At 72.6% G+C, this 56,086-nt stretch carries 52 protein-coding genes and 1 tRNA gene (1 of these 53 cut by a window edge); 29 read left to right on the top strand and 24 right to left on the bottom strand.

All coding sequences use genetic code 11. The features are described 5' to 3' along the window. The 3 genes from Q7L65_RS26865 to Q7L65_RS26875 all read left to right on the top strand — a co-directional run. The coding region (locus tag Q7L65_RS26865; RefSeq protein ID WP_304726459.1) for an EAL domain-containing protein at window positions 1–2,800 on the top strand (2,800 nt) is incomplete at its 5' end. Window positions 2,801–2,883: 83 nt separating this feature from the next. Continuing rightward, window positions 2,884–2,956: transfer RNA gene (locus Q7L65_RS26870), tRNA-Thr, on the top strand. Between the two features lie 61 nt (window positions 2,957–3,017). Further along, the gene (locus tag Q7L65_RS26875; protein ID WP_304726461.1) at window positions 3,018–3,218 is read left to right on the top strand and encodes a hypothetical protein; all 201 of its coding nucleotides are present in this window, start codon (window positions 3,018–3,020) and stop codon (window positions 3,216–3,218) included. Between the two features lie 3 nt (window positions 3,219–3,221). Here Q7L65_RS26875 and Q7L65_RS26880 read toward each other — a convergent pair whose 3' ends face one another. Then, the gene (locus Q7L65_RS26880; RefSeq protein WP_370552636.1) at window positions 3,222–4,886 is read right to left on the bottom strand and encodes a Na+/H+ antiporter; all 1,665 of its coding nucleotides are present in this window, start codon (window positions 4,884–4,886) and stop codon (window positions 3,222–3,224) included. 80 nt (window positions 4,887–4,966) lie between these two features. On the opposite strand from Q7L65_RS26880, the gene Q7L65_RS26885 reads away from it, so the two are divergent. Continuing rightward, window positions 4,967–5,299, top strand: coding sequence for a hypothetical protein (locus Q7L65_RS26885; protein ID WP_304726463.1), 333 nt, complete (start codon window positions 4,967–4,969; stop codon window positions 5,297–5,299). Here the strand turns inward: Q7L65_RS26885 and Q7L65_RS26890 are convergent. The 5 genes from Q7L65_RS26890 to Q7L65_RS26910 all read right to left on the bottom strand — a co-directional run bounded on the left by Q7L65_RS26890 (window position 5,241) and on the right by Q7L65_RS26910 (window position 9,348). Beyond that, window positions 5,241–5,672 (bottom strand): SRPBCC family protein, encoded by a 432-nt coding sequence (locus tag Q7L65_RS26890; protein ID WP_304726465.1) that lies wholly within the window; start codon window positions 5,670–5,672, stop codon window positions 5,241–5,243. The genes Q7L65_RS26885 and Q7L65_RS26890 overlap by 59 nt on opposite strands. An 84-nt stretch (window positions 5,673–5,756) precedes the next feature. Beyond that, window positions 5,757–7,325 carry an MFS transporter gene (locus Q7L65_RS26895; RefSeq protein ID WP_304726467.1) on the bottom strand — a complete coding sequence of 523 codons (1,569 nt, stop codon included), beginning with the start codon at window positions 7,323–7,325 and terminating at the stop codon, window positions 5,757–5,759. Further along, window positions 7,322–7,903 (bottom strand): TetR/AcrR family transcriptional regulator, encoded by a 582-nt coding sequence (locus Q7L65_RS26900; RefSeq protein ID WP_304726469.1) that lies wholly within the window; start codon window positions 7,901–7,903, stop codon window positions 7,322–7,324. The genes Q7L65_RS26895 and Q7L65_RS26900 overlap by 4 nt, the downstream gene beginning before the upstream one ends. A 108-nt stretch (window positions 7,904–8,011) precedes the next feature. Continuing rightward, complete coding sequence (locus Q7L65_RS26905; protein WP_304726472.1) at window positions 8,012–8,338, bottom strand: hypothetical protein; 327 nt, start codon at window positions 8,336–8,338, stop codon at window positions 8,012–8,014. Window positions 8,339–8,691: 353 nt separating this feature from the next. Beyond that, complete coding sequence (locus tag Q7L65_RS26910; RefSeq protein ID WP_304726474.1) at window positions 8,692–9,348, bottom strand: TetR/AcrR family transcriptional regulator; 657 nt, start codon at window positions 9,346–9,348, stop codon at window positions 8,692–8,694. A 126-nt stretch (window positions 9,349–9,474) separates the two neighbouring features. Here Q7L65_RS26910 and Q7L65_RS26915 point away from each other — a divergent pair, with 126 nt between their 5' ends. The 5 genes from Q7L65_RS26915 (at window position 9,475) to Q7L65_RS26935 (ending at window position 15,886) form a co-directional block, all read left to right on the top strand. Continuing rightward, on the top strand, window positions 9,475–10,935 hold the full coding sequence (locus Q7L65_RS26915) for an amidase (RefSeq protein ID WP_304726476.1): 1,461 nt from the start codon (window positions 9,475–9,477) through the stop codon (window positions 10,933–10,935). A gap of 132 nt (window positions 10,936–11,067) precedes the next feature. Then, the gene (locus Q7L65_RS26920; RefSeq protein ID WP_304726478.1) at window positions 11,068–12,030 is read left to right on the top strand and encodes an SDR family oxidoreductase; all 963 of its coding nucleotides are present in this window, start codon (window positions 11,068–11,070) and stop codon (window positions 12,028–12,030) included. Further along, on the top strand, window positions 12,027–13,286 hold the full coding sequence (sigJ, locus tag Q7L65_RS26925) for an RNA polymerase sigma factor SigJ (protein ID WP_304726481.1): 1,260 nt from the start codon (window positions 12,027–12,029) through the stop codon (window positions 13,284–13,286). Before Q7L65_RS26920 ends, sigJ begins: the two co-directional genes overlap by 4 nt. Beyond that, on the top strand, window positions 13,286–13,714 hold the full coding sequence (locus tag Q7L65_RS26930) for a hypothetical protein (protein WP_304726483.1): 429 nt from the start codon (window positions 13,286–13,288) through the stop codon (window positions 13,712–13,714). The genes sigJ and Q7L65_RS26930 overlap by 1 nt, the downstream gene beginning before the upstream one ends. 237 nt (window positions 13,715–13,951) lie before the next feature. Continuing rightward, the gene (locus Q7L65_RS26935) at window positions 13,952–15,886 is read left to right on the top strand and encodes a hypothetical protein (protein ID WP_304726485.1); all 1,935 of its coding nucleotides are present in this window, start codon (window positions 13,952–13,954) and stop codon (window positions 15,884–15,886) included. Here the strand turns inward: Q7L65_RS26935 and Q7L65_RS26940 are convergent. The 3 genes from Q7L65_RS26940 to Q7L65_RS26950 form a co-directional block, all read right to left on the bottom strand. Continuing rightward, entirely contained in the window at window positions 15,830–17,641 is a 1,812-nt protein-coding gene (locus tag Q7L65_RS26940) for a hypothetical protein (RefSeq protein WP_304726488.1), read from the bottom strand. The genes Q7L65_RS26935 and Q7L65_RS26940 overlap by 57 nt on opposite strands. Before the next feature lie 134 nt (window positions 17,642–17,775). Then, the gene (locus tag Q7L65_RS26945; RefSeq protein ID WP_304726490.1) at window positions 17,776–18,834 is read right to left on the bottom strand and encodes a hypothetical protein; all 1,059 of its coding nucleotides are present in this window, start codon (window positions 18,832–18,834) and stop codon (window positions 17,776–17,778) included. Between the two features lie 172 nt (window positions 18,835–19,006). After that, entirely contained in the window at window positions 19,007–19,888 is an 882-nt protein-coding gene (locus Q7L65_RS26950) for a RimK family alpha-L-glutamate ligase (protein ID WP_304726491.1), read from the bottom strand. Between the two features lie 241 nt (window positions 19,889–20,129). On the opposite strand from Q7L65_RS26950, the gene Q7L65_RS26955 reads away from it, so the two are divergent. The 3 genes from Q7L65_RS26955 to Q7L65_RS26965 all read left to right on the top strand — a co-directional run bounded on the left by Q7L65_RS26955 (window position 20,130) and on the right by Q7L65_RS26965 (window position 23,582). Then, entirely contained in the window at window positions 20,130–22,106 is a 1,977-nt protein-coding gene (locus Q7L65_RS26955; protein WP_304726492.1) for a PQQ-binding-like beta-propeller repeat protein, read from the top strand. Window positions 22,107–22,179: 73 nt separating this feature from the next. After that, a complete protein-coding gene (locus Q7L65_RS26960) occupies window positions 22,180–22,740 on the top strand; it encodes an RNA polymerase sigma factor (protein ID WP_304726494.1) in 561 nt (186 codons plus the stop codon). Next, window positions 22,737–23,582, top strand: a complete 846-nt coding sequence (locus Q7L65_RS26965; protein ID WP_304726496.1) for a hypothetical protein — start codon at window positions 22,737–22,739, stop codon at window positions 23,580–23,582. The genes Q7L65_RS26960 and Q7L65_RS26965 overlap by 4 nt, the downstream gene beginning before the upstream one ends. A gap of 51 nt (window positions 23,583–23,633) precedes the next feature. On the opposite strand, the gene Q7L65_RS26970 is transcribed toward Q7L65_RS26965, so the two are convergent. The 5 genes from Q7L65_RS26970 to Q7L65_RS26990 form a co-directional block, all read right to left on the bottom strand. Further along, window positions 23,634–24,302: a hypothetical protein gene (locus tag Q7L65_RS26970; protein ID WP_304726499.1), complete on the bottom strand. Its 669-nt coding sequence runs from the start codon at window positions 24,300–24,302 to the stop codon at window positions 23,634–23,636. 11 nt (window positions 24,303–24,313) lie between these two features. Beyond that, the gene (locus tag Q7L65_RS26975; RefSeq protein ID WP_304726501.1) at window positions 24,314–24,712 is read right to left on the bottom strand and encodes a hypothetical protein; all 399 of its coding nucleotides are present in this window, start codon (window positions 24,710–24,712) and stop codon (window positions 24,314–24,316) included. Between the two features lie 359 nt (window positions 24,713–25,071). Beyond that, complete coding sequence (locus Q7L65_RS26980; protein WP_304726503.1) at window positions 25,072–25,665, bottom strand: PASTA domain-containing protein; 594 nt, start codon at window positions 25,663–25,665, stop codon at window positions 25,072–25,074. A 164-nt stretch (window positions 25,666–25,829) separates the two neighbouring features. After that, the gene (locus Q7L65_RS26985; protein ID WP_304726505.1) at window positions 25,830–26,051 is read right to left on the bottom strand and encodes a hypothetical protein; all 222 of its coding nucleotides are present in this window, start codon (window positions 26,049–26,051) and stop codon (window positions 25,830–25,832) included. Further along, window positions 26,048–26,383, bottom strand: coding sequence for a hypothetical protein (locus Q7L65_RS26990; protein WP_304726507.1), 336 nt, complete (start codon window positions 26,381–26,383; stop codon window positions 26,048–26,050). Before Q7L65_RS26990 ends, Q7L65_RS26985 begins: the two co-directional genes overlap by 4 nt. On the opposite strand from Q7L65_RS26990, the gene Q7L65_RS26995 reads away from it, so the two are divergent. Then, a complete protein-coding gene (locus Q7L65_RS26995) occupies window positions 26,367–27,560 on the top strand; it encodes an acyltransferase (protein ID WP_304726509.1) in 1,194 nt (397 codons plus the stop codon). The genes Q7L65_RS26990 and Q7L65_RS26995 overlap by 17 nt on opposite strands. Here the strand turns inward: Q7L65_RS26995 and Q7L65_RS27000 are convergent, their stop codons facing one another. Beyond that, window positions 27,561–28,169: a helix-turn-helix domain-containing protein gene (locus Q7L65_RS27000; protein WP_304726511.1), complete on the bottom strand. Its 609-nt coding sequence runs from the start codon at window positions 28,167–28,169 to the stop codon at window positions 27,561–27,563. A gap of 200 nt (window positions 28,170–28,369) precedes the next feature. Here Q7L65_RS27000 and Q7L65_RS27005 point away from each other — a divergent pair, with 200 nt between their 5' ends. Together Q7L65_RS27005 and Q7L65_RS27010 are read left to right on the top strand one after the other, a co-directional pair. Continuing rightward, window positions 28,370–29,545 carry a hypothetical protein gene (locus Q7L65_RS27005; RefSeq protein WP_304726513.1) on the top strand — a complete coding sequence of 392 codons (1,176 nt, stop codon included), beginning with the start codon at window positions 28,370–28,372 and terminating at the stop codon, window positions 29,543–29,545. Then, entirely contained in the window at window positions 29,542–31,116 is a 1,575-nt protein-coding gene (locus Q7L65_RS27010) for an NAD(P)/FAD-dependent oxidoreductase (RefSeq protein WP_304726515.1), read from the top strand. The genes Q7L65_RS27005 and Q7L65_RS27010 overlap by 4 nt, the downstream gene beginning before the upstream one ends. 72 nt (window positions 31,117–31,188) lie before the next feature. On the opposite strand, the gene Q7L65_RS27015 is transcribed toward Q7L65_RS27010, so the two are convergent. After that, entirely contained in the window at window positions 31,189–34,194 is a 3,006-nt protein-coding gene (locus Q7L65_RS27015) for a bifunctional GNAT family N-acetyltransferase/acetate--CoA ligase family protein (protein WP_304726517.1), read from the bottom strand. A gap of 162 nt (window positions 34,195–34,356) precedes the next feature. After that, on the bottom strand, window positions 34,357–34,623 hold the full coding sequence (locus Q7L65_RS27020) for a hypothetical protein (protein ID WP_304726520.1): 267 nt from the start codon (window positions 34,621–34,623) through the stop codon (window positions 34,357–34,359). Between the two features lie 160 nt (window positions 34,624–34,783). Here Q7L65_RS27020 and Q7L65_RS27025 point away from each other — a divergent pair, with 160 nt between their 5' ends. From Q7L65_RS27025 to Q7L65_RS27040, 4 genes are all read left to right on the top strand, one after another. Further along, window positions 34,784–36,283: a sulfatase gene (locus Q7L65_RS27025; RefSeq protein WP_304726523.1), complete on the top strand. Its 1,500-nt coding sequence runs from the start codon at window positions 34,784–34,786 to the stop codon at window positions 36,281–36,283. Continuing rightward, the gene (locus Q7L65_RS27030) at window positions 36,280–37,872 is read left to right on the top strand and encodes a sulfatase (protein ID WP_304726525.1); all 1,593 of its coding nucleotides are present in this window, start codon (window positions 36,280–36,282) and stop codon (window positions 37,870–37,872) included. Before Q7L65_RS27025 ends, Q7L65_RS27030 begins: the two co-directional genes overlap by 4 nt. A 91-nt stretch (window positions 37,873–37,963) precedes the next feature. Further along, a complete protein-coding gene (locus Q7L65_RS27035) occupies window positions 37,964–38,446 on the top strand; it encodes a low molecular weight protein-tyrosine-phosphatase (RefSeq protein ID WP_304726527.1) in 483 nt (160 codons plus the stop codon). 109 nt (window positions 38,447–38,555) lie between these two features. After that, complete coding sequence (locus Q7L65_RS27040; protein ID WP_304726529.1) at window positions 38,556–39,536, top strand: fructosamine kinase family protein; 981 nt, start codon at window positions 38,556–38,558, stop codon at window positions 39,534–39,536. An 89-nt stretch (window positions 39,537–39,625) separates the two neighbouring features. Here Q7L65_RS27040 and Q7L65_RS27045 read toward each other — a convergent pair whose 3' ends face one another. After that, complete coding sequence (locus tag Q7L65_RS27045; RefSeq protein WP_304726531.1) at window positions 39,626–40,885, bottom strand: cyclopropane-fatty-acyl-phospholipid synthase family protein; 1,260 nt, start codon at window positions 40,883–40,885, stop codon at window positions 39,626–39,628. A 121-nt stretch (window positions 40,886–41,006) separates the two neighbouring features. Between Q7L65_RS27045 and Q7L65_RS27050 the strand changes: the two genes are divergently transcribed. Next, window positions 41,007–41,912, top strand: a complete 906-nt coding sequence (locus Q7L65_RS27050; protein WP_304726533.1) for an alpha/beta fold hydrolase — start codon at window positions 41,007–41,009, stop codon at window positions 41,910–41,912. Between the two features lie 218 nt (window positions 41,913–42,130). On the opposite strand, the gene Q7L65_RS27055 is transcribed toward Q7L65_RS27050, so the two are convergent. After that, window positions 42,131–44,002, bottom strand: coding sequence for an ABC transporter ATP-binding protein (locus Q7L65_RS27055; protein ID WP_370552635.1), 1,872 nt, complete (start codon window positions 44,000–44,002; stop codon window positions 42,131–42,133). 146 nt (window positions 44,003–44,148) lie between these two features. After that, window positions 44,149–44,973, bottom strand: coding sequence for a fumarylacetoacetate hydrolase family protein (locus Q7L65_RS27060; RefSeq protein ID WP_304726537.1), 825 nt, complete (start codon window positions 44,971–44,973; stop codon window positions 44,149–44,151). A 54-nt stretch (window positions 44,974–45,027) separates the two neighbouring features. Between Q7L65_RS27060 and Q7L65_RS27065 the strand changes: the two genes are divergently transcribed. Next, a complete protein-coding gene (locus Q7L65_RS27065; RefSeq protein WP_304726539.1) occupies window positions 45,028–45,639 on the top strand; it encodes a FadR/GntR family transcriptional regulator in 612 nt (203 codons plus the stop codon). Here Q7L65_RS27065 and Q7L65_RS27070 read toward each other — a convergent pair. From Q7L65_RS27070 to Q7L65_RS27085, 4 genes are all read right to left on the bottom strand, one after another. Beyond that, window positions 45,636–47,948, bottom strand: coding sequence for an FdhF/YdeP family oxidoreductase (locus Q7L65_RS27070; protein ID WP_304726541.1), 2,313 nt, complete (start codon window positions 47,946–47,948; stop codon window positions 45,636–45,638). The two genes, Q7L65_RS27065 and Q7L65_RS27070, sit on opposite strands and share 4 nt — an antisense overlap. 33 nt (window positions 47,949–47,981) lie before the next feature. Continuing rightward, window positions 47,982–48,488 carry a cysteine dioxygenase family protein gene (locus Q7L65_RS27075; RefSeq protein ID WP_304726543.1) on the bottom strand — a complete coding sequence of 169 codons (507 nt, stop codon included), beginning with the start codon at window positions 48,486–48,488 and terminating at the stop codon, window positions 47,982–47,984. A gap of 29 nt (window positions 48,489–48,517) precedes the next feature. Continuing rightward, window positions 48,518–49,615: a hypothetical protein gene (locus Q7L65_RS27080; protein WP_304726545.1), complete on the bottom strand. Its 1,098-nt coding sequence runs from the start codon at window positions 49,613–49,615 to the stop codon at window positions 48,518–48,520. Window positions 49,616–49,787: 172 nt separating this feature from the next. Beyond that, window positions 49,788–50,249: an Rrf2 family transcriptional regulator gene (locus Q7L65_RS27085; RefSeq protein ID WP_304726547.1), complete on the bottom strand. Its 462-nt coding sequence runs from the start codon at window positions 50,247–50,249 to the stop codon at window positions 49,788–49,790. Between the two features lie 246 nt (window positions 50,250–50,495). Between Q7L65_RS27085 and rpmG the strand changes: the two genes are divergently transcribed. The 8 genes from rpmG to Q7L65_RS27125 form a co-directional block, all read left to right on the top strand. Beyond that, entirely contained in the window at window positions 50,496–50,660 is a 165-nt protein-coding gene (gene rpmG / locus Q7L65_RS27090) for a 50S ribosomal protein L33 (RefSeq protein ID WP_012932800.1), read from the top strand. Window positions 50,661–50,678: 18 nt separating this feature from the next. Continuing rightward, window positions 50,679–51,236 (top strand): preprotein translocase subunit SecE, encoded by a 558-nt coding sequence (secE, locus tag Q7L65_RS27095; protein WP_304726550.1) that lies wholly within the window; start codon window positions 50,679–50,681, stop codon window positions 51,234–51,236. Window positions 51,237–51,285: 49 nt separating this feature from the next. Beyond that, window positions 51,286–51,807, top strand: a complete 522-nt coding sequence (gene nusG / locus Q7L65_RS27100) for a transcription termination/antitermination protein NusG (RefSeq protein ID WP_304726552.1) — start codon at window positions 51,286–51,288, stop codon at window positions 51,805–51,807. A 1-nt stretch (window position 51,808) separates the two neighbouring features. Further along, a complete protein-coding gene (gene rplK, locus Q7L65_RS27105) occupies window positions 51,809–52,231 on the top strand; it encodes a 50S ribosomal protein L11 (protein WP_304726555.1) in 423 nt (140 codons plus the stop codon). Window positions 52,232–52,233: 2 nt separating this feature from the next. After that, window positions 52,234–52,956: a 50S ribosomal protein L1 gene (rplA, locus tag Q7L65_RS27110; RefSeq protein WP_304726557.1), complete on the top strand. Its 723-nt coding sequence runs from the start codon at window positions 52,234–52,236 to the stop codon at window positions 52,954–52,956. Window positions 52,957–53,112: 156 nt separating this feature from the next. Then, complete coding sequence (gene rplJ / locus Q7L65_RS27115) at window positions 53,113–53,838, top strand: 50S ribosomal protein L10 (RefSeq protein ID WP_304726559.1); 726 nt, start codon at window positions 53,113–53,115, stop codon at window positions 53,836–53,838. A gap of 1 nt (window position 53,839) precedes the next feature. Next, entirely contained in the window at window positions 53,840–54,220 is a 381-nt protein-coding gene (gene rplL, locus Q7L65_RS27120; protein ID WP_304726562.1) for a 50S ribosomal protein L7/L12, read from the top strand. Between the two features lie 347 nt (window positions 54,221–54,567). Beyond that, window positions 54,568–56,086: the 5' portion of a DNA-directed RNA polymerase subunit beta gene (locus Q7L65_RS27125; protein ID WP_304726565.1), read on the top strand. Its footprint extends 2,075 nt past the window's final position; only the first 1,519 of its 3,594 coding nucleotides appear in the window; its start codon is at window positions 54,568–54,570; the stop codon falls past the right edge of the window.

Raw genomic sequence — 56,086 nt, forward strand, 5'->3', positions numbered from 1 at the left:
CGACTTGGACGCCGCGCCCGCCGGCGCGGCACCCGCGCCCGGCGCCGCGCCCGCCGCCGCCCCGCCCGCCCCCAACGGCGCCCCGATCACGATCGCGCGCCGTGCCGCCGCCGCGCGGCACGAGCTGCTGGAGGGCACGGGGCTGGCGATCCCGCTCGTCGCCGGCGGCGCCTGCGAGGGCGTGCTGGAGCTGCACCTGCGGCCGGGCGCGGCGTTGGACCGCGAGCTCGTCGCCGACGTCGGCGCGCTCGCCGGCCAGGTCGCGCTGCACCTGCACTACCGCCGCGGGGCGGCGCTGCTGGACCTGCACCAGCGCGCGCTCGCGGCGACCAACAACGGCATCGTGATCGCGGAGGACGACGGCGCCGGGCGCTGGCCGGCGACGTTCGTCAACGAGGCCTTCGAGCAGCTGACCGGCTACCGCTCCGACGAGGTGCTCGGCCGCAGCCTGGCGCTGCTGCAGGGCGCCGAGACCGACGCGGAGGCGATCGCCGAGATGGGCGCCGCGTTGCGCACCGGCGAGGAGTGCTGGGTGACGGTGCGCAACTACCGCCGCGACGGCTCGCCGTTCTGGAACGAGATCTTCCTGATGCCGGTCGCCGACGACGACGGCACCGCGCGCCGCTACGTCGGGATCCTGCACGACGTGACCGAGCGCGTCAGCGACGCGATCGAGCTGGCCGAGACCGAGTCGCGCTACCGCACGCTGATCGAGACGATCCCGGCCGTCACCTACGTCAGCGAGTGGGACGAGCTCGGCACGTTCGTCTACGTCAGCCCCCAGATCGAGCAGCTGCTCGGCTTCCCGTCGCAGCGCTGGATCGGCGAGACGACGCTGTGGGAGGACCAGATCCACCCCGACGACATCGACCGCGTGATGGCGGAGACGCGCTACGCCTTCCGCGAGGAGACGTCGTTCGACTGCGAGTACCGGATGCTGCACGCCGACGGCCGCGTCGTGTGGGTCTGGGAGCACGACACCGTGATCCGCGACGAGCACGGCAACCCCCGCCTGACGCAGGGGATCATCACCGACGTGACCGCGACGCGGATCGCGGAGGCGGCGCTGGCGGAGAGCGAGGAGCGCAGCCGCGCGGTGATCGGCGCGCTGGAGGAGGGGCTGCTGATCTACGGCTCCGACGGCCGCGTGATCAGCTGCAACGACGCCGCCGTGCGGATCTTCGGCGCGCGCTCCGCGGAGGAGCTGATGGACATGGGCCAGGGCGCGAGCGGCGTCACGATGACGTTCGAGGACGGCACGCCGATCACGAGCGAGACCTCGACGGCCGGGCGCGCGTTCGAGACCGGGCTGCGCCAGCCGGAGAGAGTCGTCCACTTCGAGCGCGCCGACGGCTGGGAGCTGTGGGCGACGGTCAGCAGCCATCCGATCTTCCACGAGGGCGACACGCGGCCCTACGGCGTCGTGTCGGCCTTCACCGACATCACCGAGCGCCGCCGCGCGCAGGAGCAGATCGCGTTCCTCGCCTACCACGACTCGCTCACGAAGCTGCCCAACCGCGCGCTGCTGGACGAGCACCTCGCGCTCGCGCTCGCGCGGGCGCGGCGCGCCGGCAGCTCCGTCGCGCTGCTGTACGTCGACCTCGACGACTTCAAGGCCGTCAACGACAGCCTCGGCCACGCCGCCGGCGACGAGCTGCTGCGGCGGATCGCGGTGCGGCTGAAGACGGTCGTGCGCACGACCGACCTGCTCGCGCGCCAGGGCGGCGACGAGTTCCTGATCCTGCTGACCGACCTCGACAAGGACGCGCGGCTGCGCGCCGAGGCGGTCGCCAAGCAGGTCGAGGCGGCGCTGCTGGAGCCGTTCCACCTCGCCGACGCGGAGTTCGAGGTCGGCGCCTCGATCGGGATCTCGATGTACCCCGACGACGCCGCCGACGCGGACACGCTGCTGCGCCACGCCGACGCCGCGATGTACGAGGTCAAGCACGCCGGCCGCGGCGGGATCGCCAGCTACGGCGGCGACTCGCGCCAGACGCTGGCGCGGCTGTCGCTGACGAGCAAGCTGCGCCGCGCGCTGCAGCGCGACGACTTCGTCGTGCACTACCAGCCGATCGTCGCGCCCGGCGACGGCGGGCTGCACGCGTTCGAGGCGCTCGTGCGCTGGCAGGACGCCGAGCGCGGCATGGTCGGGCCCAACGAGTTCATCCCGCTGGCCGAGGACGCGGGCCTGATCGAGGCGATCGGCGGCTGGGTCCTGCACGCCGTCTGCGCGCAGCAGCGCGCGTGGTGCGCGGAGGGGCTGGCCAGCCACGTGCACGTCAACGTCTCGCCGCGCCAGCTGCGCAGACCGGACTTCCCCTCGACCGTGCGCGCGGCGCTGGACGAGCACGGCCTCGACGCCTCGATGCTGACGCTGGAGATCACCGAGTCGGCCGCGATGCTCGACGCCGAGCGCGCGAACCCGGTCGTGCTGGCGCTGCACGAGCTGGGCGTGCGGCTCGCGATCGACGACTTCGGCGCCGGCCACTCCTCGCTCGTGCGGCTGCGCGACGTGCCGGTGCAGACGCTGAAGATCGACCAGTCGTTCCTGCGCGGCGTGCCCGACGACGCGCAGGCCTCCTCGATGCTGACCGCGATCATCGAGCTGGGCGCCGCGCTCGGCATGGTGACGATCGCCGAGGGTGTCACGAGCGAGGCGCAGCGCCGCTTCCTGGTCGAGCGCGAATGCCCGCTCGCGCAGGGCTTCCAGTTCGCCCGCCCGCTCTCCGCCGACGACGCGACGGCGCTGCTGAAGCGCGGCGGCGCGGTCGGCGGCGCGGCGCGCGGCGGGGCGCGCTGAGCGGCTCGCCGGCCCGCGCGGCGGCGTTCGCCCCCGGCTCTGCGAGCGCCGCGCGCCAGGGTTCGCTACGCTGGCACCTCGTCGCCCTCTTAGCTCAGTTGGTAGAGCACTTCCATGGTAAGGAAGGGGTCTCCGGTTCGAGTCCGGAAGAGGGCTTGCTGGAAGCCGCCTGCGAGGGCGGCTTCCTTGTTTCCGGGCTCGGTGTCAGGAGAGCGTGATGGGCGCAGTGATCGTGACCGACGCGACGAACGCGGGCGACAGCGTCAAGCTGATCGTGCGCGAGTCCTACGACGACGTCGTCGAGCGGCTGCGGGCCGCGGCCGGCGGCGGGCTCGCGCTGTTCACGCTGCACCAGGACGGCAAGCGGGTCGCGGTCAACCCCGCCCACGTCGCGTTCGTGCGCGAGCCGTACGCGTAGGGCTCAAGAGCCCACCGGCGAGCCTTCCTGGAAGTCCAGCTCGCGCTGAAGGATCCGCAGGCTCGCGTCGGGCAGGCGGCCGGCGTCGCGCCAGCGCACCAGTTCCTCGCGCTCGGCGTCGATCATGCTGCGGCGCAGCAGGCCGCGGGCCTCGGTCTCGCGCGCGAACTGGTCGTCGTCGACCTCGTCGTCGGCGAGCGTGCTGACGCGGTTCTGCGCCCGCGTGCGCCGCACCTCGTAGAGGCTGCGCAGCCGCGCCCCGACGTCGGCGGGGACGCGCTCCTCCTCTATCAGCTCGTCCAGCCGCCGCAGCGCGGCCTCGACCGCCGCCAGCCGCGCCTCCGCGCGCACGCGGCGCTGCTCCGCCTCGTCGGCTCTCAGTCTCAGCGCTCGCAGCAGCGGCGCGAACGTGAGGCCCTGCCCGACGAGCGTGATCAGCACGACGAGGTAGGCGCAGAACAGCAGCAGGTGGCGGTCGGGGAAGTCGAGCGGCAGCGCGAACGCGGTCGCGAGCGTGATCACGCCGCGCGTGCCGGCCCACCACAGCGCGACGACCTCCCGCAGCGACAGTCTCGTCTCGCCCGCGGCACGCGTGATGCGCCGCAGCCACAGCAGCCACAGCGGGCGCACGAGCAGCACGGCGCCGACGGTCCCCAGCGCCGCGGCGGCGATCGTCGAGGCGGAGTAGTCGCCGAGCCCCTCGACGACGTTGTCCGCCTGGTTGCCGATCAGCAGGAAGACGTAGCCCTCCAATATGAACTCGAGCAGCCGCCAGACGGCGCGCGTCTGCAGGCGGGCGGGACCGGACTCGATCACCGGCGACTGGTGGCCGAGCGTGAGGCCGGCGACGACGACCGCGAGCACACCGGAGGCCTCGGCCGACTGCGCCAGCGCGAAGGCGGCGAACGGCGTCGCGAGCGAGAGCGCGTTCTCCAGCAGCGGATCCGACAGCCGCCTTGCCGCGAAGCGCACGATCGCGGCGATCAGCAATCCTGCCGCGACGCCGCCGGCGACCGCCCAGATGAAGCGCCCGACGCCCTCCGGCAAGGCGATCCCGCCGCCCGCCGCGGCGGCCGTGACGGCGATCCCGTAGAGCGTCAGCGCGGTCGCGTCGTTCAGCAGCCCCTCGCCCTCGATCAGCGTCGTGAGCCGCTCCGGCATCCGCGCGCGGCGCCCGATCGCGAGCGCGGCGACCGGGTCCGGCGGCGCGACCGCGGCCCCGAGCGCGAGCGCCGCCGCGAACCCGATCGCCGGCACGATCGCGTCGAGCACGACCGCCACGACCAGCGCCGTCGCGAGCACCAGCCCGACCGACAGCGACCCGATCACGCGCAGATGCGAGCGCATCTGCAGCACGCTCGCGTTGAGCGCCGCGGCGTACAGCAGCGGCGGGATCAGCAGCTCCAGCACGACGTCCGGATCGAGGTCTCTCGACGGCCCGACGTTCAGCACCGACAGCACCGTCCCGGTCAGCACGAACAGCACCGCCGCGGGCAGCCCGGTCCGATCCGCCACGACGCGGACGGCCAGGATGATCAGCAGTCCGCTGAGTCCGATGAGGATGACGTCGAGGATTCCTTGATGATCGCGGATGGCACGTCGGCGACAGTCGCTCCCCAGCCGTCCGCTCGTCGATTCCGAGTGGCAATGTGCCAGCGCGGGCGGCAGACGGCACGGGACACTCGTGCTGAGCGAGCCGGCGCGGCGCGGTCCGGCGCGGCGCTGCCCAGCTCGACGCGGAGTGGATCGTGCTGTACGGCGGCGGCTGGTGGCGCGGGCCGCCGGTGCTGTGCCGGCGCACCTCGCCGTGGCAGGCCAAGAGCGGCGCGGAGCTGAACGCGAACGACTACCCGGCGGCTCTGCACGCCGCGTACTTCTGCTGCTCGCTGACGCCGCTCGAGCGCCAGCCGCGCTGGATGGAGGCGCTCGATCCCGCCGTGCTGCTGCCGCCGAGACACGTGCGTGACGCTCCGTTCTCGAGCAGCTGGCTCGACGTGATGCTGGCGGTCGACGCGGCCCGGCTCAATCCGGTGCGAGCCGCTCGTCGAGCGCGCGCAGCGTCACCTCGAGCGAGCGTCTGAGCCAGTGCGCGCCGCCGCACACGAGCAGGAGGCGGTCGAGCCAGGCGGCGACCTCGGTGCGGGCGGTCAGCGTGACGCTGGACGAGGCGGTGTGCTCTCGTATCTCCCAGCGCACGGTCCCGATCGTCGTGCCGCCGCCGGCCTCGACGCGGCCGACCAGCTCGTGCGGCGGGTCCGACACCGCCATCCGGATCCACAGCGTGCGGTGGATTCCGAGCGGACCGCGCAGGCGCACCTGCGAGCGCTCGCCGTCGTAGGGGCGCAGCGGCTGCAGGCGCCGGCCGAGCAGCTGCCAATGGCGGTCCGGGTTCTCCAGGAACGTGTAGATCTCCACGGGTGAAGCGGCGATCGTGCGAGTCGCGTGGACGTCCACCAGCGGGAACGATGACCGGTCAGGCGGTCGAGGCGTGCCGCGGAGGCGCCGACGAAGGGCCGGACGGGATCGTGGAGCGAAGGATCACTGCTGTTCTACGACAGCAATCTTGCGGTCCTCGCGGCGGACCGGCGTCGGCGTCGGCGCCGGCGCCGACCGCCCGCGCAGCACCAGTGCCGCGAGCAGGGCGCTGACGGCGAGCAGGGCGATGCTGACGATGAGGACGACGTGCAGGCCGCTCAGGAACGCGTCGCGCGCGGCGGCGACGAGTGCGTCGCCGGCTGCCGCGGGCAGGCTGCCGACGACCTCGACCGCGCGGCCGAGCGACTCGTCGGCGGCGCTCTGCGCGCTGCTGCCGACGCCCGGCACGACGCCGATCGCGTCGGTGTAGACGGCCGCGAGGATCGAGCCGAGCAGGGCGACGCCGAGGCCGCCGCCGAGCTCGTAGGCGGTCTCCTCGATCGCCGCGGCGTTGCCGGCGCGCTCGGCCGGCACGGCCGAGATGATCACGTCGTTGGCCGCCACGAGCGCGATCTCGAGGCCGAGGCCGATCGCGACGAACGGGATCGACAGCAGCAGGACGCGGTCGTCGAGGCCGAGCGCCAGCAGCGGCACGAGCGCGACCGTCGTCAGCGCCAGCCCGCCGGTGATCGTCGTGCGCGTGCCGAGGCGGCGCAGCACCGGCGCCGCCAGCAGGCCGCCCGCGAGGCTCGCGATCATCAGCGGCAGCAGCCGCACGCTCGCCGCCAGCGGCTCCAGCCCGAGCACGAGCTGCAGGTACTGCGCGAAGAACAGCTCCAGCCCGACGAGGCCGAACATCGACAGCAGCACGCAGCCGGTCGCGACGGTGAAGGCGCGGTCGGCGAACAGGCGCATGTCGAGCAGCGGCTCCGAGCGCGCGAGCTGACGGCGGGTGAAGACCGTCAGCGCGACGAGCGCGGCGACCAGCACGCCGATCACGAGCGGATCGGCAAAGCCGTGACGCGCGCCCTGCTTGAGGCCGAACGCGAAGCCGAGGATGCCGGCGCCGACGAGCACGACCGACGGCGTGTCCCACGGCGGCGGGACCAGCGCCTTGCTCTCGGGCAGCAGCTTCAGCCCGAGCGGCAGCACGATCAGGACGACCGGGACGTTGATCAGGAAGACCGCGCCCCACCACCAGTGCTCGACGAGGAAGCCGCCGACGAGCGGGCCTATCGCCGCGCCGCCGGCCATCGTCGCGCTCCAGATGCCGACGGCGGTACGGCGCTCGTCACGATCCTCGAACGCATTGCGCACGATCGACATCGTCGAGGGCAGGATCATCGCGCCGCCGACGCCCATCACCGCGCGCGCGGCGATCAGCACCGCCGGTGACCATGCGGCCGCGGCGAGCGCCGAGGCGGCCCCGAAGACGACGAGGCCGCCGAGCAGGATCCGCTTGCGCCCGAAGCGGTCGCCGAGCGCGCCGGAGGCGACCAGCAGCGGCGCCACGACGAGCGGGTAGACGTCGATGATCCACAGCAGTGCGACCGCCGACGGCTTCAGGTCCTCCGTCATCGCGGGCGCCGCGACGTGCAGCACCGTGACGTCGATCACGACGACGAGGACGGCCGCGCAGATGACGGCCAGCACGGTCCAGCGACCGGCGGCGGCGGGGAGTCTCGGGCTCATGGCCGTGTGTAGGTGGCGCCGGCCGGCGCCTCGGTGGTGCCGCGCGTGGCGATGCCGCCGAGCACGGTCGCGCGCACGAGGCGCGGTGCTTCGCGGGGCCCGACGTGGCCGTCGTCGATCGCCCACCAGATCGCTTCCAGCTGGGCGCCGACGGAGTAGGCGAGCCAGCGCGGCGGCAGGTCGGGACGGAAGGCGCCCTCGACCTGCCCGCGCGCGAAGAAGCGCTCCAGGCGCGCGTCCTGCGTCTCTATCTCGGCGACGAGCCGCGGGACGCGGTAGACGTACGGCTCGGCGAACAGCAGCGCGTACGCCTTCGCGAACGCGAGCGTCGAGTCGAGCAGCCGCTCGAACGCCTCCAGCACCGGCGCGTGGTCGATGCCGGCCGCGTCGAACAGCCGCTCGCAGTCGGCCAGCACGTGCTCGCTGAGACGCTCGACGAGCGTCTCGCGATCGCCGAACGCGCGATGCAGCGTCGTGCGGCTGATGCCGGCGGCGCTGGCGATCTCCTGCATCGAGGAGCCCGGCTGGCGGGCCAGCACGCGCGCGACGGCGTCAAAGAGCTGTGTCTGGTCCGCCATGGAACGTCAGCGTAGCAGGTGGAACAAAACTGTTTCATCTGCTGCTTGAGTGTTGCGTTCTCTGGGTGAGCGTTCGCGACCGTCGTCGCGCTGTCCCGGCGTTGCTCCCTACTGCGCCAGTCCGCACCGCGCGCAGACTGCCGCGAGTCGCTCCATCGCCGCGTCGGGGCGGTCGGGGAGCGCGTCGAGCGCCGCCGCGGCTGCCTGCACGTCCTCGATCGTGACGTTGCCGGCTTCGAGCGCGAAGCGGCCGAGCCAGCGCACCGCGGCGCGGTCGTAGCCGTCGTGGTCGCGCATCAGCAGGCAGATCCGCAACGCGTCCTGGAGGCTGATGTGCGGCATCGCCGCGGCCAGTGAGCGGATCCGCGGGAGGTCGCCGGCGTCGAGCGCCTGGCGGAAGATCACGTACGGAGGAATGCCGGTGCCTGTAGTCACGAACATATGTTCGCAGTGGGTTCTACAGCCTATGAGTGGAGTCGGCGGCTCGGTGGGGCCGCTTGGGCGCGGTCGAACCGTTCGAGCGAAATCTTCGCCATCGGGCCAACCACGTCGCTGGCTGCGTCCCGCAATATCCCTCTCGTTCTAAATCTCTCCTCCTTAGAACACAAGGGTTGGGCGCCGGTGCACCCGGGGGGGCACGCCGGCGCCCAACCCGATCCCCCTTCGAAATCTCGTGGCTGTGGTGGCCGCTGGTGGCACGGGGCTCGCTCGCCGGCAACGGCGGGCGAGCCCTCAGCCGCGCCGCAGACCGCCCGGCAGGCGGCCCGCGCCCGGTGCGCTGCGTCCGCTCAATCGCCCGCCCGCGCCCCGCGCACGATCGTCAGCAGCGCGTCGGCGGTGCCGTGCGCGTCCTGCGCGCCGGTGCCGAGGCGCCGCATCGTCAGGCCGATCATCAGCGCGACGACCGACGGCGCGTGGCGTGCCGGCTCGGGCACGCCGAGCGCCTCCAGCACGGCGGTCGCGAAGTCCTCGTAGGCCGCGAAGCAGCGCGCCGAGGCGTCCTGCAGCGCCGGGTCGCGCGACGCCTCCAGGTGCAGCTCCAGCTCGGCGACCGCGCCGGGCCGCGCCGGGTCGCTGTCGAGCAGCTGCTCGACGGCGACCGCCGCCTGCTTCGGCGTCGCCTCCGCCGCGCGCAGGCGCTCCGCGATCGCGCCGAGCCTCGCGACCTCGCGTTCGACGTAGCGCAGCAGGCTGTCGCGCAGCAGCTCCGTCTGGCTGCGGAAGTGGTAGGTCAGCGAGCCGAGCGCGACGCCCGCCTCCGCCGCGACGCGGCGGTTCGTGACGGCGCCGATCCCGTCCTGCGCGATCACGCGCAGGGTCGCGTCGAGGATCCGCTCGCGCGTGGCGGCCGGGGCCGGCGCTGCGACCGGCGCTCGTAGCGCGGCGGCTCGGGTTCGCTGCGGGATCGGCGTGGGCGCCCCCGCGGGCGGCGTTGGCGCGGACACGTTGGACGGGGTCGCGGACGACTCGCGATCGGCTGTCGAGGTGGGTTCGATGGTGGCGGAGCATATCCGCCGTGGCGTATCGTTCGTTCGAACGAACGAGATCGAACCGGATCCGTGGAGGAGCCCATGGAGGCAGCCGGGAGCAGCACGCGGGACGAGCTGGCGTTCGCAGGACTGGGCACGCTCGCCGCGCTGGTGGCGGCGGGAGACGTGTCCGCACGGGAGCTGGTGGAGCTGTCGCTGCGGCGCATCGACGCCGCCCAGCCGGTCCTCAACGCGTTCCGCTGCGTGCGCGACGAGGCGGCGCTGCGAGAGGCGGCCGAGGCCGACCGCGCCCGCGCCGCGGGCACCCGCCTGCCGCTGCTGGGCGTGCCGGTCGCGATCAAGGACGACATGGACCTGGAGGGCGAGGCGACGCCGTTCGGCTGCGAGGGCGCGTTCGCGCTGCGCGCCGCCGACGGCGAGGTCGCCCGGCGCCTGCGCGCGGCCGGCGCGGTGATCGTCGGCAAGACGACGACGCCCGAGCTGGGCCAATGGCCGTTCACCGAGGGTCCGGCGTTCGGTGCGACGCGCAACCCGTGGGCGCCCGCGCACACGCCCGGCGGCTCCTCGGGCGGCTCGGCGGCGGCGGTCGCGGCGGGGCTCGTGCCGGCCGCGGTCGGCTCCGACGGCGCCGGCTCGGTCCGCATCCCCGCCGCCTGGACGCACCTCGTCGGCGTCAAGCCGCAGCGCGGCCGGATCTCCACGCTGCCCGACCCGGACCCGTTCTACGGCCTCACCTGCATCGGCCCGCTGGCGCGCAGCGTCGAGGACGCGGCGCTACTGCTGGACGTGCTCGCGGGCGGCGCTGCAGGAGAGCGGCACGCCCCGCCGCAACCGCAGGAGCCGTACGTGCTCGCGGCGCGCCGCGACCCGGGCCGGCTGCGGATCGCGCTGTCGCTGCGGATCCCGTTCAGCGCCGCGCCGGCGCGGCTCGACGCCGCGGTGCGCGGGCGAGTGCTGTGGATCGCCGGCCTGCTGGCGGAGCTCGGCCACGACGTCGAGATCGCCGACCCCGCCTACGGGCTGATCGGCGCGAGCTTCATCCCGCGCGCGATGGGCGGCCTCGGCCGCTGGGCGGACGAGCGCGTCGAGCAGCCCGAGCGGCTGGACCCGCGCACGCGCCACGCGATCGCGGTCGGGCGCAGGCTGCGCCCGCTGCTCGGCATCGCACGCGCGCTGGAGCGCCCGCTGCAGCGCCAGGTCGGGCGGATCTTCCGCGACTTCGACGTCGTGCTGGCGCCGACGACGGCGCAGCCGCCGCCGCGGATCGGCGCGATCGACGGCCTCGGCGGCTGGGAGACCGACAAGCTGATGGTCGCGGCCTGCCCGTACACGTGGCCGTGGAACGTGCTCGGCTGGCCGGCCGTCAACGTGCCCGCCGGTCTGACCGACGGCGGCCTGCCGATCGGTGCGCAGCTGCTCGGTCCGGGCGGCGCGGAGCCGCGCCTGCTCGCGCTCGCCGCGCAGCTGCAGGCGGTCGAAGGATGGACCGAGTTGCAGCCGCCGCTGGGCGCGCTGACCGGCACGTTGCGCGTCGTCGCCTGAGCGGCGTGCCGTGGCGGGACGCACCGCTCGCCGGCGCATCGCGCGCCTGCTCGCGAACCTGTTGTCACACTCCGGCGGCCTGTGTCGTCTCCGCATCGAAACGGTGAACGGAACGCGGACAGGAGCGCAACGATGGACGTAGCGGTGATCGGAGGAACGGGGGTGCTGGGGCAGCCCGTGGTGGCAGAGCTGCTGGAGCGCGGTGACACCGTGCGGATCGTCAGCCGCAGCACGCCGGTGCCGGGCAGCGCGGCCGCGGCGCTGCTGGAGCGGGGCGCGCAGCATCGCGCTGCCGACATCCGCGACGGCGACGCGCTGGCGGCGGCGCTGCAGGGCGTCGAGACGGTCGTCGACGCGTCGAACGACCAGAGAGCGGCGCGCGAGCTGCTGGTCGAGGGCAACCGCAGGCTGTTGGCGACCGAGGCGGCGGCCGGCGTCGCGCACCATGTCGCGATCTCGATCGTCGGCTGCGATCAGGTGCCGCTCGGCTACTACCGCGCGAAGGTCGAGCAGGAGCAGGTCGTGGCCGGCGGACCGGTGCCGTGGAGCCTGCTGCGCGCGACCCAGTTCCACCAGCTGATCGACTATCTCTTCACGGCGTTCGCGCGCATGCGCATGCTGCCGAGCGGCGCCGCGCGCGTGCAGCCGATCGATCCCGCGGTCGTCGCCGCGCACCTCGCCGACGCGGTCCACGCCGGACCGTCCGGGCGGCGGCCGGAGATCGGCGGGCCGCGCGTGCAGACGCTCGGCGAGCTGGCGACGAGCTGGCGCGAGGCGCACGGCCGCCGCCTGCCGAAGGCTCCGCTGCCGCTGCCGCCGAAGCTCGGTCGCCCGCTGCGCGCGGGTGCGCTGTGCACCGGGGCGGCCGCGACCGGGACGCCGGACTTCGCGCAGTGGCTGGCGCGCGCCGGCGAGCGGGCAGCTGGCGCCGGCGGCGGCGAGTCCGTGTCCGAGGCAAGCGGCGCCGCACGCGCCGACGCCGCACGCGACGACGCCGCACGCGACGACGCCGCACGCGACGCCGGTACGCGACGCGCTGGTGCGCGCGCTGCCAACACGCTCCACGGCGACGTGAAAGAGTCGGTCTCGCGATGAGCAACCCTGCAGAGGCCGAGCAGCTCGCGGTCGCGTTCGAGGCCGAGCGGGGGTACCTGCGGCGGATCGCCTACGGCACGCTCGGCAGCTTCGCCGAGGCCGATGACGTCGTGCAGGAGGCGTGGCTGCGGCTGCAGCGCGTCGACGGTGCGCAGATCGACGATCTGCGCGCGTGGCTGACGACGGTCGTCGGTCGGCTGGCGCTTGACGCGCTCGGCTCCGCGCGCAGCCGTCGCGAGCGCTACGTCGGACCATGGCTGCCCGAGCCGGCGGTCGGCGCGGGCGGCGCGAGCGGCGAGCGACCGGTCTGGGGCGCGCAGGCATCGGCCGCCGACGCACGCGATCCGGCCGATCGCGTCACGCTCGACGAAGAAGTGACGACGGCGTTGCTGGTGGTACTGGAACGTCTCTCCCCGGCTGAGCGGACGGCGTTCGTGCTGCACGACGTCTTCGGCCTCGACTTCGGCGAGGTCGCCGAGGTCGTCGGACGCAGCCCCGCGGCCGTGCGTCAGCTGGCATCACGCGCGCGCAGACACGTCGACGAGGGGACGCCGCGCTATCCCGCCTCGCGCGAGGAACACGCGCAGATCGTCACCGCGTTCGCCGGCGCGTGGCAGGCCGGCGACGTCGACGCGCTCGTGAGCGTGCTCGACCCCGACGTCGTGATGACCTCCGACGGCGGCGGGATCGTCAACGCGATCCGCAGACCGGTCCTGGGGCGCGACCATGTCCTCGAGACGCTCGCCGGATTGGCCCGTGCCAACAGAGTCACCGGCCGCGTCGTGCGCGGCGCGCTCGTCGACGTCAACGGGCTGCCGGGCCTCGTACTGCACGACGGTGCGCAGTTGAGCGTCGTCTCGTGCACGATCGACAGGGGCCGGATCGTCGCGATTGACGTCGTGCGCAATCCGCAGAAGCTGCAGCACGTGCCGCTGCCGCCGGAGGCCGGTGGACCGCCGTCCGGGAGCGGCGCCGCGGATCCGTCGGCGATCGCCGGCGAGCCGTCCGCGGGTGACGACGCGATCGAGCCGTCCGCGGGTGACGACGCGATCGAGCCGTCCGCGGGTGACGACGCGATCGAGCCGTCCGCGGGTGACGACGCGATCGAGCCGTCCGCGGGTGACGACGCGATCGAGCCGTCCGCGGGTGACGACGCGATCGAGCCGTCCGCGGGTGACGACGCGATCGAGCCGCCCGCGGGCGACGACGCGATCGAGCCGTCCGCGGGTGACGACGCGATCGAGGAGGAGCGCTGATGCGCGCGCCTGGGATCGCGCGCGCGGCGCTCGTCGTGCTCGCGCTGGAGGCGGTCAGCGTCGGGTTGCCGGCGGCGTTCGCGCCGCGCGGCTTCTACGACGACTATCCGTTCTTCGCCAACTGGGTCGACCTGCTGCCGCCCTACAACCAGCATCTGGTGACCGACGTCGGCGGGCTCTACCTCGGCTTCGCGGTCGTGCTCGGCTGGGCGGCGTGGAAGCTGCAGACCGATCTCGTGCGCGCCGTCGGCACGGGCTGGGCGCTGATGTCGCTGCTGCACTTCGTCTTCCACGCCTCGCACCTCGACAACTTCTCGACAGTCGACGCGATCGCAGAGCTGATCGGCCTCGCGTTCGTGCTGGTCCTGCCGGCGTTCGCGATCTGGGGCGTCGGAGCGCGCAAGCAGCCGGCGGTCGCGTCCGGCTGAGGGCGCGCGGCGGCGCCCGTGCCCGCCGGCTGAGCCCGCACGGCGACGGCTCACGCGCGGCCGCGCCGCTGCCGGGCGCGCCGGGCGGGCCGGGCGTGCCCACCTGCCGGCGCGATGACGTCGCGGGCGATGACGTCGCGGGCGTCTGTCACCTTCCGGGGCAATGGCAGACCGGGAATACGCGACGTTCACACGACTGCAATCTCAGGCGCGTCCCCGACGGGGACCATTCAGATCATGAGCGTGCAGTCTCCTCGCCGCCACCTGCGGCCCACCCGCACGGCCCTTCGCTTCGCCACGGGCTGGAGCCGGCGCCGCCGCACGGTGCTGGCGCTCGTCGCGCTCGGGATCGCCTATGCGCTGGTGATGCAGAACCTCGGCTGGGCACAGACGGCGTACTTCGCGCAGGTCAAGGCGTTCGCCGACGGCAACGCGCAGATTGACGCGTATCACTGGGAGACGCGTGACAAGTCGTGGTACGACGGCCACTTCTACTCCGTCAAGGCGCCCGGAATGGCGCTGCTGCTGACGCCGGCGTACCTCGCGCTCGACGCCGTCGGCGCCGACCGGCTCGCCGACGACGCGGCCCGCACCGCGCGTGAGCACGGGCCGAGCCGCTGGGACTACAGAGCGCTGCCGGTCCACAACTACGGCTTCAGCGCGGTACGCCGCGACCGCATCCAGGATCAGCTCGAACGGCAGTCGCCGATCGTCTGGGCGCTCGGGCTGCTGGGGAGCGTGCTGCCGGCGGTGCTGCTGCTGGCGCTGGTCCGCTGGGCGGGCGACCGGCTCGTGCGCGGCGGCGGCCTCGCGGCCGCGGTCACGCTCGGCGCGGGCACGCTGATCCTGCCGTTCTCGACGCAGCTGTTCGGCCACGTGCTGGCGGCGGCGCTCGCGTTCGCGGCGTTCGCGGTCCTGTTGCGAGAACGCGCAGGACCGTCACGACTCACGCTCGTGGCGCTCGCGGGCCTGTGCGCCGGTTTCGCCGTGACGGTCGAGTACCCGCTCGCGATAGCCGGCGCGCTGATCGGCCTCTACGCGACCTTCCGCGGCGGCGCGCTCGCGACGTGGCCGGCGCGACTGCGGCGGGGCGGCGCCTTCGCCGGCGGCGTGCTCGTCGGCGTGCTGCCGCTGATGGCGTACAACGTGTGGGCGTTCGGGACTCTGTGGCACAACTCCTACACGGGCGCGGTCAGCGTGTCCGGCCGCAGCGGACACGCGCAGCTCGGCCTCAACGACTCGCACTTCTTCGGCATCAACTGGCCGGAGCCGGGCACGGCGCTGGAGCTGCTCGTGTCGGCGCGCGGCCTGCTGACGATCGCGCCGATCGCCGCCGTCGGCGTCTACGGCCTCGTGCTGCTGTTCCGTCGCGGTCAGCGCGCCGAGGCGCTGCTGGCGGGCGGGATCGTGCTCGCGTATCTGACCTACGACTCCGGCTACTGGACGCCGTTCGGCGGCGGCACGCCTGGCCCGCGCTTCCTCGTCCCGCTGCTGCCGTTCCTGGCGCTCGGCTTCGCGACCGCCTGGCGCGCGCGGCCGGCGCTGTGCGCGGCGCTGATGGGGCCGTCGCTCGTGGTGCTGCTGGCCGCCACGCTCACCCGCCCCCTGATCGGGGATCTCGACAGCGCGGGGATCTGGGCGAGCCTGATCGACTACGACCTGTTCTCCAACACGCTGCTGAGCGCCTTCGGTCTCGGCAACAGCTGGCCGACGATCCTCCCGGTCCTCGCCTGCGTCGCCTTCGCACTCGCGCTCGCGCTGCCGTGGGGGTCGGGTGGGGGAGCGGGTGCGCCGGCGGATGACGCCGCGCGCTTGGGAAGTCGCGACGAGCGCGACCTCGCGGCGTCGCTGCGCGCAGGCGGGTCGGCCGCGACGGCTGCGCCTGCCGGCGCAGCACGCGTCTCACGGCGCGACGTCGTCGTCGCGATCGGGGCCCTGGCGCTGTGGTTGGCGATCGCGGCGACGGCACCGGCGCTGTGGGACGTGCCGGCGGTCGTCACCGGCGACAGCGGGGCGGCGGCGCTGTTCGCCGCCGGTGCAGCACTCGGTCTGCTGTTGCTCGCGCTCGTCGCACGTTCCCCGCGGAACATGGCTGTTGCGGATGAAACAGATACGTCACGGACGCAACGCGGGAACACGGAAGAGCACGACGCCGTCCCGCAGTTCGCGTGAGATGCCGAGGGTGCGCCACGGGCGTTGCGCCCATGCCGCCCAGGGGCTGCCGGCGAGCCGGTCGCGGTGCAGGACGACCGTGCGCACGCCGAGCGCCTGCAGACGAGCGACCGAGGCGGCATCGGGGAATCCGGCGATCCGCGTTCTGAGGCCGAGGAAGGCCGGCGGGTTGGTCGAGCTGCGGCCGTTGACCATCAGCGGGAAGCCGTCGGTCGACCACAGCAGGTAGCGGCGGTTGTCGTCCGCCTCGATCGGCAGCTCCAGCAGCGGCGGCGTCGCGGCCGCGAGGCCGGCGGGCGGCCGCGGCACGGTCGGGTGCGGCGGGCCGGACAGGCGGCCGCCGTCGAGCGAGAAGGCGCTGCCCTCGAGCAGCACGAGCGCGGTCAGCAGCAGCGGCGCCCAGCGCCAGCGGCCCTGCAGACGTTGCGCTCCCGCCGCGGCCAGCAGCGCGAGCGCCAGCGTCGTCAGCGTCATCAGGCGGCCGGGGGTGCGGATCGCGTCCCAGCCGGGCAGCGCCGACAGCCAGCCGTAGGGGAAGAGAAAGCGCACGTCCGGGTCGGAGTAGCCGAGCGCGAGCACCGCGGTCACCAGCACGCCGATCCCGAGCCCCCGTCGCAGCGGCCGCGGCCAGCTGCCCCAGCCCGCGCCGAGCACCGCCAGCACGACGACGACGAGGCCGGGGAAGAGCGACTGCTCCGCGACGGCGTCGAAGCGGTCGCGCACCGGCGCCGTCGCGTCCGCCCACACGAAGCTGTCGCGCCCGGCGGCGAGGAACTGCAGCGGCCCGTCGGAGTAGGCGGCGACGATCTCAGGCCCCCGTCGCGCGCTCGGAAACGCATCGGCGACGCGCAGGTAGATCCGCCCGATCGCCACGCCGACGACGAGGAACAGCAGCCCGCCGGCGGCGGTCGCGGCGAGCAGCGGCCGGGGGAGCGGCGATGCGGCCGTCCCGCGCCCACCGTCCGCGGCAGCCGCGTCCGCGTGTCGGTCACTCGCCGCGCTTGGGTCGCCAGGCACGGTCGCGCCGCCGCCTGCGCCGCCGCTTGCGCCGCCGCCTGCCCCGCGCGCCGCTGCCCCCGCGCCGCGTCGCAGCCACCATCGGCGCGTGAGCAGCACGAGACCGAGTGCGAGCAGCAGGTAGGCGAGCTGGAGGCCGAGCGTCCAGCCGAGCGAGAGCTGCCACGTCGCGACGATCCAGCCGAGCAACAGGGTCCACGGTGCGTCGCGCCGCCAGCCGCGCACGAACAGCGCGAGCGCGAGCGGGATCCCGCCGCTGGAGATCACGTGCAGATGGCCCGCCTGCTCCAGCCGCCAGGGGGAGAACGCGAACGCCGCGCCGGCGACGAGCGCGGCGGCCGGCGGTGCGCCGAGCGTGCGTGCGAGCAGGTACGCGCCGGAGAACGCGAGCGCGTACGCGAACAGGTAGAGCACGTCGTAGCGCGCGATCGCGGCGTGCGGTCCGCGGCCGATCACGCCGGCGGGCGCATAGCCGATCAGCGCGTCGGAGAAGGCGAGCGTGTCGCGGTACGGATAGAACTGGTTCGCGTCGAACAGGTGCAGCGGCTGGTGCAACAGCGCGTGCCCGCCCCACGCGACCTGCCACGACTGCGACAACGGGTCGCCGAGGTCCTTCGCGACGTCGCCGCCGAGGTGCAGCACCAGCGGCCAGTGCATCAGCACGGCGAGCGCCGCGGAGCCGACCGCGAGCAGCAGCAGCTCGACCGCGAGCGGGGAGGGGCGGCGGACGCGCGACATCGGCGTCACCGTACGGGACGATGCGGAGGATCGTGTGTCGATCGCGGTGAACGGATCGCGCTGCCGGCGCAGAGCAGCGGCAAGCTCTGTCCCGCCATGGCGGCACAAACTGCGGCTGCTCGCGGACTGCGGCTCTACGCCCGGCCGGCCGAGGTCGCTGACGTGTCGGGCGACGACGCGACGAGCGCCGTCGCCGGCGGCGGGGCGGACGGGTCGTAGGCGGGCGGGCTGTCGTTGTGCTCGTCGACCCATGTGCGCAGGCCGCGCCGCAGCGCGCTCAGCGACCTGCCCTGGTCCTCGGCGAACGCGTCGCGCCAGTAGACCGAGACGATCCGGCGGTGCGTGTGCGCGGCGACGCGTTCGTGGCGACTGCTGGGCGGGACGCGCAGCAGTCGCACGCCGCCGCCCGCGGTGGCGTCGAAGATCGATCGCTGCGAGGCGCCGTCGTTGCGCACGACGATCGCGCTGAGCCGCAGACCGCGCATGTCGAGATCGGCGGCGAGGCGGCGGACGAAGCCGGTCGCGTCCTGCGGCGACGGCGGCCCGCCGCGCGTGCGCTTCAGCTCGGCCCACACGAAACGCGCGTCGACGTCGACGGCGATCAGCTGCCACAGCTGCTGCCCCCTGTGCGTATGCGGCAGCTTCAGGCAGGCGACATCGACGATGCGGTCCGTCGCTCTGCGCGCCTCTGCGGCCGTGATCGCCATTCCGGTCGCCCGCAGCGGTGCGTCCCGTACGCGGCGTTCAGTCGCGTCGGCATTGCGCACCAGGCGACTCGCTCTCGTCCCGGCGTCCTCCGCACCGCCCTCCGCGCCCTTCCCGCGCGCCCCCGCGCGTCTGTCGGCGCGCGGCTTGTTCGCTCCGCGCGCCTTCCGGCCCGGCACGCGTCGCGTCGGTTTCGCAGGCCGCTTCGGCGGCGCCGCGACGGGCGGCGGCGGGAACCTGTCGGCCAGCTTCAGGACCGGTCCCCAGCGGCGGCCGACGAAGCGCAGCACGAGTGCGTCGCGCTCGTAGGAGTAGCGGAAGCCGCAGCAGCGCGCGAGCGAGTAGACGCGATTGCCGACGCGCGTGCGCGGGCGCGGGACGCTGCGCGGCAGGCGCCACGGCGGGATGCCGGCCCAGTGCTGCCACAGCCCCGCGACGCACAGCATGCAGCCGATCAGCAGCAACAGCCCGATGAGGAACGCCGTCATCGGATCGCACCTCGCCGATCGCCCGCGCCGGGGCGTGACGGCACCGCTTCGAATCCGCTCGGTTCGGTCAACGTGGAACTTCCCTATTCCTCGTTAAAGCTCCTGGTTCCGAGAATAGATACCGGAATCTGGCGCGGCATGCAGGAGATTGCCGCTACGTGTCGTGCCGGAGCTATGCGCGCGCGGCGTCCAGAACGAGCTGCGCGAAGCGCTCGGCGCTGCCCGGCGCCGCTTCGAAGTAGAGCGTCGGCTCGACCAGTTCCAGCTCCATCAGCCAGACCTCGTCGGCCGGTCCGGCGACGAGGTCGACGCGCGCGTACAGCAGCGCGTCGTCGTCCACGCACGCGAGCGCGCGCTCGGCGACGGCGAGCTGCCGCGGGGTCGCCGTCGCGGGCACGGTGACGGCGCCGAACTCCGGCTGCACGCGGAACTCGCCCGCGGCCGGGCGCTTGCGCAGCACGTGGCTGAGACGGCGCTCGAAGAAGACGAGCGACAGCTCGCCCGCGACCGGCAGCGACGGTACGAACGGCTGCACCATCGCGTCGCCGGCGGCCGCGAGCGCGGACAGGTGCGCCGCGCCCGCCCCGCCGGGATCGCCCGCCGGCACGCGCAGCAGTCCCGACGAGCCGAGTCCGACCGCCGGCTTGACGATCGCCTCGCCTCCGGCCCAGCCGCGCTCGGCGAGCAGGTCGGCGAGCGAGGGGGAGGGGCCCGCCTGCCCCACCCACGCCGTCGGCACCGTCGGCACCCCGCGCTCGGCGAGCGTGCGCAGGTAGGTCTTGTCGGTGTTCCAGGCGATCGTCGCGGCGTGGTTGAGCAAGCGTGTCTCGCGCTCGACGCGCGCGGCCCAGTGGACGAACGCGTCGCGGCGCAGGTGGTAGTCCCACGGCGAGCGCACCAGCACGAGGTCGAACGCAGACCAGTCGACCGCGCCGTCGTCCCACGCGCGCGGCACGACCTCGGCGCCGAGCGCGCGCACGGCGTCGGCGAGGAGGGCGTCGTCGGGGTCGAGCGCGAGCAGCTCGGTGCAGGTGGCGAAGGCGATCGTCGTCATCGCGCGGCGACGATAGCGAGCCCCTGGGAGAGCTGCGGGGAGGGCCTGAAACGTATGGTTGTGCATGCAAGCTTCGCGCCAGAACGCGCTATGTTCGCACGGTCAGAGAAGGGTCAAGCACCGCAGCATCGGGAAGGGAAGGCTCGTGAGGCCGTTGTTGAGAATCGAGGAGGCAGGCATGGGAGGTAACGGTGGAAGTCGCGCGCGCGGCATACGCCGTCTCGCGATCGTCGGAGCGCTGTTGGCAGCGCTCCTGTTCGTCGTGAGCGGCTGCGGCGGCGATGACGACGACGACACGTCGGCGAGCAGCACGACGTTCGTCGCGGCCGGTTCGGGCTCCAATCCGGAGGGCTCGTGGGCGCACCCCAACGGCGACCTCCAGAACACGCGCAGCGTCGAGGGGCCGATCAGCACCTCGACGGTCACCAGACTCGGCGTCGCGTGGTCGGTGCCGATCACCGCGGCCGGCACGTTCGGCGGCTACGCCTCCACCCCCGTCGTCGTCGACGACACCGTCTTCACGCAGGACCTCGCCTCGAACGTCCAGGCGATCGACCTCAGAAGCGGCCAGGTCAAGTGGGAGATGAGATACGACTCCCCGACCGTCGGACCCAACGGCGTCGCGGTCGGTGACGGCCGCGTCTACGGCGGCACCGGCGACTCCGCCTTCGCGCTCGACGAGGCGACCGGCAGAGAGCTGTGGAACGTCAGAATCACGCGCAACGACCGCGAGGGCGTCGACATGGCGCCCGGCTACCTCGACGGGATCGTCTACATCTCGACGGTGCCCGGCAACGCGAGAGGCTTCTACAGAGGCGACGGCGTCGGCATCGTGCACGCGCTCGACGGCGCGACCGGCAGAAGAATCTGGGACTTCGCGACGGTGCCCGAGAACCTCTGGGACGCCAGACACATCGACATCAACTCCGGCGGCGGCCTCTGGCATCCGCCCGCGTTCGACGGCGAGGGCAACATCTACATCGACGTCGCCAACCCGGCGCCGTGGCCCGGCACCGACGAGTTCCCGTGGGGCTCCAGCCGCCCCGGCCCGAATCTCTTCACGAACTCGCTCGTGAAGCTGAACGCGACCTCCGGCGACGTCGAGTGGTACAGACAGGTTCTGCCGCACGACGTCTACGACTGGGATCTGCACCTCCCGCCGATCCTGACCGAGTCCAACGGCAAGAGAGTCGTGCTGTCGTCCGGCAAGCAGGGCTACGTCTACGCGTTCGACGCCGACAACGGCGACAGACTGTGGGAGAGAGCGGTCGGCGTCCACAACGGGCACGACAGAGACAACGAGCTGGCGCTCGACGGCAGATACGAGGACCTGCAGACGCCGGTCACCGTCTACCCCGGCAGCCTCGGCGGCGTCGAGACGCAGATGGCCGTCAAGGACGGCGTCGTCTTCGCGCCGATCGTCGACCTGCCGACGCAGTACCTGACGCAGGAGAGAAGCAGACTCGACATCGCCGGCGGCAAGGGCGAGATGGTCGCGCTCGACGTCGCCACCGGCGACCAGAAGTGGGTGCGCAGATTCCCGACGCCGGCCTACGGCGCCGCGACCGTCGTCAACAACCTCGTCTTCACGACGACGTTCGACGGCACGATCTACGCACTCGACGTCGACAACGGGCAGATCGTCTGGCAGGAGAGACTGCCGGCCGGCACCAATGCGACGATCGCGATCGCCGGCGACACGCTGATCACCGCCGCCAGCTTCCCGCAGGGTCCCGGTCAGCAGGCGCAGATCATCGCGTACCGGATCGGCGCGACCGGCAGAGCGGTCACGCCGACGGAGCAGCCCGCCGCGGGTGAGACCGGCGAGGGCGAGTCGCAGTCGGCGGAGACCGAGAGAAGACCCGAGGAAACCGAGAGAAGACCCGCTGAGGAGAGAAGAGCCGAGACGCCGAGCACCCCGGACACCGGGACCAGTGCAGCGCTGCTGGCGGCCGGCAGAACGGTCTTCACGGGCCAGTGCGCGGGCTGCCACACGCTCGCCGCCGCGGGCGCGAACGGCACCGTCGGCCCCAACCTCGACGACCTCAGACCGGACTCCGCGACCGTCGAGCAGCAGGTGATCAACGGCGGCGGCGGGATGCCGGCGTTCGGCGGGCGCCTGTCGAGAGAGCAGATCACGGACGTGTCGGACTACGTCGCGGCGGTCGCCGGCAGAGGCGGCGACGGCGGCGGCGGAGGTGGCGGCGGCACGCCGTAACACGTCGGACCAACGCCGCACCGGATCGCGGTGCGGCTGTCACACGTGGGAGTCATCGGCAAGGTACCTGTAGATGGCCGACTCCCGGAGCGACGACGAGCTGCTGAAGGCCTCCGTGCAGGACGCGGAGGCCTTCGCCGTCTTCTACCGTCGCCACGCGGAAGCGGTGCTGATGTATCTGCGTCAGCGCACCGGCGACGTCGAGGCCGCGGCGGACCTGACCGCGGACGTCTTCGCCGGCGCCTTCGAAGGCCGCCATCGCTTCAAGCCGCGGCGCGAGCCGGCGCGCGCATGGCTGTTCGGGATCGCGAACAACCTGCTCGCGATGAACCGGCGCAAGCAGCGTCGCGCGCTGGCGGCACGCGCCCGTCTGGGCGTGCCGCGGATCGAGTTCCAGGACGAGGAGCTCGAACGTGCGGAGGCACGCCTCAGCGCGCGCATGCGCGACAAACCCTTGACCGCGCTCGTCGACGACCTTCCCCCCGAGCAGCGTGCCGCCGTGCTCGCACGGGTCGTCGACGAGCGCGACTACGACGACATCGCCCGCGAACAGGATGTGAGCGAGGCGCTCGTCCGCCAGCGCGTGAGCCGGGCACTCGCGCGGATCAGCGGAAGTCTGCGGGAGGGCAAATGAACGAGGTGCTCGACACGATCGAGCGGGAGCTGATGGTGGCGATCCGCCGCCGCAACGCCAGACGTCGGCGACGGCGACGGCTGGGCTTCTTCAGCGGCGCCGTCTTCGCGGTCACGTTGACGATCGGCGGCGGCGTGGCCGCGATCCCCGGTTCCCCGCTCGAGAACCTGCTCAGCGGCAACGCGGGCGAGGACCTCGGGGTCGTCGCGCAGCGTCAGCCGCCGCCGGACGCAGCGCAGGGGTCGGGCCGGTCGCCCGCACGCACCGACATGACGCTGACCGACGCGATCGGCACGCACTGGACGGTGACGAACTACAAGGCGCGCGGTGGCTGGATCGTCGCCACCGCGGTGCCCGAGCGGCTGCCGCGGCGCGTGCCGGACCTGGTCGGCCGCAACGCGTTCACGCTCGCCTCGGCGCTCGCCGACGGTCCGGCGATCGGCGTCTGGCTGACCGCCGCGCAGCACGATGGGCGAGTCGGGCGCCTGCTCGTCGGGCAGGTCGACGCGACCGCGCGCAGCGTCGCGGTGGAGCTGGGCGGCCGCCGCTACGAGGCGCAGCTGTCGCCCGACGCGATCACCGCGAAGGTGCAGCGCCCACCCGAGGACGACCTGCTGCCGGCCGGCAGGGCGCTGCTGGAGAGACTCGGCCCGACGATCAGCCTGCGCACGTTCGCCGTCGCGCTGCCGGAGGACGCGATCGCATCTGGCACGTCGCGGCTGTCGGCGACGATCGAGACGACGCTCGACGACGGCACCAGCCACGTCGAGTCCGACGACCGCCTCTGCGTCAGCGAGCGCTGCGGGGTGGAGGTCTACGAGCTGCCGGACCAGGACGGGTAGGGCAAGGCGTCCCGGCCGGCCCGCCCCTCGGGCCGGCCGGGACACCGTCGCTCAGCTGTACGGCGGGAACGTGAACGACTCCGGACCCGAGGGTCCGGTCCAGGTGAGCGATCTGGGCCACTCCTCCGTCTCGACGTCGAAGAAGTTGTCGGTCGCGGTGACTGGGACTCTGGTGCCGTCGGCCTCGACGAGCACGATCGAGCTGACGTCGTCGCCGGCGATGCCCCAGACGTGGAACGGGTCGCCGAGCCGGCCGTTGATCCCGGGCGAGAGACCGGTCACCTCCAGCAGCGCCGCCGGTGGGCAGGCGATGGCGCCGGCGCGCACGGCGCAGACGGAGGTGCCGTCGGAGGAGGGAGCGATCCAGGCGCGCTCGCCGCCGGATGCGGCAACCGCTCGTGCCTCGCCGAGGTCGACGTCGCCGCCTGCCAGCAGGCCGGACCTGCGCAGGTGCGCGGGGACGGTGTCGCGCCGCGCGTCGCGCGGCGTGCGCAGGATGCGCAGGTGGGAGCGCGCGCTGGTGCGGGCACCGGCACCTGCAGCGGTGTTGGCGGGGGTGTTGACGGCGGTGCCGGTCGCGCTGCGCGTGCCGGCGTCGTGGGGGGCGGCCGATGCGGGTCGTTGCGCGCCGATTGATCCGCCGGCCGCGTGCGCGACCGAGACTGCGACGGCACAGCAACCGAGCACCGACAGTTGAACGATGGTGCGCTTGGCGTTCATTCTGAGCCTCCTCATGCCATGCCGCGGCCGTGGACGGTGTGCGTGACACCCGACTGATTTCTGACCGACAGCTCGAAGGCGACGAGGTCCTGGTCGTCGCACGTCGTGTAGTAGCACGCACGTGCGATGTTGTATGCGCAGCCGACGAAATAGATCGAGCCCTGAATGCAGATGTAGACGTCGCCGGCCCCGTCGTAGGAGGCCGAGCCCCATCCCCAGCTGCTGGTGGTCGCAGCTCTGGCGCTCAGGGTGGCGTTGTAGTAGCAGATGTCCGACCCGACGATGCCGCCGCAGTTCCACGGGCCGACCGTGACGGTGTAGCCGCTGCCGGGCAGGCAGCCGCTGCCGCCGGTAGTGCAGGCGCCGGCGGGCGAATGAGAGCCGGCGAGGGCCATGATGGCCACGCTCAACGCTGCGGCCAGGCTACAGCGAGATCGCCACGCGCGGGCGATCCTTCGGACGTGCGTATGCAGCACGATGTTCCCCCCTCGGGAAATGGTGAACGGCCTTTTAGTTATCTACTGACCGCCACGCGGCCACGCGCAGCGTTGACCCGGCAAGCTCGCCAATCCGACCTTCAATTATTTAAAGATCGAAGTTTATTTAGCATGTCAACGTGTGATTGCGCTGTCAAGCTCCAGCGTGCGCATCGGAACACGAGGCCGCGGCGCGGTCCGCGGGAGCAGAGCGATCGCTGGGCGGGAGCGTGGCCGCCGGGAGCGCCGCTGTCGGGAGCGCCGCCGAGGGGAGCGCCGCCGCCGCTGGCTGCTCAGCGGCTGACGAACAGCGTCACGAACGCGCGCGATCTCGCGCGGCGACCGGAGGCCGGCGTCTGGCCGATCACGCGTGGATTGCCGCGCAGGTCCGCGACGCGCTCGACGGCCGGCGTGAATCCGTGCTGGCGCACGACCGCGAGCGCGTCCACCGGCGCGAGGCCGGTGATGCGCGGCACGCGCATCGGATCGCGGGCGGGGGCCGGGGGAAGCAGCCGCGATCGGGCCGGAAGCTGCCGCGGGCCGACGACGAGGCGCCCGCGCACCGGCGCCGCAAGCCGCGCCACCAGCGGGACGGGAGCGTAGTCGGCCGTGCAGATCTGCTGCGGCGCCAGCGTCACCGCGACGGTCAGGCGGATCCGCGAGCGCGACTCCACCGCGGTCGCGGTGAGGTTGCCGGGGAAGCACGAGTTGCTGCCGAACGTGGTGAGGTCGAGCGAGAGCGCGTCGCGCCCGGCTTGGTCCAGGCGCCAGTCGACGGGCGTCGTCACGGGCGCGGGCGCCGGCTCCTGCGCGCGCACCGTCGTCGCCGCGGCGAGCGACAGCACGGGCACGGCGCAGACGGCGGACACGAGCAGCGAGCGGAGCACGCCCGGGACGCTAGCGCGACGGGCGTGTGCGCGTTGCAACGCGCGTGCGCCGTGCGGAACGACGCCGTTGCATGCGGGACGGCGTTGTCCCCGGCTGGGCGACCCGGTTCCTTGCGAGACGGCGCCGTCTCACGCGAGACGGCGCCGTTGCTCACGAACCAGATCTACGCCGGCGGCTGGGTGCATCCGGCGCCGCCGTTGAGGTAGCCGGGCCCGGAGCCCGGGCGAGTTGCGACGGTTCCGCTCGAGGTGTCGCGCTCGTTCAGGTACGCGATCACCGCCGCGGTGTCGGCCGAGCCACTGGCATAGCTGGGCAGGCGGAGCGTGTTCTGCGGGAAGTCGAACAGCACGCGGATGTCGCTGCTGAACGGTCCCGCGCCGGTCACGACGTTGCCGCTGACGTCGAGGCACTCGGTCGATCGTTGCCGTTGCCGCTGACGTCGAGGCACTCGTCGATCGTCGCCGCCGGATCGGCCTGCTCGTTGTGGATGCCGGTCAGCGTTCTCGCTGGGCCCGGCTCGGTCACGGTGCTGTTCGCGACCGTCAGCTGGACGTCGACGACGCTGTTGTCGTCCGCGCTGGCGTCGCCGTTGACCGTGCCGCCAGCTTCGCCCGCTAGCCTTTCGCGCTGGTCGCCGATCGCACCTGAGCCCTGACCCGCTTGAGGAGGCGCTGCTGTGGGGCGCGGGCGCCGCTCGACCATGACGACGAATCGCACGACATCAGATCGCAGCTCTGCGATCGACGGCCTGCGCGGCCTCGCCGCGCTCTCCGTCCTGCTGTTCCACGCCTGGCTCTACACGCGTGTGAACGTCTCGGCGTCGTCGCGCTCGACGACGCTCGACTACGTCGTGCACGAGGGGCGGCTGGGTCTCGTGCTGTTCTTCGTCCTGTCGGGCTTCCTGCTGTGGCGGCCGTTCGTCGCCGCGGCGCGCGGGCGACGGCCGCGTCCCGGCACGCGCGAGTACCTCGTGCGCCGCGGCGCACGGGTCGTGCCCGCGTACTACGTCGCGCTCGCCGGCTCGATCGTGCTGCTGTGGGGCGCACGCGAGACGCCCGGAGTGCGACTGCCCGACGCCCATCTGCTCCCGCTCTTCCTCGTCTTCGCGCAGAACTTCAACCCAGGCGCGGTGATGAAGCTCGATCCGCCGATGTGGACGCTCGCGATCGAGGTCAGCTTCTACCTGCTGCTGCCGCTCGTCGCCCTGCTGGCGCTGCGACTGCCGCGCTCGCGCCTGGTGCAGACGCTGGTCCCGCTCGCGCTGCTGGCCTTCGGCGTGCTGTGGAACGTCGACATCGCCGGCGAGGGCTCGATCGTCGCGGGCAAGGTCCTGCCGGCGATGCTGCCCTACTTCGCGCTCGGGATGCTGACCGCGCTGGTGCTCGACGGCCGCCGCCAGTTCGGTCGCCCGGTCGCCTACGGGCTGCTGGCCGCCGGCGTCGCGCTGGTCGCCGCCGACGCGTTGTGGCAGGCGCACGGCGCGGCCGTCCACTCGACCTCGTACGTCTATCGGATCTGGCGCGATCTGCCCGGCGCGGCGGGCTTCGCGCTGATCGTCGCGGTCGCGGCCGGCAGCGCGGGCGCCGGCACCGCGCTGCTGCGCGTGCGACCGCTCGCCTACTTCGGCACGATCTCCTACGGCGTCTACCTGTGGCACGTCCCGCTGCTGCTGACCGCGCGCCACTTCGGGCTGCTGCCGTTGCACACGCTGCCGGCGGTGCTGATCGCGCTCGTGTTGACGATCCCGGTCGCGGCGGCGAGCTGGCGCTGGATCGAGCAGCCGGCGATCGAACGCGCGAGAACGCTCACGCGCCGTTGGCGCGCTCCGGCCGCGAAGCGTGCCGGGCACGGCCAGCGCGCTGAAGTGGCGGCCCCGGAGCCTGGGCGGGGCTGATCAGGCCGCGAGCGCGCGGCTCTGGACCTGCTCGCCAGCGAACACGCGTGCGAGCAGCCCGACGCTGGACGCGAGCGTCGCGAGGTCGGCCGTCGCGTCGTGCTGCAGGCCGATCACCAGGCGTGTGACGGTCAGCAGGCCGGGGCTCGCGATCGCGCCCTCCTCGAGGCTGCCGATGTAGTTCTTGTGCATCCCGGTCCGCTCTGCGAGCACCGCGCGCGTAAGCTCCCGTCGCCGACGCAGCAGGCGCAGCGCGCGTCCCAGCGCCTCCGCGCTCGGCTCTCTGCCGGGCGCCGAGGTCGCGTCCGGCAGACGGCCCGCGACGTGCGCTCCGGCCGTCGGCACGGAGCGCACGAAGCTCTCCGCCAGCACGGAGACGCTGACGCCGAGCGCGTGCGCGAGGCGGTTCGCCGTTGCGAGGCCCGGGTTCGCGACGGTCCCGCGTTCGAGCGCGCCGAGGTAGTTGCGATGCAGCCCTTGGCGGGCGGCGAGCTCGCGCTGCGTGATCCCCGCGCTCGTGCGCAGCTGGCGCAGCGTCACGCCCAACGCGGCGGCGCCGCCGATCTCGTCCGCGTCGGACGCGAGGGAGAGGAGCAAGAGCAGCGGCATCTTGGCGCATGCTCACTTCGCGTCCGTCGCGCCGCTAGTGGAGTGCCGAACGTTCCAGGCGTTGAATAGTCAGCGCTAGGTAACCGATCGTGAACAGATCCTGTCCGTCGCCCGCGATGTGAGGAGACACACCTCCCGGTCCGGGTACGTGCAATAGGGTCGATCGCAGACTGCGGCAGACGCACAGGAGGTCACGAATCATGGGCATGACCACGAAGCGGACGGCGCTCGTCGCCGCCGGAGCGCTCGGAGCCGGGCTGGTGGCACAGCGACTGTTGCAAACGGAACAGATCCGTTTCGCGCGAATGAGCGGCAACTCGATCGCCGGCCCTGACGCCGCCGGCTGGGTGACTGACTTCCTCAACGCCGCCTATTACGCGCGCGAGCCGCAACTGCGCGACGTCGATGACCTGCGGCTCGCGTTCGGGATCGTCACGACGTTCTGGCAGCGCGGCGGCGGCCGTCGTCTGCACGCGCACGACGTCTTCGCCTTCCATCGCGCGTTCGGCCGGCGGCGGCTGCGTGACGGCGTCAGCGCCCGCCGCGGCACGCTCGACCGCGCCGAGCTGATGCGCGGCGCCGCGAGACTGCTCGGGGACTGGTTCCCCGCCGCGTGGGAGGACGACGCGCGGCGCGGCTGGGGGATCGCCTTCGAGACGGCCGCGGAGAAGGCCGCGCACGTCCCCGAGCGGCGGCTCGCGCTGGCGAAGCTCGGCGCGCTGACGCCTGCCGTCAGACCCGAGGCGGAACAGGTCTGGCACACCTACGACCCGGTCGAGGTGCCGGACCCCGACGCGGTCGTCGCCGCGCTGACGCAACCGGAGACGTGGCCCGACTACGGGACCGCGGTCGGCCGCTTCACGCCGCTGCGCAGCGGCGGGCTCGCGGGCCAGACGTTCGAGATCGAGGTCGCTGCGCAGCCGGCCGAGAAGGCGCCGATCTTCACGCGCGGCTACGTCACGATCACGCGCCTGGTGACGCACGCCGAGCCCGACGCGCTGCGCGCCTACGTCGAGCAGTTGAACGAGGGCATGGCGCGGATCGGCCGCGACGAGCCGCAGCCGGTGCCCGACGACGCGACGCCGCTCGTCGGCTTCGACCTCACCACCCACGCCGGCCATTTCATCGGCGCCGGCAACAACCGCCTGCTGCTCTACACCCGAGCCGGTCGCGCCTACCTGCGCGCAGCCGGCACCTGGGACGACATGCCATGGCACCTCGAACAGGCGTACCGGCACGCCGGCGCCGAGGCGCAGGCGGCCTTCTGGGGCGAGGGTCCGATCGAGGAGAGCCTGCTGCACCAGTTGGCATTGCGGGCAGGCGGGGGTGCGGCGGGCGATGCGACGCCCGACGACGCCGACGAGGCCGGGCGATGAGCGCTCGCGCACAGTACGACGCGGTCGTCGTCGGTGCTGGCCCCAACGGGCTCGCTGCGTCGATCGCGCTCGCACGCGCCGGCCGCGGCGTGCTGCTGCTGGAGGCCGCTCCGCGGATCGGCGGCGCCGTCGCGACCGAGGAGCTGACGCTGCCGGGCTTCCGCCACGACGTCTTCTCGTCGGTCTACCCGGCCGGCGCCGCGTCGCCGGTCTTCGCGCGCATGCCGCTCGACGAGCACGGCTTGCGCTGGATCCAGCCGGAGCTGCCGATGGCGCATCCGCTGCCCGACGGCGCCGCCGCGCTGCTTTCACGCGACCTCGACGCGACGGTTGCCTCGCTCGACGCGCTCGCGCCCGGTGACGGCGCGCGCTGGCGCGAGCTCGCGCAGCCCTACCTCGATCGTTTCGACGCGCTGCGGGCGACGATGCTCGGCAGCTTCCCGCCCGTCGCCGGCGGCGCGCGGCTGCTCGCGGGCCTGGGCCTGGAGGGGACACTGGAGTTCACGCGGCTGCTGTTCGCCTCCGCGGAGTCGCTCGGCGGCGAGCTGTTCGGCAGCGACGGTTCGAAGGCGTGGCTGTTCGGCTCGGCGCTGCACGGCGACGTCCCGGTCGGCGGCGCCGGCAGCGCGATCTCGGGCCTCTACCTTGCGCTGCTCGGCCACGCGGTCGGCTGGCCGAGCCCAGAGGGCGGGGCGGGGCGGCTGGCGCAGGCGCTCGGCGGCTACTTCGCCGCGCTCGGCGGCGAGACGCGCACCGGCGCGAGGGTGACCGCGGTCGACAGCGCGGCCGGTCGCGTCAGCGGCGTCACGCTGCACGACGGCATCCGTGTCGGGGCGCCGATCGTGATCCTCGACACCACCCCGCACGCGCTCGTCGCGCTGGCCGGCGCCGCACTTCCTGCGCAGTACGTGCGCAAGCTGGTGCGATTCCGCTACGGACAGCCGACGCTGAAGCTCGACTGGGCGCTCGACGCGCCGATCCCATGGGAGGCGCCCGACGTTCGCCGCGCCGGAACCGTGCACGTCGGCGGGACGGCACCCGAGATCCGCACGGCGCTGTTGGAGGTCGAGGCGGGACGGCTGCCGGCGAGACCGTTCCTGCTGCTGGGCCAGCAGTCCCTTGCCGATCCGACGCGCGCGCCGGCCGGCAAGCACACGGCCTGGGCGTACACGCACGTGCCCGCCGGGGTGGGCGTGGACGCGGCGGTCGCGGCCGCCGAGGCGCAGATCGAACGCTTCGCGCCGGGCTTCGGAGACGCGATCCTCGCCCGCCACGTGCTCGCGCCCCCGCAGCTCGAGGACCGCAACGCGAACCTCGTCGGCGGCGACGTCGGCGGCGGCTCCTACGCGCTCGACCAGCTCGTCTTCCGCCCGCTGCCGTCGCTGAGCCCGTACCGCACGCCGCTCCCGGGCCTCTATCTCGGCAGCGCCTCGACGTTCCCCGGCGGCGCGGTGCACGGCGTCCCCGGCGACGCCGCCGCCCGTGCCGCGCTGATGGACGCCAAGCTGCGCCGAATCCCCCGCCCGCCGCTGCCGCGGGGGCTGACGCGGCGGATGAGGGGACTGGGCTGAGGGAGCGGCGCGACGCGGTTGTCGTGTGTGCGACATGGCTGTAGCGGGTGCACCGCCGCTGTTGCGCGCTTTCTAACGCCGCAGCGCGGGCGTCGGCGCCGGCGGAGCGACCGGGGCGACGCGGATGCGGGCGTCGACGACGACGGCGCCGTCCGGGTGCACGACGACGGGATTGCAGTCGAGCTCGACGACCTCGGGGTGCGCCTCCACCAGCGCGCTGATCCGCAGCACGACGTCTTCGAGCGCGGCGACGTCGACCCCCGGCGCGCCGCGGTAGCCCTCCAGCAGCGGATAGGTGCCGAGCTCGCGGACCATGTTGTGCGCGCCGCGATCGGTCACCGGCGTCAGCCGCACCGCGACGTCTCTCAACAGCTCGACCGCGCGTCCGCCCAGACCGCACGCGACGACGGGCCCGAACAGCGGATCGGTCGTCGAGCCGACCAGCAGCTCGACTCCCGCCGGCGCCATCGCCTGCACGACCCAACCGTCGAGTGAGGAGACGCCCGCGCCCGCCCCGCCCGGCGTGTCCGCCGTGGCCGCGCCCGCCCCGCTCGCGCCTCCACTCGCTCCGCCCACCGATACGAACTGCTCGCGCATCTCCTGCGCCGCGCGTCGGACGGCCGTCGGACCGGTCAGGTCGAGCGTCACGCCGCCGCGGTCGGACTTGTGCAGCAGGCCGGGCACGAGTGCCTTCAGCGCGACGCGGCCGCCCAGTTCGCGCGCGGCACGGGCCGCGGCGGTCGGGCTGCGGACGATCCGCTGCGCCGGGAGCGGCAGGCCGTAACAGGCGAGCAGCTCGTGGGTCTGCAATGCGTCGAGCCAGCTGCCGTCGCGCTGCGCGGCGAGCGCCCGCGCGACGATCGCCGACGCCTCGTCACCACGCGTGTCGGTCAGCTCCGGCACCTGCCCGTGCGGCGTTCTGCGCCACCTCGCATGATCGGCCGCCCGCGCGAGCGCCCGCGCCGCGTCCTCCGGATAGCGGAACACCGGCAGCGGCCCGCTCGCGTGGTCGGTTCCGCGCGCATCGTCGCTGCCGCGCACCCGGTCGGTCCCGCCCCCGCGCTCCCGGTCGCCGACACCGAGCCGCCCGGCCGCGCCGCCCCGCGACCCCACATCCGTGGTGTCACTGAGACGAGGACCGGCAGTTTGCTGCTGCAGAGCGGTCGTGATCCTGCGGTCCTCGGCCGCGACGGCGCCCGGCGCCCCGTCGTCCGGCACCGCCCCCGCGCCCGGCGCCGCGATCGAGTCGCCGGTCATGAAGACCGACAGCAGCGGCAGCCGGCCGTCGAGTCCGCTCGCCGCGCGCCGCAGGGCGGCCGCGACGTCCTCGGCGCGCGCGAACGGGCGGGCGACGAAGACGGCGATGATCGCATCGACCGCGTCGCTGCGGCCGATCGCCGCGACCGCGGCCGCGAACGCGTGCGGCGACGCGTCGACGAGCAGGTCGACCGGGTTCGCGAGGCCGGCGCTTCTCGGCACGATCGCGGCCAGCTCTTCGCGCAGCGCCTGCGGCAGCGGCGGCAGCTCCAGCCCCGCCGCCTGGCACGCGTCCGCGGCGAGGATCCCGGGACCGCCGGTGTTGGTGACGATCGCGACGCGGCGGCCGGCCGGCAGCGGCTGGCGCTCCAGCAGCGCGGCGAGGTCGAACAATTCGCCGAGCGTGTCGGCGCGCAGCACGCCGGCCTGGCGGAAGAGCGCGGAGACGGCCAGCTCGGAACCGGCCAGCAGCGCGCCGGTGTGCGACGACGCGGCCCGCGCGCCGGCGCTCGTGCGACCCGCCTTGACCGCGACGATCGGCTTGGTCTGGCCGACTCGTCTGGCGATCCGCGCGAACTTGCGCGGGTTTCCGAACGATTCGAGGTAGAGCAGGATCGCTCTCGTGCGCGGGTCCTGCTCGCTCCACTCGAGGAAGTCGTTGCCGGACAGGTCGGCCTTGTTGCCGACCGACGCGAACGTCGCGATCCCGACGCCCAGCTCGCGCGCCTGCTCCAGCAGCGCGATCCCGACGCCGCCGCTCTGCGACAGCAGCCCGATCCCGCCGGGCGGCGGCTGCGTCGGCACGAAGGTCGCATCGAGCCGCACGTCCGGGTCGGTGTTGAGCACGCCGAGGCAGTTGGGGCCGACGAGCCGCATCCCGCTGCCGCGACAGGTCGCCAGCAGTTCGCGCTGGCGCTCGGCGCCGGCCGGCCCGCTCTCGGCGAAGCCGGCGGCCAGCACCGCCAGCGCGCGCACCCCGCGCTCCCCGCACTCGCGCGCCACCGTGACGACGTCGGCGGCCGGGATCGCCAGCACGACGAGGTCCAGTTCGCCCGGCACCTCGTCGAGCGAGCGGAAGCAGGGGTGCGAGCCGATCGCCCGGCCGCGCTTGTTGACCGCGTGCAGGGCGCCGGTGAAGCCGCCCGCGACAAGGTTGGCGAACAGCGCGCCGCCGATCGTCGAGCGGTCGGGCGAGGCGCCGAGGACGGCGATCGAGCGCGGCCGCAGGACGGCGTCCATCGCGTTGACGGCGGCGATCCGCTCGCGCTGCCGGAAGCGCTCGCGCGCCTCGTCGGTGAACGCCGTCGGCATCTCGACCGTCAGCACACCGGGCTCGGAGTGGACCGTCAGCGGCAGTCTGCTCTCGCGGAAGACGCGCAGCATCTTGTGGTTGTCCGGCAGCACTTCCGCGACGAACGTCGCGATTCCCTGCGCACGTGCGCCGAACGCGAGATGCGCCAGCAGGATCGTCGCGAGGCCGCGCCCGCGCATCGTCTCGCCGACCTCGAACGCGACCTCGGCACGGTCTGGGCCGAGCCGCGCCCAGGCGGCGTGGCCGGCGATCTCACCGTCGCCGGTCAGCGCCAGCAGGCCGTCGCGCTCCTTGCGGTCGACCTCGGCGGCCCAGCGCGCGGCGGCGGCGAGATCGGTCGCGGGCGTGAAGAAGCGCAGCCGCCGCGAGTCGGCCGAGAGCGACTCGAGAAACGCGCGCAGCGCCGGCAGGTCGTCACCGTGGACCGGTCGCACCTGGATCGGGGAGCCGTCGCGCAGCGCGACGTCGACCGCGCGGGCAGCGAGCGCCGCGGGGCTCGGGACCGGCATCGGAGGCGTCGCGCCCGGGGCCACAGTCTGGTGATACCCGACCCGGCCCGGCCGTGTCGCCTCCCCGAAAGGTTCGTCGCCACGCCTCTCGGCCAGCTCCCCGTCCGTCGCCGTGTCGCTCAGGCGACCGCGTGCACGCCGCGCACGCTGCACCCCACGCGCTCAGTGCGGCACGACGTCCCGATGGCCCTCGCCGTCGCCGTCGTCCAGCAGCCGCTTGATCGCGAGCATCACGAAGCCGGTCGTGACGGCGATCGTCGCGATCGCGACGCCGACGAGCAGCCAGGTCGGCGACTGGCCGATCCACAGCACCATGCCGACGATCGCGAGCATCGGCAGCAGGAAGACGAACAACAGCGGCGCGTCGGATCTGTTCGGCGTGACGGTCGCGGGCTGCTGGGCGTGCGTCGGTGCGTCGGCAGTGGACATCGGAAGGCTCCTGTTCGCGGTCGGGAATCCACCCTCTCGCACCGTCGCGCCGCTGCCAGCCGGCGGATTCCGCAGCGTCGCGTGGTGAACTACTGACCTGCTCCCGTTGCACCTGAGACACCACCGCACCTTTTGGCGCACCCGCGTGTCGCAGGAACCGATGGAGTCACGGATCGACCGCCGCCGGTTCATCGGCGTCGCAGGTGCAGGAGTAGCGGGGGCCGGCATCGCCGGCGCGACCACGCGTGCCAGTGCACGGGCGGCGATCGCGCCGCCGCCCAAGGGCCCACCGGTCCCCGACGGGCCGAACGTGCTGGTGATCGTGATCGACTCGCTGCGCTACGACCACGTCGGCGCCAACGGCAACAGATGGATCAGAACGCCGAACATCGACGCGCTCGCGCGCGAGAGCCTGCGCTTCCATCGCGCGTTCCCCGAGGCGATGCCGACGGTCCCCGCGCGGCGTTCGCTGATGACCGGCCGCCGCATCTACCCGTGGACCAACTGGCACCCGACGCGCAACCTGCCCGGCACGCCCGGCTGGACCGGACTGGCCGCTGAGGAGCAGACGTGGCTGAAGGTGCTCAGAGCGGCCGGCTTCTGGACCGGCTACGTGACCGACAATCCGTTCCTCGGCTTCGATCCGTCGTGGGCGCCGCTGCGCAGAGGGGTCGACCGCTTCATGCGGATCGGCGGCCAGGTCGGCGCGCGCCGCCCGGCGTCGTCGATCTCGCTCGCGACGGCCGAGCACTGGCTGCCCGTCAACATGGAGACGGACCACTACATCAGAGGGATGCGCCAGCATCTGGCCAACCTGGCCGGCGCGCGCGACGAGCGCGAGCAGTGCGCCGCGCGCGTCTTCAGCCACGCCGTCGACATGCTCGCGACGGCCAAGCGCGCCAGACGGCCGTTCGCGCTCGTCGTCGACTGCTTCGACCCGCACGAGCCGTGGGCGCCGGTGCAGAAGTACCGCGACCTCTACCTCGACAAGACCTACACCGGCAACGAGCCCGGCAACGTCCGCTACCAGCCGTCGAGATACCTGACGCCCGACGAGCTGAAGCGGTTGCCCGGCCTGTACGCCGCCGCGGTCACGCAGACCGACGCGTGGCTCGGCCACTTCCTCTCGAAGTTCTACGACAGCGGCGTCGCCGACGACACCGCGATCGTGCTGCTGAGCGATCACGGGATCGTGCTCGGCGAGCGCGGGTGGACGGGCAAGCCGGCGCTGGAGCTGCATCCAGAGCTGACGCACGTCCCGATGCTGATCCGCTCGCCGGATCGCCGCCGCGCCGGTCAGACGACGGACTACTTCGCCTCGCCGCATGACGTCGGTCCCACGTTGCTGTCGATCACGGGGGTGAAGCGACCGACGACGATGGACGGATCAGACATGTCACCCCTGCTCTCGGGCAGCGCTCCCGCGATGAAGCGCACCTTCTGGTACGGCGGCTACGCAAACCACTGGTACTACCGCGACGACCGCTGGGCGCTGATCGCCGACGGCAACAACAGCGGCCGCGAGCTGTTCGACCATCGCAAGGACCCGGGCGAGCGCAGAAACATCGCGCGCGACCACCTCCCGCTGCTGGACCAGATCTACAAGCGGGTGCTCAAGAGCGCGAACCTCACGCGCTTGCCGTACTTTGGGAAGAGATGAAGGTCGGGCATCGGATCCTGGCCGCGCTCGCCGCGGCCGCACTGATGTGCACGCTCGTCGTCGCTGCCACCGGCGGCGCGTCCGGGGCGAGAAAGGTCGCGCGCCAGGTGCCGGCGCAGCCGGGGCCGCAGCAGCCGCCCGCCGCCGCTGCCCCGCCCACCGCCGGCGCTCCGGTCGGTTCGGCGTCGAAGCCGAACATCGTCTTCGTCCTGACCGACGACCTGTCGTGGGACCTCGTCGACTACATGCCCAACGTGCAGCAGTTGCGACGCGAAGGCGTGACGTTCTCCAACTATGTCGTGACGGATTCGCTCTGCTGCCCGTCGCGCGCGTCGATCCTGACGGGCAAGTACCCGCACAACACCGGCATCTTCAAGAACACGGGTGAGGACGGCGGCTTCCTCGCCTTCCGCGCCAACGGCCAGGAGCAGGCGACGTTCGCGACAGCGCTGCAGGGCGCCGGCTACCGCACCGCGCTGATGGGCAAGTACATGAACCAGTACAGCCCGGGCCGCGTGCGCGACGGCGACGGCGGCCCGTACGTGCCGCCCGGCTGGACCGACTGGCAGGGGATCGGCAACGGCTACGGCGGCTACGGCTACCGGATGGCGCGCGGCAGCAGGGTCGTGCATCGCGGCTATCGCGCGCGCGACTACGTCACCAACGTGCTGCGCCGCGACGCCGTCGGCTTCGTCGCGTCGGCGGTCGGCGCCGGGCAGCCGTTCCTGCTGGAGCTTTCGAGCTTCGCACCGCACACACCGGCGACGCCGGCCCCGCGCGACCGCGGGCGCTTCGCCGACGTGAGAGCGCCGCGCACGCCCGCCTTCGACGAGGCGGACCTGTCCGACAAGCCCGCCTGGCTGAGCGGGCACGGCCGCCTCACACCCGATCAGGAGCTGCGGATCGACGCGCTGTTCCGCAAGCGCGTGCGTTCCGTGCAGGCGGTCGACCGCGCGCTGGGACGGATCCGTGTCGAGCTGGAACGACTCGGTGTCGCACGCAACACGTATGTCGTCTTCAGCTCCGACAACGGCTTCCACATGGGCCAGCACCGCCTCACGCCCGGCAAGCTGACCGCCTACGACCCCGACATCCGCGTGCCGCTCGTCGTCGCGGGGCCGGGCGTGCCGGTCGGCACGACGGTCGACGACGTGACCGAGAACGTCGACCTCTGCCCGACCTTCAGCGAGCTGGGCGGCGTGCCCTCGCCGGCGAGCGTCGACGGCCGCAGCCTCGTCCCGTTCCTGCAGGGACAGCCGGCGCCGGCGGACTGGCGGCAAGCGGCGCTGATCGAGCACCGCGGCGCGGTCACCTCGCCTGAGGATCCCGACTTCCCCGAGCGCGGCAGCGGCAACCCGCCGACGTACGAGGCGCTGCGCACGAAGGACAAGCTCTACGTCGAATACGCCGACGGCGAGCGCGAGCTCTACGATCGCAGCGTGGATCCCGACGAGCTCGACAACCTCGCCGACGAGCTGCCGGACGCGGAGCTGGAGCAGTGGACCGCCGACCTCGACGCGCTGCGCGCGTGCTCCGGAATCGCCTGCCGCGTCGCGTCACGTCTCGGTCAGGTGTCATCGCTGCCATGACGCGGATCGCGTGCGTCTGCGTCCGCCGACTGGAGCCGCCGCCGACGACGCGGGAACTGCGCGGCCCCGCCTGTCAGGCGCAGTCACCGCGATGACGCGGATCCTGTTCGTCTGCCTCGGCAACATCTGCCGCTCGCCGACGGCCGAGGCGGTGATGACGCGGCTGGTCGCGGAGGCGGGCCTGGCGGGGGAGATCGAGCTGGAGAGCGCCGGCACCGGCGGCTGGCACGTCGGCAGCCCGCCCGACGTCCGCGCGACCGCGGCCGCCGGCGCCCGCGGGTTCGCGATGCAGAGCGTCGCGCAGCAGGTCGACGCCGCCGACTTCGGCCGCTTCGACCTGCTGATCGCGATGGACCGCGACAACGTCCGCAACCTGAAGCGCCTGGCGCCCGACGCAGAGTCGGCGCAGAAGGTGCGTCTGCTGCGCGAATTCGATCCGCACAGCGCAGGCGCCCCCGACCTCGACGTACCCGACCCCTACTACGGCGGCGACGACGGCTTCGGCCACGTCCTCGATCTCGTCGAGGACGCCTGCGCGGGCCTGCTCGACGAGCTGCGCGCGGCAACAATGTGAGCGCCGTGCTCGCGGCGGTTCGCGGGGCCGTGCCGGCGCGCCGAGCGTTCGCACTCCTCACGCGCGCACGATCGGGACCGTCAGCGGCGCCGGCGGGCCGTCCCCGCCCATGACCAGCGCACTCGCCACCGCGCTCGCAGGCGTGCTCGGCGAACCCGTCGCGCGGCTCGACCGCGTCACGGGCGGCGACCTCAACGAGGCGTACGCAGCGACGCTTGGCGGCGGCGAGCGCGTGTTCGTGAAGACCAGCGTCGACGCCGCCCCCGGCGCGTTCGCCGCCGAGGCCGCCGGCCTGCGCTGGCTCGCCGTCGCCCGCGCGCTGCCGGTGCCGCAGCCGCTCGCGGTGCTCGATCGCGCCGATCCGATCGACGTGACCGCCGCGGCCTCCACCGCCGATCCGTCGATCGCCTCCCCCGATGCCGGCACCGGGGCGCGAGCGGGGGATCCCGCCGTACGCCTCCTCGTGCTCGAATGGATCGAGTCCGGCCCGTCGTCGCGCGCGTCCGACGAGCTGCTCGGCCGCGGACTCGCACGACTTCACACAGCGGGCGCACCGAACTACGGCGGACCTCAGCAGACGCTGCAGATCGGCCCGCTCACGCTGCCGAACCAGCCGGCGCGCGACTGGTCGTCGTTCTATGCCGAGCGCCGGCTGGTCCCGCTCGCCGAGCTGGCGCAGCAGCGCGGCGCGCTGCCTGCCGGCGCGCTCGGCCTGCTCGACCGCGTCGTCGAGCGCCTGCACGCGGGCGACAGCGGCGGCGGACCCGGGATCGGCGGCCCGCCGGAGCCGCCCGCGCGCCTGCACGGCGACCTCTGGGGCGGCAACGTGCTGACCGACACCTCCGGCCAGCCGTGGCTGATCGACCCCGCTGCCTACGGCGGCCACCGCGAGGTCGACCTGGCGCTGCTGCGCCTGTTCGGCGGTCCGTCAGAGCGAGCGTTCGCGGCCTACGAGGAGGTCGCCCCGCTCGCCCCCGGCGCCGCCGAGCGCGTCGCGCTGTGGCAGCTCGCCCCGCTGCTCCTGCACGCCGCCCTCTTCGGCGGCGGCTACGGCGCGAGCGCCGTCACGGCGCTGCGCCGCTACGTCTGACGCGCCCGCTGCGCCGCGCCCGTTCGCCGCGCCGCGCCCGTAACCCGTCGCGCCGCAGCTGCGCCGCGCCCGTCGCCCGCCGCGCCCGCCTACCCCTTGCGCCCGTCCGCCCCCACCGGCGTCTGCCCTGGCAGCACGCCCTCGCCGGGCAGTTGCGCGCGGACCTGGTAGATCCCGATGAAACCCGTGCGGAAGCCGTTGCGGGCCGTGCGCAGATACAGGCGCCAGACGCGGATCCGCTCTTCGCCGGCGAGGCGCGTCGCCTCGTCGAGGTTGGCGTCGAGGTTCTCGTACCAGTGGCGCAGCGTCTCGGCGTAGTCGTCCGCGAAGCCCTCGACGTGCTGCGTCACGAAGCCGGCCCGCTCGAGCGCGAGCAGGTTGCGGCTGAGGTGCAGCGGCTCGCCGTCGGGGAAGACGTAGCGCTCGGAGAACGGGCCGGCCGCCGGGTCGGTATGGCGCAGGCGCGTGATGCCGTGGTTGAGCAGGCGGCCGCCCGGCTTCAGCGCCGCGGCGAGCACGCGCGCGTACTCGTCGAGGTTGGCGTCGCCGACGTGCTCGACCATGCCGATCGACGAGACGGCGTCGAACTGCTCGCCGCCGAGGTCGCGGTAGTCCTGCAGGCGGATGTCGATCTTGTCCGACAGGCCCGCGGCCGCGACGCGCTCGCGCGCGATCTGCGCCTGCGAGGGCGACAGCGTGATGCCGACGACCTCGACGCCGTACTCGCGCGCCGCGTGGATCGCCATGCTGCCCCAGCCGCAGCCGACGTCGAGCAGCCGCTCGCCGGCTCTCAGGCCGAGCTTCGACGCGACGAGGTCGAGCTTCGTCTCCTGCGCCTCCTGCAGCGTTCTCGCGCCGCGCGAGAAGATCGCGCACGAGTACGTCATGTCGTCGCCGAGGAACAGTCTGAAGAAGTCGTTGGAGACGTCGTAGTGGTGACGGACCGCCTCCGCGTCGCGCTCGCGCGAGTGCGCCTTGCCGCTGAGGATGATCTCGGCGGCGGGTCGTCTCGGCGGTCGCGTGAGGCCGACGGCGCGGGCCGCGGCGAGCATCAGCCGCGCCTGCGTGCGACCGTCGACCGGCGCCGGCTTCCACTGCTGCAGCAGGTCCATCGCGGCGTCGATGTCGTCGACCTGGACCTCGCCCGCGACGTAGGCGCGGCCGATTCCGAGCTGGCCGGGCGCCCGCAGCGCGTGCGCCACGGCCCTCGGGGAGCGGATCGTGAAGACCGGGCCGGCACCGTTGGTGGTCGGCACTTCCGTGCCGTCCCAGAAACGGATCGTGAACGGTCGGTCGGGGAACGCGCGCTCCACTTCCTGGCGGAGCGGCTTGGTCACGGCAAAGGGCATGACGTCCACGCTATCGGTTCGACAATTTTCGATGCAAGTTGCACCACCATCAGCCAGATTCCGGGCCCAGGCTATCGCGGGACCGGCTCGCTCCGCCGGCATCCCGGGTACGGTCAGCAGGATGGAGCGCTTCGAGTTGCAGGAGATGCGGCTGCACGGTCACAAGATCGCGTACCGCGCTGGTGGCAGCGGCCCGGTGCTGGTGCTGGTGCACGGGATCACCTCGACCTCCGCGACGTGGGAGGCGATCATGCCGCTGCTTGCGCGCCGCTTCACCGTGATCGCGCCCGACCTGCTCGGCCATGGCGGCTCGGCCAAGCCGCGCGGCGACTACTCGCTCGGCGCCTACGCCAGCGGCGTGCGTGACCTGCTCGTCGCGCTCGGTCACGAGCACGCGACCTTCGTCGGCCACTCGCTCGGCGGCGGCGTCGCCATGCAGCTCGCCTACCAGTTCCCGGAGCGTTGCGAGCGGCTGGTGCTGGTCGGCAGCGGCGGCCTCGGCCGCGAGGTCAACATCCTGTTGCGCGCCTCGACGCTGCCGGGCAGCGACGTCGTGCTGCCGCTGCTGGTCAACCGGCACCTGCTCGACGCGGGGCGCTTCGCCGGCACGTTCCTGGCGAAGGTTGGCCTGCGCGCCGGCACCGACATCGCCGAGATGGCGCGCGGCCACGCCTCGCTGGCCGATCGCGACGCGCGCGAGGCCTTCATCCACACGTTGCGCACGATCGTCGACGTCGGCGGCCAGCGCGTCGATGCGCGCGACCGTCTCTACCTCGCCGAGCATGTCCCGTTCCTGATCGTCTGGGGCGAGCGCGACAGCATCATCCCGGTCGCCCACGGCCGCGACGCGCACGCGCTGGTGCCGTCCAGCCGGTTGGAGGTGTTCGAGCACTCGGGCCACTTCCCGCACATCGACGAGCCGACCCGCTTCCTGCACGTGCTGGAGCAGTTCGTCGACACGACCGAGGCGGCCGCGGTCGAGCCGGACGCGTGGCGCGAGCTGCTGCGGATCGGCCGCGCGGCCTGAGCACCCGCATCGCGACCGCACGTCGCTTCGCTCCTGCCGCCTCCGCCGGCTGCGTCCGCGCCGCCGGCCGCGCGCCGCGCTGGCGCTGCACGACCCGTTCGTCGCGCTGACGATGCGCGAGCGCCTGTTCCGCGCGCGGCTGCTGGAGCAGCTGGTGGAAAGAGGACCGTCGCGCGATCCGGCGATGCGCATCGCGTTCCGCGCGCTCCAGTCGCCGCTCAGTCCGCCAGCGGCTCCCCGGCGTGGTCGCGGGCGACCAGCTGGGCGTAGAGGCCGCCGCGCGCGAGCAGTTCCTCGTGGCGACCGCGCTCGGCGATCCGGCCTCTGTCGAGCACGACGATCTGATCGGCGTCGCGGACGGTCGAGAGGCGATGGGCGATCGTGATCGTCGTGCGGCCCTCGGCGAGCCGTTCGAGCGCGTCCTGAACCGCCAGCTCGGTCTGCGTGTCGAGCGCGCTGGTCGCCTCGTCGAGCACGAGCACCGGTGGATTGCGCAGCAGCGTGCGGGCGATCGCCATGCGCTGCTTCTCGCCGCCGGAGAAGCGGTAGCCGCGCTCGCCGACGACGCTGTCGTAGCCGTCCGGCAGCGAGGCGATCAGCTCGTGGATGCGGGCGCTGCGGGCGGCTGCCTCGATCTCCTCGTCGCTCGCGTCCGGCCGCGCGAAGCGGAGGTTCTCGCGGATCGAGGCGTGGAACAGATACGTCTCTTGTGAAACGACGCCGACGGTCGCCGCGAGCGATCCGAACGAGACGTCGCGCACGTCGACGCCGTCGATCGTGATCGAGCCCCGCTCGGCCTCGTAGAGGCGCGCGACGAGGTACCCGAGCGTCGTCTTGCCGGCGCCGGTCTCGCCGACGATCGCGGTGCGCGTGCCTGCCGGCACGACGAGGTCGATGTCCTCCAGCGTCCAAGCTGCCTCGGGGACCGGCCCACTCGCATCGGCCGCCGCCGCCACCGCCGCACTCGCGCTCGCCGCGGCCGCGTAGCGGAAGCCGACGTGCTCGAAGCGGACCTCGCCGAGCACCTCGTCGGCGCGCAGGCGAACCGGGTTCGCCGCCTCGTCGATGTCGACCGGCAGGTCGAGGTACTCGAAGATCCGTTCGAAGAGGGCCAGCGAGGTCTGGATGTCGAGGCTGACCGACAGCAGCTGGCCGATCGGGAACAGCAGCCGCGTCTGCAGGGTCGTGAACGCGACGACGGTGCCGATCGAGATCGCCGGCCCGCTGCCCGCGATCGACTGCCCGGCGAACCAGTAGACGGCTGCCGGCATGATCGCGAACGTCATCTGCACGGTCGCCATCCGCCAGCGCCCGGCCATCCGCTGGCGCACCTCGATCGCCGCCAGCTCCTCCGACTCGCGCGCGAACCGCTCGGCGAGGTCGCCGCCACGGCCCATCGTCTTGCCGAGCAGGATCCCGGACACCGACAAGGACTCCTCCACCAACGAGGAGAGGTCGGCGAGGCGGCCCTGCTTGGTCGCCGTGATGCGCTTGCGCTCCTGGCCGACGCGGCGCGTCAGCCAGACGAAGAACGGCAGCAGGATCAGCGAGAAGATCGCCAGCCGCCAGTCCAGCAGCGTCATCGCGACGATCGTCGCCACGACCGTCGTGACGTTGGAGGCGATCGAGGTCGCGGTCGAGGTGACGACGTTGTCGATCCCGCCGATGTCGTTGGCGATCCGCGACTGCACCTCGCCGGTGCGCGTGCGCGTGAAGAATGCGAGCGAGAGCCGTTGCAGATGCTTGTAGACCGACGCGCGCAGGTCGTGCATGACCTGTTGGCCGACGACGTTGGAGAGGTACGTCTGCGCGACGCTGAGCGCCCCGGTGATCACCGCGATCGCGATCATTCCGGCGACGAGCGCGCTCAGCAGGCCGGTGCGCTGTTGCGGGATCGCGACGTCGAGCACCTCGCGCAGCAGGAAGGGGGAGACCATGCTGAGCGCGGCCGAGAAGACGATCAGCCCCAGCACGAGCGCGAGCCGGCGGCGGTAGGGGCGGAACAGCGCGAGGATCCGGCGCCCCTCGCGCTCGCGAGCGGGCGTCGGCACCGCTGCGGTCGAGGGGCTGGCGCTGTTCTTCACGTCCATCGATGATAGGCGCGTCGCGCGGGCGGCCACCACGCCCGCCCGCGTTCGCGCCTGCAACAGCGCTGTTCCAACTGGGACGCGGATGGTTCATCCGCGTCCCGGCGGTGCGACGTGCGTCAGATCTCGACCACCCCGCCCAGCTTGCGTCAGATCTCGGCCACCGTGTTCGTGACCGTCCCGATGCCCTCGACCTCGACCTCGACGACGTCGCCGTCGGCGAGCGAGCGGATCGGGTCCATGAACTCGCCGCAGCCCCACGGCGTGCCGGTCAGCACGACGTCGCCCGGTTCCAGCGTGAAGCTGTGGGAGCAGAAGGAGAGCAGTTCGGCGACGCCGAAGACCATCTCCTGCGTGTTCGAGTCCTGCACGGTCTCGCCGTTGACGCGGGTGCGCAGGGCGAGTGCCTGCGGATCGTCGATCTCGTCGGCGGTCACGATCACGGGGCCGAGCGGGCAGAACGTGTCGAGGCTCTTGCCGCGCACCCACTGGCCGTCGGCGAACTGCACGTCGCGCGCGGAGACGTCGTTGGCGACCGTGTAGCCGAACACGTGCGACAGCGCGTCGGCTCTCGACACGCGCGTCATTCGTCTGCCGACCACGGCGGCCAACTCGACCTCCCAGTCGACTCTCCGCGTGATCGCGCGGTCGACGCGGATCACGTCGCCGCTGGCGATCACGCTGCTCGTGAACTTCGTGAAGACGAGCGGGGAGGTCGGCGTCGCCATGTTCGCCTCGCGGATGTGGTCCATGTAGTTGAGGCCGATCGCGACGATCTTGCCGGGCGCCAGCGGAGCGGCGAGGACGGCGTCGGCGAGCGGCGCGGCGCCGGCCGCGGGCGACGGCAGCGCGCCGCCGCCGGCGATCAGGTCGGCGACGGTCGTACCGGCGGGCACGTCGAGCGGGACGAGCGCGCCGTCGAGTTCGGCGACGGGCGTCGGGACGCCGTTGGAGATGACGGTGGCAAGGCGCATGATGGGCTCCAAATTGGTCAGACCATTGTGGTCGGACCACTATAGTCAGGCGCCATGCCGCCCCGCAACCATGTCGCCGAGCGCCTGCGCGAGCTGCTCGCCGACGAGCACGTCGCGCCCGGCGACAGACTGCCGCCCGAGCGCGAGCTGGCGACTCAACTGGGCGTCTCGCGCTCGAGCCTGCGCGAGGGCCTCAGACGGCTGTCGGACCTCGGCATCATCGAGTCGCGTCAGGGTTCGGGCACGTACCTCGCGCCGCTGGACCTCGGCGACCTGTTCGCCGTCCGCCAGCAGCTGGAGCCGCTCGCCGCGCGGCTGGCCGCGCAGCGCTGCTCCGAGGCGGGTCTGCTGCGGCTGGACGAGTCGGTCCGCGAGATGCGCGCCGCTCTGCCGGACGCGGGTCACTTCGGGATCGCCGACGTGCGTGCCCACGCGGCGATCGTCGAGGCCTCCGCGAGCCTCCCGCTGCGCGTCTTGTTCGCCGCGATCGCCGACCTGCTGCAGCACTCGCGCACGACGACCGCGAACGATCCGGCGCTGCGCGAGCAGGCGCTCGTGGAGATGACCGCGATCGTCGCCGCGATCCGCGCCCAGGACGCCGACGCCGCCGAGCACGCGATGCGCGACCACCTCGCGCACATCGGCACGGCGCTGCCGCTCGGTTAGGCAGCAGGAACGAGCCGAACAACCACAGACTTCGACGCCGGCTGGTTGGAGCCGTCGGCCGTCGAGTCGAGCGGGACGAGCGGGTTCGTCTCGGGGTAATAGGCGGCGGCGCAGCCGCGCGGGGTCGCGTACTCGATCACGCGGAAGCGCTCGGCGCGGCGCTCGACGCCGTCGTCCGCCTCGCCGACGAGGTCGACGACGTCGCCGTCGGCGAGCCCGAGGTCGTCGAGGTCGCGTCTGCTGACGAAGACGACGCGGCGCCCGGCCTTGACGCCGCGGTAGCGGTCGTTGAGGCCGTAGATCGTCGTGTTGTACTGGTCGTGCGAGCGCAGCGTCTGCAGCAGCAGCCGGCCTTCCGGCGCGCGCGCGTAGGTCAGCGGGTTGACGAGGAAGCGGGCCTTGCCGGTCGTCGTCGGGAACGTGCGCGAGTCGCGCGGCGGGTGCGGCAGCGCGAAGCCGCCCGGCCGCGCGATCTTGGCCTCGAAGTCGTCGAAGCCGGGCACGACCGCCTCGATCAGCGCGCGGATGCGGCGGTAGTCGCCGGCCAGCTCCTCCCACGGGATCGAAGCGCCGGTCCCGCCCGCGCCAGCCCCGCCTGAATCCTCCCCGAACACCGCTCGCGCCAGCCCGCAGACGATCGCGACCTCGCTGCGCAGCTGATCGGATGCCGGCGGCAGCGTGCCGCGCGAGTGGTGGACCATGCCCATCGAGTCCTCGACCGTGACGTCCTGCGCGCCGCGCGCCTGCATGTCGACCTCGGTGCGGCCGAGCGTCGGCAGTATCAACGCCTGCGTGCCCGTCACGAGGTGGGAGCGGTTGAGTTTGGTCGAGACGTGGACCGTCAGCCGGCAGCGTCTCAGCGCGGCCGCGGTCGCGTGCGTGTCGGGCGCGGCGGCGGCGAAGTTACCGCCCATCGCGAAGAAGACCTGCCCGCCGCTGTCGCGCATCGCGCGGATCGCTCTGACGGCGTCGAGCCCGTGCTCGCGCGGCGGCTCGAAGCCGAGCGCGTCGCCCAGCGCGTCCAGGAACGCCGGTGCCGGTCTCTCGTAGATCCCCATCGTGCGGTCGCCCTGCACGTTGGAGTGACCGCGCACGGGGCAGACGCCGGCCCCCGGCCGGCCGATGTTGCCGCGCAGCAGCAGGAAGCTGACGATCTCGCGGATCGTCGCGACGGCGTTCTTGTGCTGCGTGACGCCCATCGCCCAGCAGACGATCGTGCGCTCGGAGGAGATCGCCAGCTGCGCGACCGCCTCGATCTCCTCGCGCGTCAGCCCCGTCGCGGCCAGCACCTCGTCCCAGTCGAGCTGGTCGAGCGCCGCGGCCCAGGCGTCGAAGCCGTCGGTGCAGTCGTCGATGAAGGCGCGGTCCAGGACCGTGCCCGGCGCGGCCCGCTCGGCGTCGAGCAGCAGCTTCGAGAGCGCCTGGAACAGCGCCAGGTCGCCGTTGACGCGGACCTGCAGCCAGCGGTCCGCCAGCTCGGTCCCATGGCCGAGCACCCCCTGCGGCTTCTGCGGGTTCTTGAAGCGCATCAGCCCCGCCTCCGGCAGCGGGTTGATCGAGACGATCTTCGCCCCGTTGCGCTTCGCGGCCTCCAGCGAGGAGAGCATCCGCGGGTGGTTGGTGCCGGGGTTCTGGCCGACGATCAGCAGCAGGTCGGCGTGCTCGACGTCCTCGATCGTGACGCTGCCCTTGCCGATCCCGATCGTCTCGGTCAGCGCGACGCCGCTGGACTCGTGGCACATGTTCGAGCAGTCGGGCAGGTTGTTCGTGCCGAACGCGCGCACGAACGCCTGGTAGGCGAACGCGGCCTCGTTGGAGGTGCGCCCGGAGGTGTAGAAGATCGCCTCGTCGGGGCTCGCGAGCGCGTTCAGCTCGCTCGCGATCAGCCCGAACGCCTCCTCCCACGCGATCGGCTCGTAGTGCGTGCCGCCCTCGCGCAGGACCATCGGGTGCGTCAGCCGGCCGCGGCGGCCGAGCTGGTAGTCGGTCCAGCCGTCCAGTTCGGCGACGCTGTGGCGGGCGAAGAACTCGGGCCCGACGCGCTTGCGCGTCGCCTCTTCCGCGACGGCCTTGGCGCCGTTCTCGCAGAACTCCGCGCGGTGCGTGTGGACGGGGTCGGGCCAGGCGCAGCCGGGGCAGTCGAAGCCGTCGGCCTGGTTGAGTCGCACGAGCGTCTTGACGCTGCGCGCGATCCCCATCTCGCCCTGCGCGTGGCGCAGCGCCACCGCCACCGCTTCCACGCCCGCAGCGTAGGTGTGCGGCGGTGCGACGGTGAGCTTGCGGTCCTCGGCGTTCGTCGGTGCGGCCATCTCCCGAGAGTACCCCGGGAGGGGTCGCGGACTTCAGCTCGTGGCGCTCTCCAGCGGCCGCAGCTCCTCCTCGTAGGAGACGGAGTGGCGCTGCAGCGTGCCGTCGTCCTCGACCAGGTAGGAGCCCATCCGCACGAGCGGCGGCGAGTAGACGTGGACCGTCACCGCGGGGCGGTCGCCGTGGTGCAGGACGCGGTGGATGTCGGCGGCGCCGAAGTCGAACGCGTCGCCGGCACGCGCCACCCGCCGCGTCGGCTCGCCGCCGAGCGCGAGCCGCTCCTCGCGCACCGCGCCGTCGACGACCGCGACGGCGCCGCTGGAGGCGTCGTGATCGTGGAAGCCGGTGTCGTGGTCCTGCGACCAGCAGATCAGCCAGACGTCGAGATGGTCGTCGCGCAGCAGCTCGGCGTAGGTGCGCTGCGACGGGTCGTGGGCGACGTGCTCGGACCACAGCGAGGGGTTCTCGGCGATCTGCCGCGCTATCTCGCGCAGCTCGTCACGGGTCAGGTCACGGTCGGTGGGACGGTCGATCTCGATCATTGGCTTCGCCTTGCGGTTCTCGCGGCCGCTCACGCGGGAGCTGCCGCGCTGGGAACGAGCGCTTCCGGGGTCGTGGGGTTGAGCAGCCGCGCCGGGTTGACGCGCAGCAGCGCGTGGCCGAGCGCGGTGTCGGCGGCCGGCACGGCGGCGCCGACGACGGGACGGTCGGAGCCGTGCACGAGCTGCGCGGCGCCGACCGCGTGGATCGTCGCCTCGATCGCGCGCGGGCCGTAGGAGGAGGTGTCGTAGAAGGTCAGCGGGTCGTGCGCGGCTTGCGCAGCGGGACCGCCGCGCGCGGCGAGCCGCTCCAGTTGCAGCGGCGCGAGCCCGGCGAGCATCGCGTACAGCACGCGCAGCCGGGGGAGTGCGGGGCGCCCGGCGACGAGGAACGCGTGCCAGGCGGCGTTCATCTGCGCGACGTAGCCGGTCAGCGCCGGCCACCAGCCGGGGAGGGCGGGCGCGGCGGTCGGCCCGGCGGCCGCGCTCGCGCGCCCGGTGCGGCTCGTGCGCGTCGTGCGCGAGCCGCCGTTGGGGCGGCTCGCGCCGGTCCGGCCCGCGCCGGCGGCGGGGTCGGGCATGCGGGCGTCCCCGCCCGCGCGCTCGGCGCCCGCGCCGGGCGCGACCGGACCCGGGTGGGCGAGCAGCGGCGGGGCGGGCTGCTGCAGGCGCTCCAGCAACGGGCCGAGCCGCTCGACGGCGGCCGGGGTCGCGAGCGCGGTCGCGGGCAGCGAGACGCCGGCGAAGCCGCGCGCCAGCAGCGCGTCGACCGTCGCCGGGTCGGGCTCGTGGACGCCGACGGCGGCCCAGGCGCCGAAGCGGTCGCGCGGGAGCGCGGCGGCACCGTCGTGGTACGCGTCCAGCAGCGGCTGCGCCTGCTCGGCCGGGAGGTGCTCGATCCCGAGCGCGCTCGAGAGCGCGACGAGCGCGCGGTCGACGCCGTCGTCGTCGAGTTGAGCGACGCGGGTGCGCGGGTCGGCGTCGGCGAACGGGAGCGCGCTGTCGGGCTCACCGGCGAGGTGGTAGGTCCAGCCGGCGTGACCGCGCGTCAAAGAGGGGACCGCCCCCCGCCGCTCGAGAGCGGCGAGGAGCGGCTGTGAGAGGAGATGCTGGTGCACGTCGATTCGCATCGAGATGCATTCTAGCTAATCCCGACCGAAATAGCCAGGAATAGGCGCAAGTGCCGTCAGAGCGGGGGAATCGGGCGGCTGCTGCAGCCGCGTCAGATGAAGCGACGCGACCCGCGAGTTCCCGCTGCGGCTGGCCGCTCGGCTCGCCGACGGGGGACTCGCGACGACGAAGTCACCCGCGCTTGGACCACGCCGCCGGATCCCCGGCGAGTGCGGTCACGTGCTCCGGTAGATCGCCGGAGACGACGTCCGCGAGCGTCGTGCGGTCGAGCACGTCGCGCAGCGCCGCGCGCGCGGCGACGAGCAGTTCGGGGAGCTTCTCCGCGGCGCCGTCGTAGGACAGCTCGTGCGGGCGCTTGCCGGAGACGTTGGCGAGCGGGCCGTCGATCGCGCGGATGATGTCCGCGACGTAGATCTCCTCCGGCGGCGCGGCAAGCAGATGGCCGCCCTCGACGCCGCGGCGGCTCTCGACGATGCCGGCGCGCCGCAGGTCGTTGAGGATCTTCTCGAGGAAGCGCGGCGGGATCTGCTGGGCCGTCGCGATCGTCTCGGCCTTGACGGGGTGGGTGCCGTCAGAGGCTGCGAGCTCGAGCGCGGCCCGCAGCGCGTAGTCGGTCTTGGCTCCAATGCGCACGTTTCGATTCTCGTCTATTCCGACCTGAAAGGCAAAATTGCAGGGAAGGCCCTGGGGTCTCGCGCCTGCCTGATCAGCAGACGCTAGCGGGTCGCGTCGGTGGGCCGGGCAGAGACCGTCGCGTCCCACCGCCAAGGCGTTTCCCGCTACACTGCCTGGCTCGCGCCGGTTGGCGACGCGCTTCTGCGTCTGCCGCCGGTCGCTGGCACTTGCCCTGAGACGACGAAACTGGACCCTGGAACGACCATGGCTCGCGGAGACGTTCGCATCGCAGTCACCCTCGCGTGCGAGGAGTGCAAGCGGCGCAACTACCAGACGAACAAGAGCAAGCGGAACAACCCTGAGCGGATTCAGCTCAGAAAGTACTGCCGCTGGTGCAAGAGACATACCGCCCATCGGGAGACTCGCTAACCGCGTGTAGAGGTTGACGTGGCCCGCGATCGCAGACGAGCGAAGCAGCGCCGTGAACGGGATTCTCGTTCCGGTGACCCCTCGGCCCAGCACGCCGACGGCGGCGCGCTGCCCGAGGAGAACGCTCTCCACCAGCACGAGCCGGCGGAATTCGCGTCCGGTGAAGTCGACATCGCCGACGCGCAGCTTGCGATGGGCCGGCCCGAGTTGGCCGACGCCGACGCCAGCAGCGAGCCCTCGCTCGGCGGCAGCACTGCAGAAGAGCTGTTCGAGAGCGCCCGTCGCGACGACGGGGGCGCGCTCGTCCCGGCCGGCGGCGGAGGCGACGACGGCGACGGCGGCGAGGCCACCGGCGCCACGCGCTTCGGCGACCGCTCGCCGGAGCCCAGGCGCGGCGGCGGCCGTTTCATCAACTTCCTGCGTGGCAGCTGGCGCGAGCTGCAGCGCGTTCAATGGCCCGACCGCAACCAGGTCGCGCAGGCCACGGCCGTCGTGATCGGCTTCGTGCTGATCGCCGGCGGCTATCTCGGGCTCGCCGACTGGGTCTCGCAGCGGATCGTCGACATCATCATCTGAGTCTGAGCTCCGGCTCGCGCCCCCTTCCGAAGGAATCTCCCCCGACAACATGTTTCGCTGGTACGTCGTCAACACCTATTCCGGTCACGAGAACAAGGTCAAGCACAACCTCGAGCACCGCGTCGTCTCGCTCAACCAGAGACGCGCCGTGCGGCAGGTCGTCGTTCCGACCGAGTCCGTGACCGAGATGAAGGACAACCAGAGAGTTGTCACCGAGAAGCGCACGATGCCGGGCTACGTGCTGGTCAACATGGACCTCAACGAGGATTCGTGGGCGCTGGTGAAGGGCACGCCGGGCGTGACGGGCTTCGTGGGGGCGTCCAACGAGCCGGTTCCGCTGACGCAGGCGGAGGTCGATCGACTGCTGCACCGCGAGACCGCGGAGCGTCCGCGCAGCCGCGCGCAGTTCGCGATCGGCGAGTCCGTCAAGGTCGTCTCCGGGCCGCTGTCGGACTTCTCGGGTGAGATCTCGGAGATCAACGAGGATGGCGCCCGTCTCAAGGTGCTGGTATCAATCTTCGGCCGTGAAACCCCGGTCGAGGTCGGTTTCGACCAGGTGAAGAAGATCTGAAATGGCGAAGAAGGTACTGACAGTCATCAAGCTCCAGGCCGTTGGTGGCCAGGCGAGCCCGGCCCCGCCGGTCGGCCCTGCACTGGGCCAGCACGGGGTCAACATCATGGAGTTCGTCAAGGCGTTCAACGCCGGGACGCAGCAGGACACCGGCACGGTCATCCCCGTCGAGATCACGGTCTACGAGGATCGCTCGTTCACGTTCGTGCTCAAGAGCCCGCCGGCCGCCGTGCTGATCAAGCAGGCGCTCGGCATAGACAAGGGTTCGCCGGAGCCGCACGTGAGAAAGGTCGCGCAGATCACGCAGGACCAGCTCCGCGAGATCGCGCAGAAGAAGCTTCAGGATCTGAACGCACACGACGTCGACCAGGCCGCGAAGATCATCGCCGGCACGGCGCGTTCGATGGGCGTGGAGGTGGTGTGAGGATGGCCAAGCACGGAAAGTCCTACGTCGAGGCGCGTCAGCGTCTGGACCGCGAGCACAACTACGATCCGGCCGAGGCGGTCAGACTCGTCAAGGAGCTGAAGAGCTCGAAGTTCGACGAGTCGGTCGAGCTGCACGTTCGCACGGGCCTGAACGTCCGTCATGCGGACGAGCAGCTGCGCGGCACGATCGCGCTGCCGCACGGCCTCGGCAAGGACGTCAAGGTCGCCGTCTTCGCACAAGGCGACAAGGCGCGCGAGGCCGAGGAGGCCGGCGCTGACGTCGTCGGCGCCGACGACCTGGCGAAGAGAATCGAAGAGGGCTTCAGCGACTTCGACGTCGCGATCGCGACGCCGGACCTGATGCCGGTGGTCGGCCGTCTCGGCCGCATCCTCGGCCCGTCGGGCAAGATGCCGAACCCGAAGGTCGGCACGGTCACGATGGACGTCGCCAGAGCCGTTGCCGAGTCGAAGGCCGGCAAGGTCGAGTACCGCACCGATCGCACCGCGATCGTGCACATGGTGATCGGCAAGTCGAGCTTCGACGAGCAGCGTCTGCTCGAGAACTACGCCGCCGTCGTGGAGGAGCTCGTTCGCGCGAAGCCCTCCGCCGCGAAGGGCAAGTACATCCAATCGATCACGCTTGCCTCGACGATGGGCCCCGGCGTCAAGGTGGACCCGTCGAAGACCCGCGACATCCTCGGGGAGGCGCCGGTCGCGGCGTAGCCTCGTCTTCCAGACGCACTGCCAGAGACCCCCGGCACGGATAAGTCCGGGACAGGCGGAGCTTCGACGCAGCGTGCGGCATCATGCCGCCCGCCTTCTCGACGCCCGCCCTCTGTGCGGGCGTTTTGCTTTTCGAGCAGAGAAAGTTGACCTGAAATGAACAGAGACGAGAAGGCGGCGGTGATCGACCGGATCGCTGGGGAGCTCGAGGCTTCCTCTGCGGTCTTCGCGGTCGACTACCGCGGCATCACAGTCGCGCAGGTCGCGAGCCTGCGCACCAGACTGCGCGAGGTCGACACGACGCTCAGCGTCGTCAAGAACTCGCTGACGGAGCGTGCGGCCGACCGGGTCGGCGCCGAGGCGCTGAAGGAGATCCTCGCGGGTCCCACGGCGCTGGCGTTCGTGCGCGGCGACGCGGCTGCTGCAGCGAAGGCGCTCAGCGACGCGCAGAGAGAGACGCAGGTGCTGGCGTTCAAGGGCGGCCTGATGGATGGGCAGCCTGTGACGCCGGACGAGATCAGAGCGATCTCGAGACTGCCGTCGCGCGAGGTGCTCTACCAGCAGCTCGTCGGCGTCGTCGCGGCACCGCTCAACGGCCTCGCACGCGGCCTCAACGCGCTCATCGCGGGCGTTGCGATCCAGCTGCAGGCGATCGCCGACCAGGGTCTGGTCGGCGGCGGCGCATCCGCGCCGGCGGCTGACGCCGCGCCCGCCGAGACCGAGGCCGCTGCGGCGGCCGATGCTGCACCGGCTGAGACCGAGGCCGCACCGGCGGCCGAGGCCGACGCTGCACCGGCCGCTGAGGCCGACACCCCCACCACTGACGACAAGACGGACGACGCGGCGGCAGCCGACGGCGCTTCCGACGCGAAGGAGGACTGACATGGCGACCACTCAGGAGTGGATCGAGGAGCTCAAGAGCATCTCCGTGCTGGAGCTGGCCGGGCGCATCAGAGCGCTCGAAGAGGAGTTCGGCGTGTCCGCGACGGCCGTCGCCGCTGCGGCGCCGGCTGCGGGCGGCGCGGGCGGCGGCGAGGCTGCCGAGGAGGCTTCCTCGACGGTCGACGTGGTCATCACGGGCGCCGGCGACAAGAAGATCCAGGTCATCAAGGTCGTCCGCGCGGCGACCGGCCTCGGTCTGAAGGAGGCCAAGGCGCTCGTCGACGAGGCCCCCAAGGCCGTCAAGGAGGGCATCGAGCGCGACGAGGCCGAGAAGCTCAAGGCCGAGCTCGAAGAGGCCGGCGCGAGCGTCGAGCTGAGATAGCGCTGGAGCCGGCCCCTCCGGGCCGGTGCAGCACCGACGGTTTCCGGGCCGGTTCCAGTTGGAACCGGCCCGTCGTCGTTCTGGGGCGCGCTCCGCGTGGCTGGCCGGTTCCACCGCCGTTCGGACCGGATTCGCCGGATTTGGCGATCACCGGTACAATGCCCTCCGTTGGCCGATAGTCGCAGCCGCCCTGTAGTACCGAGACCGCGCCACATACGCGATCTCCCGGGCGGGGTCCGTGAGCGCTGACTGCCCCGCACAGGGCATCGCTAGCCTGTGCTATCTTCGCTGGTCGCGCTTTTCGCGCTTCCTCTGCTCGCCTCTCGACTGCCCGAGGAGTTGCCGTCTTGGCACCTGTTGACGCCCCCCGGACGCGCCGCACGTTTGCGCGTCTCTCCAAGGCCCTTGAAGTCCCCAACCTCATCGACATCCAGAAGAAGTCCTTCGCCTGGCTGACAGACGCCGAGACCGGCGGTCTGCGCGAGACGATCGACGACATCTCGCCGATCGAGGATTACACCGGCAACCTCGCCGTCCAGTTCGGCGAGTTCACCTTCGACGAGCCGGTCGCCTCGCTCGACGAGTGCCGTGAGAAGGACCTCACCTACGCCCGGCCGCTCACGGTCACCGTCGCGTTCGTCAACCGCGAGACCGGTGAGATCCGCGAGCAGTCCGTCTTCATGGGCGACTTCCCTTGGATGACGGAGCGCGGCACGTTCATCATCAACGGCACCGAGCGCGTCGTCGTGACGCAGCTGGTCCGTTCCCCGGGCGCCTACCTGATGGAGGCGAAGGACCGCGAGAAGCAGGTCTTCATCGCGAACCTGATGCCGGCCCGCGGCTCGTGGCTCGAGCTCGAGATCGACAAGAAGGGCAAGGTCTACGTCCGCATCGACCGCAAGCGCAAGCTGCCGGTCACGGTGCTGCTGCGCGCGATGGGCTACGCGGGCGACGACGAGATCCTGAACCTGTTCGAGGACTCGCTCTACATCCGCAACACGATCGAGGGCGACACCGAGGTCACGCGCACCGAAGAGGGTTCGCTGATCGAGCTGTTCAAGAAGCAGCGCCCGGGCGAGCCGCCGTCGGTCGACGCCGCGAGAGCGCTCCTGCACCAGCTCTTCTTCGACCCCAAGCGCTACGACCTCACGCGCGTCGGTCGCTACAAGCTGAACTCGCGCCTGCGCCTCGACATCGACCTCGAGACGCGCACGCTGACGCACGACGACATCATCGCGCTGATCAAGGAGCTCGTCTCGCTCCCGCGGATCCTCGGCATGCCCGAGCAGCCCGACGTCGAGATCAGAGACTACGCAGCCGAGGCGGTCTCCTACCCGCGTGAGGCGGTCGCCGACCACCTCGACGAGTACGAGCACTTCGGCAACCGCCGCCTGCGCACCGTCGGCGAGCTGATCCAGGAAGCGTTCCGGATCGGCCTCTACCGCATGGAGCGCGTCGTGCGCGAGCGCCTCACGACCGAGGACGCGGACACGATCACGCCGCAGACGATCGTCAACATCCGCCCGGTCGTCGCGGCGCTGAAGGAGTTCTTCGGCTCCTCGCAGCTGTCGCAGTTCATGGACCAGAACAACTCGCTCTCGGGCCTGACGCACCGCCGCCGCCTGTCGGCGCTCGGCGCCGGCGGCCTGACGCGCGAGCGCGCGCCGATCGAGGTCCGCGACGTCCACCCGACGCACTACGGCCGCATGTGCCCGATCGAGACCCCCGAGGGTCCGAACATCGGCCTGATCGGCTCGCTCTCCTCCTACGCGCAGATCTCCGAGCATGGCTTCGTCACGACGCCGTACCTGGTCGTCAAGAACGGCAGGGTCACGGACGAGATCGTCCACCTCGACGCCACCCAGG

Origin of the sequence: Conexibacter sp. CPCC 206217, from assembly GCF_030646165.1 — a bacterium.
GTDB lineage: Bacteria > Actinomycetota > Thermoleophilia > Solirubrobacterales > Solirubrobacteraceae > Conexibacter.

Bases quoted from the DNA above. Each gene is read 5' to 3' on its own strand.
- Q7L65_RS27005 (WP_304726513.1), top strand. From the start codon at position 28,370: ATGGGCATGACCACGAAGCGGACGGCGCTCGTCGCCGCCGGAGCGCTC.
- Q7L65_RS27045 (WP_304726531.1), bottom strand. From the start codon at position 40,885: ATGCCCTTTGCCGTGACCAAGCCGCTCCGCCAGGAAGTGGAGCGCGCG.
- Q7L65_RS26915 (WP_304726476.1), top strand. From the start codon at position 9,475: ATGGAGGCAGCCGGGAGCAGCACGCGGGACGAGCTGGCGTTCGCAGGA.
- Q7L65_RS26960 (WP_304726494.1), top strand. From the start codon at position 22,180: ATGGCCGACTCCCGGAGCGACGACGAGCTGCTGAAGGCCTCCGTGCAG.
- Q7L65_RS26920 (WP_304726478.1), top strand. From the start codon at position 11,068: ATGGACGTAGCGGTGATCGGAGGAACGGGGGTGCTGGGGCAGCCCGTG.
- sigJ (WP_304726481.1), top strand. From the start codon at position 12,027: ATGAGCAACCCTGCAGAGGCCGAGCAGCTCGCGGTCGCGTTCGAGGCC.
- Q7L65_RS26900 (WP_304726469.1), bottom strand. From the start codon at position 7,903: ATGGCGGACCAGACACAGCTCTTTGACGCCGTCGCGCGCGTGCTGGCC.
- Q7L65_RS26940 (WP_304726488.1), bottom strand. From the start codon at position 17,641: ATGTCGCGCGTCCGCCGCCCCTCCCCGCTCGCGGTCGAGCTGCTGCTG.
- Q7L65_RS26945 (WP_304726490.1), bottom strand. From the start codon at position 18,834: ATGACGGCGTTCCTCATCGGGCTGTTGCTGCTGATCGGCTGCATGCTG.
- Q7L65_RS26875 (WP_304726461.1), top strand. From the start codon at position 3,018: ATGGGCGCAGTGATCGTGACCGACGCGACGAACGCGGGCGACAGCGTC.
- Q7L65_RS27080 (WP_304726545.1), bottom strand. From the start codon at position 49,615: ATGCGAATCGACGTGCACCAGCATCTCCTCTCACAGCCGCTCCTCGCC.
- nusG (WP_304726552.1), top strand. From the start codon at position 51,286: ATGTTTCGCTGGTACGTCGTCAACACCTATTCCGGTCACGAGAACAAG.
- rpmG (WP_012932800.1), top strand. From the start codon at position 50,496: ATGGCTCGCGGAGACGTTCGCATCGCAGTCACCCTCGCGTGCGAGGAG.
- Q7L65_RS26930 (WP_304726483.1), top strand. From the start codon at position 13,286: ATGCGCGCGCCTGGGATCGCGCGCGCGGCGCTCGTCGTGCTCGCGCTG.
- Q7L65_RS27010 (WP_304726515.1), top strand. From the start codon at position 29,542: ATGAGCGCTCGCGCACAGTACGACGCGGTCGTCGTCGGTGCTGGCCCC.
- Q7L65_RS27035 (WP_304726527.1), top strand. From the start codon at position 37,964: ATGACGCGGATCCTGTTCGTCTGCCTCGGCAACATCTGCCGCTCGCCG.
- Q7L65_RS26970 (WP_304726499.1), bottom strand. From the start codon at position 24,302: ATGAACGCCAAGCGCACCATCGTTCAACTGTCGGTGCTCGGTTGCTGT.
- Q7L65_RS27025 (WP_304726523.1), top strand. From the start codon at position 34,784: ATGGAGTCACGGATCGACCGCCGCCGGTTCATCGGCGTCGCAGGTGCA.
- Q7L65_RS27015 (WP_304726517.1), bottom strand. From the start codon at position 34,194: ATGCCGGTCCCGAGCCCCGCGGCGCTCGCTGCCCGCGCGGTCGACGTC.
- Q7L65_RS26965 (WP_304726496.1), top strand. From the start codon at position 22,737: ATGAACGAGGTGCTCGACACGATCGAGCGGGAGCTGATGGTGGCGATC.
- Q7L65_RS27060 (WP_304726537.1), bottom strand. From the start codon at position 44,973: ATGCGCCTTGCCACCGTCATCTCCAACGGCGTCCCGACGCCCGTCGCC.
- rplK (WP_304726555.1), top strand. From the start codon at position 51,809: ATGGCGAAGAAGGTACTGACAGTCATCAAGCTCCAGGCCGTTGGTGGC.
- Q7L65_RS27050 (WP_304726533.1), top strand. From the start codon at position 41,007: ATGGAGCGCTTCGAGTTGCAGGAGATGCGGCTGCACGGTCACAAGATC.
- Q7L65_RS27075 (WP_304726543.1), bottom strand. From the start codon at position 48,488: ATGATCGAGATCGACCGTCCCACCGACCGTGACCTGACCCGTGACGAG.
- rplL (WP_304726562.1), top strand. From the start codon at position 53,840: ATGGCGACCACTCAGGAGTGGATCGAGGAGCTCAAGAGCATCTCCGTG.
- Q7L65_RS27065 (WP_304726539.1), top strand. From the start codon at position 45,028: ATGCCGCCCCGCAACCATGTCGCCGAGCGCCTGCGCGAGCTGCTCGCC.
- Q7L65_RS26950 (WP_304726491.1), bottom strand. From the start codon at position 19,888: ATGACGACGATCGCCTTCGCCACCTGCACCGAGCTGCTCGCGCTCGAC.
- Q7L65_RS26935 (WP_304726485.1), top strand. From the start codon at position 13,952: ATGAGCGTGCAGTCTCCTCGCCGCCACCTGCGGCCCACCCGCACGGCC.
- Q7L65_RS27055 (WP_370552635.1), bottom strand. From the start codon at position 44,002: ATGGACGTGAAGAACAGCGCCAGCCCCTCGACCGCAGCGGTGCCGACG.
- Q7L65_RS26895 (WP_304726467.1), bottom strand. From the start codon at position 7,325: ATGAGCCCGAGACTCCCCGCCGCCGCCGGTCGCTGGACCGTGCTGGCC.
- Q7L65_RS27030 (WP_304726525.1), top strand. From the start codon at position 36,280: ATGAAGGTCGGGCATCGGATCCTGGCCGCGCTCGCCGCGGCCGCACTG.
- Q7L65_RS27070 (WP_304726541.1), bottom strand. From the start codon at position 47,948: ATGGCCGCACCGACGAACGCCGAGGACCGCAAGCTCACCGTCGCACCG.
- rplA (WP_304726557.1), top strand. From the start codon at position 52,234: ATGGCCAAGCACGGAAAGTCCTACGTCGAGGCGCGTCAGCGTCTGGAC.
- Q7L65_RS27040 (WP_304726529.1), top strand. From the start codon at position 38,556: ATGACCAGCGCACTCGCCACCGCGCTCGCAGGCGTGCTCGGCGAACCC.
- rplJ (WP_304726559.1), top strand. From the start codon at position 53,113: ATGAACAGAGACGAGAAGGCGGCGGTGATCGACCGGATCGCTGGGGAG.
- Q7L65_RS27000 (WP_304726511.1), bottom strand. From the start codon at position 28,169: ATGCCGCTGCTCTTGCTCCTCTCCCTCGCGTCCGACGCGGACGAGATC.
- Q7L65_RS27020 (WP_304726520.1), bottom strand. From the start codon at position 34,623: ATGTCCACTGCCGACGCACCGACGCACGCCCAGCAGCCCGCGACCGTC.
- Q7L65_RS26995 (WP_304726509.1), top strand. From the start codon at position 26,367: ATGACGACGAATCGCACGACATCAGATCGCAGCTCTGCGATCGACGGC.